Below are 57,671 nucleotides of genomic sequence, written 5' to 3'. Positions count from 1 at the left end.
CTTGTTTCGACACCAAGCTCGACAGCACATACGAATAAGAATGATTATGAATCACTTCCTGTTGTGCCAAAATTATCATAAGCGCATTCAAACTGGAATCCGTTAAATAATCAGCAACTTTCCCTGCGAAATCAGTTTGAATACTATCGAGCAATGCCAATAACCCGATGATTTTCAAGAATGCTTCCCGCTCCGCATCATTCAACGCGCCGAACTGCTTCACGTCCGAACCCATATTAATTTCAAAAGGGGTCCAGAAGTTTCCGAGCATCCTTTTATATTTCGGATACGCCCAACTGAACCGGACATCATCCCAGTTCAGTACATTCGATGAAGCCCCATTGACGATGCCGGTAGAACGGTTTGGTGCCTCTTTATCCATGAGCTTTCGTTTTTCAATCGTTGTCATTCAACTTTCCTCCTTAGCTTGAGCAAGACTCACATTCCAACATTTCCACCGATGTGGAGCGCACATAATAGGTCGTTTTCAAACCACTTGCCCACGCATCCAGATGCAAGTCCAGCAATTCTTTCGCCTTAATTGTGTTTTGTACATATAAATTCAACGATACCCCTTGATCGATATGGCGTTGTCGTGCAGCGTTCTGTTTTAATGTCCAATGCTGATTGATGAAGTACGCGGACTTATAAAACCACGTTGTTTCTTGATTCAAGTCAGGTACTGTTACCGGAATTTTGTAGTCTTTCTTCTCTTCCGAATAGCTTTTTTGGAATATAGGATCGATGCTTGCTGTACTTCCTGCCAATATCGACGTGGAAGAATTCGGTGCGACGGCCATGAGATACCCGTTTCTCACACCATTCATAGCAACATCCAGACGAAGTTCACGCCATTTCAATGAATCGTAACCACGCGATTCAAAGTACTCTCCCGTATGGAATGCTGATCCAACAAATAATGGATAAGGTCCTTTTTCACGAGAGATATTCATGGATGCTTGCACTGTCAAATAAGCAATCTCCTCATACAATTCATCCGCAAATTCTACCGCTTCGTCAGATTCCCATCGAATTCCTTTCAGCGCTAATAGGTGATGCCAGCCAAATGTTCCAAGACCGATTCCACGGTATCTTGCGTTTGTTCGTTCTGCCTGTGGCACTGGAATCATGTTCAAATCGATGACATTGTCGAGCATGCGTACTTGTACTTCGATCAATCTTTCCAACACACCAGCCGGAACTGCTTTTCCTAAATTGATGGAGGACAAGTTACACACTACAAAATCACCAGGCTTACGGCGTGTGACTATGACATCATCTTCCAACGTGATCGATTCAAATTCTGTCGCACTCATATTTTGAAAAATTTCCGTGCACAAGTTACTGCTGTAAATCATGCCTTCATGTTTATTTGAATTTCTTCGATTTACTTCGTCTCGATAAAACATAAATGGCACACCTGTTTCCAGTTGGCTGCGCATGATGCGTTTCATTATATCAATGGCCGGCACTACTTCTCTCGATAACTGTTCGTTCGCTACACACTCTTCATATTTATCTCGGAAAGCACCTTCCCCCCGGGTTTCATCGTAGAAATCTTCTAGAGAATAACCCATGACAGTACGTACTTCATGCGGGTCAAACAGTGCCCATTCTTCGCGTGCTTCGACTTTCTCCATGAAAATATCCGGTAGGCATACACCTGTGAAAATATCATGTGCGCGCAATCGTTCATCCCCGTTGTTTAGCTTCAAATCAAGGAAAGGCAAGATGTCCTTATGCCACACATCCAAATATACGGCAATCGCTCCTTGTCGTTGACCGAGTTGATCCACGCTGACCGCTGTATTATTCAATTGCTTGATCCACGGTAGCACACCGCTCGATGCTCCCTTGAATCCTCGGATTGAGGAACCTCTGCTTCTCACTTTCCCCATGTAAATGCCTATACCACCGCCATATTTCGATAGCGTGGCAACATCTGTATTCGAGTCATAAATCCCTTGCAGACTGTCGTCAACTGTATCGATGAAGCAACTCGATAATTGCCCATGTGGCTTCCCTGCATTGGAAAGGGTAGGTGTTGCAACGGTCATATACAAGTTACTCATTGCCCAGTATGCTTCCTTCACTTTCTTCAAGCGATTCACGGTTTCGTTTTGCATTAACGTCATAGCAATGATGAGCCATCGTTCTTGCGGTAGCTCTGCGGGTGAAAGGTCGTAATCTCTTGCCACGTAACGGTCCATCAATGTCTTTAATCCAATATATGTGAATAATCCATCGCGTTCCGGTTCAAGCACTTCACCTAATGCTTTGATTTCTTCTTTACTATAGGTCTTCAGGAGACGGGCATTATATAAACCCTTGTCCGATAAGTGCTGGAGGTGTTTCTCAAAATCCTTATACACGTTTTGACTTGAACATTCTCGTCTTACAGCGATTTCGCTGTAAACTTGTGCCAAGTAAACACGTGCAGCGACGAAAGTCCAGTAAGGTTGCTCTTCATCCAGATGACTAAGTGACTCCATTACCATGGCTTTTGACCACTGTTCATCGGTTGCTTGTGGATTTTTCTTCAGCCATTTTTCATGGGCACGCAACAAGGGAGCCAACTCATTCTCTTTAAACTGCTCCAGCAGTTGATCTATCAGTATTTCTTTGTCTGTTAATACCTTTTGTACCATATGTATACTCCACTCCAATTCAACAATTTCAGAAACACAAAAAAGCGATGGAACAGCCTCTTCGGCTGAGCCATCGCTCAAGATTGAAAGAATGGAAAGGAGTTGAATTGGTTTGCGAGAAAATGGAATTTCGCTCGCTACAAATAGCTCGCTTCCACTCCTCAACCCCCGAAGAAAGTGTTGCTTCATCGAAAAAAAAGGCAGGTCTCCTGGCTCGTGCATTATCCTTCCGTACCCTTCCCATGCTGATGCACAGTGGACTTTGTACAGTCGTTTACACTTACAGTTGCGGGGACAGCTTCGGCATGTACCGAATTCCCTTTTAAACCATTACTGGTACCTCTTTTTCGTTTGTACACTATATATTGTGTTTTACATAATATCCAATCTAACATATAGTGTTTTTTCTTACAACAGACGAATTATCGCTGAATTCGTTCAACCCTTATCTACACTAGCCAATTCGCTTAAAAAATATTTTTTGTCTGGTTCTTTCGCGATATTTTCGGCCGCTACTTGCCCGCGTGCCAACCAAATATTCATTGACTCATAATTGTCCCTACACTTTTCTGCACGGGCTATGGATTCATAAGCAAAGGCTAAATCAAAATCGCCATATCCTTCCGCTTCACATAGTTCTGCACCCGCCACGCCGTAAAAATATGCTGTATCGCCTTGTCCGAGAATGGCATGGACACGGGACACTTGCCAATAGCCTCTAGCTAAATTAAGCTTCGTGCCGATTTGGCGCCAATGATAGAGCGAAGCATATGCCTTCTCCAGCATTTGTGAATCCTCATCACCTGTTCGGTCTTTCTTCTCCATCAAATCCCATGTTTCATTAAACAATCGAACCGCGATTGTACGGTGATCGATACTTATCGTCTCAGTCATGTTGTCTATCCCCTTTTCTCAATTGTTTGTATTCACTTATTACCCATGTGGCAAAGTAGACGTTATTTCGTATCCTATGTAAATGAGTTTGCTAGTCTAACCAATTATATTCGACAGAAACAGTCTGGCTTCCTTTCATGCCTTAACTCTATTCGCCGTTTCCACCATTCTAAACGCGTAACACAGAAAAACTAGCGGATTCTCCTCTTTTCCACAAACAAAAAAACGGCCTCATATTGAGACCGTTTTCGAATCCATTATAGAACAATAATCACGAACAACACTGCCGCCAATACCAATCGATAAATTGCGAATGGCGTCAATTTCACGTGTTCGATCAACTTCAGGAAGAACTTGATCGAAATCAGCGCAAATACGAAAGCACTGATAAATCCTACGACATAAAACGAAGTATCGTTTGGATTTATATCCTCCCAGTTTTTCAAAAGGGACAAGAAGCTAGCACCGAACATGATCGGAACAGCCATGATAAATGTAAAATCAGCTGCCGTCCGGTGACTCATCCCGAACAATACACCACCTGAAATGGTCGCACCCGAACGGGAAAAACCTGGCCATAACGATAAACATTGCACAAGCCCAACAGTGAATGCCTGCTTGTATGTAATTTGATCCAACGTCTGTGTTTTCGGTACTTTCGGTCCGAATTTATCAGCCACAATCATTAAAATCGCACCAATAACCAAGCCAATTAATACCGTCTCAGTGCGGAATAAATTGTCGTCGATAAAGTCCTCAAACAATACGCCTAGCACACCCGCTGGAATCAAGCCTACAATTACATGCGTCAATTTTAACTTTGAGCCTGTAGTTGTATCTTTCATTTTATAAAGACCAACCAAACTGAATAAACGTTTCCAGAACACCACAATTACCGCCAAAATCGATCCAAGCTGAATAAAGATTTTAAACGAGTTAGCCGAAGGTTTCCCAAGAAACTCAGATGTTTTTAACCACATATCGTCCACAATAATTAAATGTCCGGTAGAAGAAACGGGAGCAAACTCCGTCATCCCCTCCACAAATCCTAATATTAACGCTTTAAGCAAATCAAATAGTTCCATAATATCTCCTTATGCTCTTCTTTTTCGGAATCGTAAATACCACCAGATTACGGCAAGTCCTGCAAGTACAAGCAAGACGTACACAATATTTGAATACACGTCCATTACGGCAACGATTGATTCCCAGTTATCGCCCACTGCTGCTCCGACCGATACTAAAATCGTATTCCAAATAAGTGTTCCTAATGTCGTAAATAACAAAAACAATCCAAATTTCATATTCGACATCCCGGCAGGAATCGAAATTAAACTACGAATCAATGGAATCAAGCGGCAAAACAATACAGTCCAAATGCCATATTTATCAAACCAACTATCTGCTTTGTAAATATCTTTTCTCGTTAAACGTAAAACACGTCCATAACGATCCACGATTTTCTCCAAGCGTTTTACATCCAACATTCGACCGATTCCATAAAGAATCACAGCCCCTGCGATAGAACCTGCAGTCGAAACCAAAATGACACCCATTTCCGTCATACTCGATTGCGTTGTCATATAACCACCAAACGTCAAAATCACTTCTGACGGAATAGGTGGGAAAATATTTTCAAGCATGATTAGTAAAAATATACCTATGTAGCCGTACTGGCTCATAATATCAGTAATCCAGTTTTCCATGTCCAGCCTCCAAGCAACAATTTCTTTCCAACTTCTATCGTAACAAGATTAATGGGCTTTTCCCAATATTTATTTCGACGATACTGTAATTTTGATTGACCAAAGCTCCGAACGCGAACCCAATCGAATCGGCGGACCCCAAAATCCAAAGCCCGATGACACAAAAGCGTGCAACAGTCCTTTAAGTTTATACCCATAATCAAGCTCAAATAAACGACGTGTGAATAAATGATTCGGCCACATCTGCCCCCGGTGCGTATGCCCTGATACATGTACATCCACTCCGAGCTCAGCAGGCGTGTTTAAATCAAAAGGCGTATGATCCATCACAAGCCATGGAAGCTCATTCAACTCTGGCTTCAAATTCTCCAAAGGCTGTCGCTTTCCATTCGTCGCATCTTCCCTGCCCGTTACATAGAACGCATTTTCCACACAAATGGTTTCGTCCAGTAACATGCGGACGCCCGCTCCCCTCATTTCTTCCACAAGAAGCGGAATTTTACGTCCGTAATACTCATGATTTCCGACAACTCCGTAAACACCATATGTCGTCTTCAACTGCCTCATGACCTCGGACATCCCGTCTTTCACAAACCAAATTGGATCATCATCGACCAAATCACCCGCAAGCAACACCACATCCGGCTGCTCTGCGTTAGACAAATTCACAAAACGCTGCAAGTGCTTTTTGTTGGAAAGAAGTCCTAAGTGAAAGTCAGATGCTAGTACCAACTTTAACTCGCGAAGCGAACCAGAATCCTTGTTGATATGTATTGTCTTATACCGAACAACCGGTGAAAATGCCATATATGTCCCTGCGACGAAAATAATCAGAAAAACAAACGCCACGATGTTTCCTGTAATAAAAATCGTTTGCTTGGACGGCCATATCAAATAAATAAGCGTTGCCATAGGAAATAAAATCAAGCCGTACTGCATCACAATGAACCAGTACGACCCGATGATACTGAAATATTTAAGTCCATGGTTAAACTTGCCGATGATGTATCCAAAAGCACAGACAAACCAGAAGAGGCCGAACAACACGGGATGAACCGGCAGGCCCCACGTTTGGAGCCACTGATACGTGTTATAGCCAAAGTAAAAAACAAGTAGGGTATAAATTGCTAGAATAAGAGTGCCCATACTGATACGTTTCATGATGCTAATTCACCTTTACATCTTTTCTCCGGTCATACCGAATCGTAAATGCCACTTTCACTTCAGATTTTGCAGGAACCGGTACAAAGATTTGTATATCGTTATCTTTCCGTTTCCAAGTGTGTGTTGATTCAACTACATCAAATATGCCATAGCTTGTGCCATGATTGATGATAAGTTCAATCGGGTTGTCTTTTTGATTGCGAATCAAGTATACGACTTCCTCATACTCATAGCCGTCTTTCTTGTATTTAGCCACAACATCACTTTCCACCGTGACATCAAAAGCTTCCCCTGATTTGATGCGGACTAGTTCGCCCACAGCCGTATGCGGGATGTAATCTTCTCCGATAAATTCAGAAGAACCGTCCTTTGGGTTTTCTTTGTACAATTTGAATCTCCCTCTTGGAAGTGGGAATCCAAGGCCGTTTTCCGCATCATTTCGGAACGTTAAGTACACTGTTGGATGGGCACTGTACGCATCCACTTCATATACCGTGTGCGATTTGATTTTGTAGGCAGAAAAAAGTTGAACTTGCTTTTGCTGTCGATTCTCCAGCGTCAATCTTTCAGGGAGCGTATATAGATAGTACTCTCCAAATGCCTGACGTTCCGGTTCCATTTCGGCCATGGCACTCTGCTCAAAACTCATCGTTTTTTGCATGGGAATTGGAGCTCGGTTCACTGTACCCGCCATTAGTTTTATTGTCGCATCGTCAAACGTCATGCCCGAGTTGTTCGTCATCGTTACCCAGCCGGTCAAATCAAAATCATTCTCCCTAGTTTGAGCCACATAGTCCGCTTCCCAACTTAGCCCCCGCGTTAAATACGTAACCCGTACATCTTCTGCGGTTTGTTCTTCAAAACGCCAAACGAGTGTGGGCTTTAACATCACTTCTTCCGGACCGTCCGGCAAGCGAATCTCCCCTTCTGCATCAAGAACAATTTCTCTTGTCAGCATGTCTGCAAGGACCAACCCATTTTGGACGCTTAACAGAAGGTACGTCTTTTCTTCGCCTGTTTTCTTATTGACGATTCTGATTTGATGCCCAACATATTTCTCCAGCAATTTGAGTCGATCCATCAAGTCATATTCGTAAGTAAGCTCTGTGACTTTTAGACCTTTCACCTGAACGGAATTCGATTCAATCCGTTGTGGTACGTCCGAATAGTAGATGATATGATCGTCTGAAAGTGGAGGAATGGAGCGGATTTCTTGAATTAACGCAAATCCAGCATTGTAAACCGTCAGCGCCAAGTCTTTCGTCAGGCTCGCTGGGATATTGGTCGGCATAAGAGACACCTCCTCGTTGTTTTTGGAAAGTATATCATGATATGCGTTAAATCCCTTTGCGATACGTTGTATGAAAAGCAAGGAAATTCCATTCTTTGAAACTCTCTAGATTATGCCTGAGGTTTCGGAGTAAAAATATTACTCTATTCGCTGTTGCTCCCTTTCTATTCGCGCTTCCACACTTATCGTTTAACGCACTGTCAGAATGCTATGGATAATTCATTCGATAACAATAGTAGTAATTGAAAAGCGACAGAAAAAGCCCTGCTGCTTACTCTACTTTCACTAGGGGCCATGTTGCTGACCAGTTTTTTTGCTTAACTCTATCAAAATATATTTGCGACCCTTCAAAATAAGGGGTGGGAGAGATTTTCATTGTTAATAAGTCTCTGACTCCATGTGGAGCGCATAAATGAAGTTCCCCTTTGTCATCAAAAGTTATGCCAATAGCTGTGGCTGTCTCTGGAAATTTTGACATCCCGTCTATGGAGGATTTATAAGGTTCTACCTTGTTCAAAGTATGCATTCTTGCTTGATTTTTAACGGACCAAGGAATGGTTGAGTCTAATTTAATTAGTTCTTTTTCATGGAGTTTTTCAATGTGTTCGTCCAAATTTTCCGAATCGAAATAAATGACATCCACATCTGGAAGTATGGTCTTTTCAGAAAACCCATGTAATTCATCCCATACTTTTGCTCTTATAAATCCAGCACATATCCACCAGTCGGGTAACTCCAGTGTAGCTGCTTGTCTGATAACATTCATCATCCACTCGTCATTAGAAATGGCTTCTACAATTTCTTGTTCATTTGATAATTTCATTTTGAACCTCTTTTAATCATTTTCATGGATCCTGTTTGCCCTCATCTACAGCCCCATTTTCTTCGCGACAATCACTTTCATGATTTCATTGCTGCCTGCATAAATCGACGCAACTGGAATATCTCGATAACGCCTTGCAATTTTATATTCTTCCATATAGCCGTAGCCTCCGTGTAATTGCAAGCATTCACCGGAAATCTTCTTGGCAGTTTCCGTCAGCCAATACTTCGCCATGGACACTTTTGAGACAATGTCTTTCCCTGTCATATGATTTTCAATCAACGATTCAAGGAATGAATGACCAAGTTCAACTTCGGTGCTCATTTCAACTAACTTGAATTGCGTGTTCTGGAACGCTCCGATTGGCTTGCCGAATGCTTTACGGGACTTCACATAGTCCAGTGTCATCTCGACCATATCTTCAGAAGCGGTTTGAGCTGAAATCGCCACCATCAATCTTTCCTGTTGGAGCTTCTCCATTAAATAAGTGAAACCCTTTCCTTCTTCGCCAAGCAGGTTCTTAGCAGGCACTCGACAATCTTCAAAGTACAGCTCTGCTGTATCTTGCGCGTGCATGCCGACTTTGTTCAGCTTGCGTCCACGTGTAAACCCAGCCATGCCTTCCTCGATTACCAGCAAGCTGATTCCGCGATGCTTCGGTTCAATTTGTGTATCGGTTTTCACCACAACTACAACTAGATCCGCATTGATGCCATTCGTAATGAAGGTTTTGGAACCATTTACGATATACGTATCACCATCAAGAACAGCAGTTGTTTGAATCGCCGCCAAATCAGATCCTGCCCCTGGTTCAGTCATGGCAATAGCGGTGATATGCTCTCCTGTTACACATCCCGGCAGCCAGCGCGCTTTCTGTTCGTCGTTTCCGTACGCTTCAATATAAGGAACCACGATATCATTATGCAATCCAACACCTGTCAGGCTCGCTCCAACACGTTCCATCTCTTCACCGATGATGACAGCGTATCGGAAATCAACTTCCAGTCCGCCATATTTCTCTTCAACTTGTGGACTTAAATAACCCATGTCGCCGAGCTTCCGCCAAAAAGATTTAGGAATCATACGGTCTTCTTCCCACTGTTCGTAATGTGGAGCAGCTTCTTTTTCCAAATATTTGCGAAGCGACTTGCGGAACATAACGTGCTCATCAGTTTCAAAACGGTATTTCCCCATCAAGACTCCTCCTTATTTTGGCTGCATGCGAATGGCACCATCTAAACGGATCACTTCGCCGTTAAGCATTGGATTTATTAAAATGCTTTCTACTAATTGCGCATATTCACTCGGCTTTCCTAAACGATTCGGGAATGGCACGGAACTTGCCAAGGAAACTCGTGCTGGTTCAGGCAAACCTTCGAACAACGGCGTTTCGATTAGACCTGGGGCAATCGCCATAACACGAATGCCGTCTCTAGCAAATTCACGGGCAATCGGTAACGTCATGCCAACGACACCGCCTTTAGAAGCACTGTATGCCACTTGGCCAATTTGACCTTCAAAAGCTGCGACGGAAGCAGTATTAATGATGACACCACGTTCCCCTTCTTCGTTCGGATTGTTTTGTTGCATCGCATGAGCAGCAACACGCAATACGTTGAATGTGCCGATTAGATTCACTTGAATGACTTGTTCGAAGAGTTCAAGTGCAAGCGGACCTTTCTGTGATACTACTTTTCCGGGCGTCGCGATGCCTGCACAACTTATCAACGCATTGACCTTCCCATAATGTGCCACTACTTCTTCTACATGTTGTTCAACTTGCTGAGCATCCGTGACATTTGTTTGAAAGTAAACTACTTGTTCTTCACCTAATTCTTTAACCAGTGCTCGCCCACGTTTCTCATTCAAATCAAAAATGGCGACTTTCCCACCCTGAGCGACCAATCGGCGCGTAGTGGCTTCTCCAAGTCCTGATGCTCCACCCGTTACGATGGCAATGACTTCTGCTGTTATCATGACTGTCCCTCCGATTCTGGCAATCTCTCGATAATAGTTGCGTTCGCCATACCCATCCCCTCACAAATCGCAAGAAGTCCATATCGTCCATTTGTGCGTTCCAGCTCATGCAACAAAGTGACAAGCAGTTTCGTTCCTGATGCGCCCAATGGATGACCGAGTGCTATTGCACCCCCATTGCGATTTAACTTAGACGGATCAGCACCTGTATCCTTTAACCAGGCAAGCGGCACTGGAGCAAAGGCTTCATTTACTTCATATACGTCCATATCTTCGATGCTGAGCTTTGCTTTCTCCAATACTTTTTGCGTTGCTGCAATTGGACCCGTCAGCATAAGCGTTGGATCTGATCCAACAACAACACGGGTATGAATGCGCGCACGAGGTGTTAGTCCCAATTCCTTTGCTTTTTCAAGCGACATTAATAATACTGCTGAAGCGCCGTCACTCATTTGACTAGCATTGCCTGCGGTAATTCGTCCCTTTTCATCAAATACCGTTTTCAAACCACCCAATGTTTCAAGAGTAGTTCCTGCTCTTGGACCTTCATCAACAGAAAACACCTCAGTTGATCCATCTTCGTTTGTCACTTCTATTGGTACTATTTCACTTTCGAATCGACCCTCCGCAATCGCCTGAAAGGCACGTTCATGACTTTGTACAGAAAATGCATCTAATTGTTCCCTGGATAAATCCCATTTTTCTGCAATTCGTTCGGCAGACAATCCTTGATTAATGATTTCGTATTGCTCCGTTAGTTTCTTGCTTGGTTTGGCGTCTCCAATATTTGAAAACATCGGTACCCGTGTCATGCTTTCAACACCACCCGCAATCACAATATCCATGTCGCCGGATGCGATTGCCTGTGCGGCAAAATGCACCGCTTGCTGGCTGGAACCACATTGACGGTCGATCGTCGTCCCAGGAACTTTGGTTGGAAAGCCAGCTATCAATCCCGCTGTTCTTGCAATGTTGCCTCCTTGTTCACATGCTTGAGAGACACACCCTAAAATGATGTCTTCTACGTCGCCTTTTTCAATTCCGGCCCGTTCGATTAATTTTCCCAATACAATTGCGGCCAATTCGTCTGGTCGCATTTGTGCAAATTTCCCTTTTCTCCGACCGACTGCAGTACGTATTCCTTCTATAATCACGACTTCTTTCATCGTTACACCTCTTTTATCGGAATTGAATGAATATTCACTCACTATTATTTTACAGAACTATCGTGAAATTTTCTACTCTCTTCTTAGAATCTTCTAAGTCTCAGGTCTTAGTAAAAAATGCATTCCTAGCCCGTTTGGTGATTCATGGCGAGTTGGTACGATTAACTTACAATTTGAAAGGAGAGACAAACACATGAAAAAATTTGGATTAATCGTAGTTGGGGTAATCGCAGGTATTGTGGCGCTTGTCAATTTAGGACCACTTTTAGGTCTTGCATTATCTGCGTTGCTTGTATTCGCAGGGATGCATTTTTATTTAAAAGGAGGATCTAAGTTGTCTAAAATTTCATGGATAGCGGTCGGAATTATTGGGCTACTGACAGCCGTTGCGAATGTGCCCGGTTTCTTCGGAATTCTGGCGATTGCTGGATTATGGTATGTCATTCGTGCATGGAAACAACAACCGATTACCTTCTCAGCTCCAATGACTGCAACATCTTCAGACCCTTTTATCAACTTTGAAAAACAATGGAACGAACTAAACAAATAGGAGGAAAAACACATGACAACATTATGGAAACGATTCAAGTATGCATTCGAAGCAGATCTGCACAACGTATTTGACAAAAAGGAACAGAAAAATCCCATCGCCATGTTAAATCAATATATTCGTGAAGCAGAAAAACAAACAGAACAAACGGGTAGGTGGATTGAACGCCAAGCGCAATTAAAAGCAGAACTTGAAAAAGAACTACAAGAGACTACAGAAATGCTGGCAAAACGCTCTTCCCAATTGGAGCTTGCTCAACAAACAAATGAAGGTGAATTAATTGATTTTGCAAAAGCAGAAGTTACAGCCTATGCGAACCGAAAAGACGTATTACAAGCAAGTATTACTCGGACAATTGAGGAATTATTTGGGCTTGAGCAAAAGTTCGAAGAAATGAAACACAAACTGAAAGATATGAAAGTTCGCCAGTTACAGTTAATGGGTAAAGAAAATGTCACTCGTGCCCATCACCAAATGGACCGCGTCCTTCAACCTGAAGCTACAAAGAACGGTGAAAAAAGATTATTGGCCTTTGATGAAATGGAACAATACATCGAACGACTGGGTCAACGCATTGAAATACAGCATGACGTATCATCCATGGAACGCAGATTGGAAATGCTAGAAAAAAAAGAACAACCTCAATCTGAAATTGTGTAAAATAAAGTAAAGAATTGGAGAAGGCGCCTGTCCTTCTCCTTTTAATTCATATAATACCTCCTTCGATTTACTTGTGGGAGAGGCTAAGCTGTTACGAAAAAGGAGGAATAGCTTTGCAACGTTTTTCAACTGAACGCATTACATTTTGGCTATTGGCTGCCTTGCTTCTTATATTTATCGAGGCGATGTTCTTCCACAATGGAAGTGTGTTATTCGTTCTTTTTGGTATCGGGTTAATTTATATTAGTTTACGCAGAAGAAGCCGCTTATTTTTCTGGAGTGGTATCGCTTCTTTGGGAATCGCCTTGCTTTCCATGTGGAGTTTACGCTTATTAATTGCCGCAACCATGGTGTATATTTTAGTGCGACTTTGGAAGGGTGATGAAACTCAACAAGTCATTGAACCATTCCTCAGTGATCTAGAAACACCGAACGCAATCATTCAGAACAAACTCTTTTCAGTTCAATCTACACCTTTCCAGGCATATGAATGGCAGGATGTTCACATTCAAGGTATTTACGGGAACATCACAATTGATACGACCCAAACTGTGTTGCCAAAAGGTACTTCACTAGTTTCCGTTCGACAAGGTATTGGAAAAATTAGTGTGGCCGTTCCTTATGAAATCCCTGTGCGAATCCATTACACAACACTACTCGGAGATGCTCGACTTTTTGGTTCCAGTAAAAGACGTTTATGGAATCAATCGATTGTCCTTCAAGATGGCTATGCAGAAGCTCAAGGCAACGCAACGTCTGAATTGGTCATCGCTGTATCGACTTGGCTTGGGGATGTAGAGGTGACTCGCAAATGAGTGGATTCATCGGACGCACTTTACTCTTATTTTTAATTCTCATCGCATTCGTTGTGGGGTTATTAACGTATATTTTAGGATGGCCTTCTTACGGAACATGGCTTCCTTTGTGGTCAATAGAAGAAGGGGATTTACCTATTTCCATATGGATGGCAATTTTATTGCTCAGCATCAGTATAGGCACCACTTTTTCCAGCACGCAGGTGGCAAGAAAAAGAGAACGAGCGATTGACAACTATTTACAGGTCGTCACGAATACTGATCAACAAAATGATAGATTGACTGCTCCAAAAGTTTCCCCCAAGTTAACTAAGACTTTGGGTGATGTAACAACGCTGATTACTACGCAAAAAAGAAGTTTGCAACGAATGTCAGACGAACGGGCAGAAGGCGAAGACAAGCGAATTCAGGAACGCATCATTCAGGAACGCCAGCGGTTAGCACGGGAACTTCACGATTCTGTTTCCCAACAATTATTCGCTGCATCCATGCTATTATCATCAATTACGGAACAGCAGGAAAATGACGTTCCCAAACCACTGGCACAAGCTGAAAAAATGGTCCAGCAAGCACAGCTTGAAATGCGTGCCCTTTTGCTCCATTTACGTCCTGCAGCGCTTCATAATAAATCATTGGCTCATGGCCTGGAAGAATTACTGTTTGAATTGCAACAAAAGGTGCACTTCACCATCCGCTTCCGACTTGAGGATATCTCCCTTTCCAAAGGTGCGGAAGACCACTTATTCCGCATTGCACAAGAAACGCTATCCAATACATTGCGCCATGCAAATGCCACTGAAGTCGACATTCTCTTTGTGGAGAGAGACGGCCTTGCTATATTCCGTGTACAGGATAACGGAATTGGATTTATGAATGATGAAGGCAAAACAGGTTCATACGGGTTGCATCATATTCAAGAACGGGCCGTTGAAATGGGTGGAACAAGCAAGGTTGTTTCAATCCCATCACAAGGAACGATAGTGGAAGTAAAAGTCCCGGTTGAGAAAGGATTGGAAACAGATGATACGAATCGTACTCGTGGATGATCATGAAATGGTCCGAATAGGCGTGTCCGCATACTTACAGGCACAATCAGATATGGACGTAATCGGCGAAGCTGTCAATGGTAAGGAAGCAGTTGATCTAGTACTGTCCCTGCGTCCGGATATCGTGCTGATGGATATGGTCATGCCCATCATGAATGGCGCAGAAGCCACGAAAGAAATAATTGCCCAATGGCCACAAGCGAAAATCATGATTGTCACGAGTTTCCTTGATGATGATAAAGTGTACCCTGCTCTTGAAGCAGGTGCTGTCAGTTATGTAATGAAGACATCCAAAGCGAAACAAATCGCCGATGCCATTCGCGATACATTGTCTGGTCAGGCGGTTTTAGAGCCTGAAGTCACAAACAAAATGATGAAACGAATGCGTCAAGGGCAAAGTCGTCCGCTTCATGATGAGTTGACGGATCGCGAACACGAAATCCTATTATTAATGGCTAAAGGCCGCAGCAATCAAGACATTGCAGATGAATTGTTTATAGCATTAAAAACCGTTAAAACACATGTCAGCAATATTCTTTCCAAGCTCGAGGTGCAAGATCGCACTCAAGCAGTCGTCTATGCATTTCAGCAAGATCTAGTTCCTAAAAATTAAAACAATCTTCCAGTTGGAAGGTTGTTTTTTATTTGCGAGAGATGTTTTCACCATTTAGCGGGCTGTTATACATTTTTTGGTGATATCTCCATTTCGCGAGTCGTTATCGAGATTTCACGATGGTTTATCTACATTTCGGCAAGCGATATCTACATTTCACTAAACTTTATCTAGAATTCGTACTCTCATTTCAAAAATTCATCTTTTCCACACAATTTGGACGCGTTCGTGATGGTGGCAGTTGGTTTCCAAACTGGCCACATTTTTTTGGTGATATCTCCATTTCGCGAGTCGTTATCGAGATTTCACGATGGTTTATCTACATTTCGGCAAGCGATATCTACATTTCACTAAACGTTATCTAGAATTCGTACTCTCATATCAAAAATTCATCTTTTCCACACAATTTGAACGCGCTTATGATGGTGGCAGTTGGTATCCCAACTGGCCACATTTTTTGGTGATATCTCCATTTCGCGAGTCGTTATCGAGATTTCATGATGATTTATCTACATTTCGGCAAGCGATATCTACATTTCACTAAACTTTATCTAGAATTCGTACTCTCATTTCAAAAATTCATCTTTTCCACACAATTTGGACGCGTTCGTGATGGTGGCAATTGGTATCCCTACTGGCCACATTTTTTTTGGTGATATCCCCATTTCGCGAGTCGTTATCGAGATTTCACGATGGTTTATCTACATTTTGGCAAGCGATATCTACATTTCACTAAACTTTATCTAGAATTCGTACTCTTATATCAAAAATTCATCTTTTCCACACAATTTGAACGCGCTAGTGATGGTGGCAGTTGGTATCCCAACTGGCCACATTTTTTGGTGATATCCCCATTTCGCGAGTCGTTATCGAGATTTCACTATGGTTTATCTACATTTCGGCAAGCGATATCTACATTTCACTAAACTTTATCTAGAATTCGTACTCTCATATCAAAAATTCATCTTTTCCACACAATTTGAACGCGCAAAAAAAATGACTTTGACATTGTTTCTGTCAAAGTCACCACTTCTATGCTTTAATTACTCCGATACGGCCGTCACTTTATTCAATGCAAAAATAATGCCTGCGTGAACCCCTTCATGCCAGATAGCAAATTGAATAACTGCCTCAACCGTTGCCATGTCATGGAATTTCCCTAAGGACATTACATCTGGCATTTGTTGATCTAGTTTTCCAGTCAGGAATTCTTTGACTCTAGCAGGTTGTTCTGCCAAAGCACTCAGCAATTGCTCGTTCGTTGGTGGGGCCTCTGTCCAATCGGATGGCTTTGTTCCAGTTCCAAATAACTTAGCCCATTCAGGATGAACAACCTCATATTCAGGCAATCCACGATGAACTAAATTTTCCATCGATACAAAAATATGACCGACGTGCCAACGGATTGTATTGTGAAACCCTTCAGGTTGGATATCCCATTGTTCATCCTTTACTGATTGCAAATGCCCTTGCGTATAAATTCGTGCAAAGTTTAATTGACCTAATGTCTCCATGTCATTACCCCTTTTAGATTCAGTATCAATTAAGCGTAGCTGAATCTCTTACAAAAGGAAACAGAAAAATTCAATACCATGTTTTATTCAAACGCCACATTATGTTGGGCGGAATCCTGATTTGTCCACGTAATGACTGTTCTAGGAGAGATGGTATGCTTTCTTCACTAAAAGCATAATCGGCAATTTCGAGTTTGTCTTCCCCGGAATTTGAAGCGCCTTCTCCCACATTCACTTTCATCTTCATCACCGGATGCGGTTCACAGTAAACCTACAACTCTCTAGTTGAGGTCTTGGGTCCAACATCATTTCTCTATTTATGGAAAAAAACAGCAACTCCTATTATGGAGTTGCTGTTTTACTAGTTAAGGTCGAAATGGATCATCTTTTGGTTTCGTGCTGTTCCAGCTATCATGAGCGTCCTTGTTGAATGAAGATCCTTCATTTGGTGGAGTTTCATCGTATGGATAAACTTCATCCGGTGAAGGCGTGTTATACCCTTCATCAACTGGTTTCACTGGGATAGCAGGATTCACTTCATCTACATGGGGTGTAAACCCACGTAAACTTTGTTCTTTATTTTTCTCGGGTTGGAAAGATTCTTTCAATGATTCTTTAATTGTTTCTTTTTCAGCTTTATAGTTTTCTTTTGACACTTCAGCGTCTTGTAAACTCTTTTCCATCTTGCTTAAATATCGAGCAGCATGTTCGCGTCCGCCTAGACCAAATGCAAGACCGAATGCCAATGCCACGCCGCCTAAGATTAGGATAAACGCAGAGTTAATAATCGAAGCTGCAATGCCCAACTGATCTAAAGCCATAAAGAATGCGAATGCAAGAATTGCATATTTGGCAACGTAACGTAATACGTGTGGTGTTCCTGAAGAATGACTCATCACACTGCCAACTAATTGTTCTGCCATATTTGCTAACCAGAATCCAACTGCCAAAATGATGATAGCTGCAATTACTGATGGCAAGTATGCAAAAATACCAGTTGCTAATGTTACCATAAATTCAAGTTCAAGTAGTTGTAGGGCTTCTACAACAAACAATAAGATAATGATAACTTGTACGACTGTACCGAGTAATGTAGCGAAAGATGGAGCTGAACCAGCACCTGATTTGAAGCCCATTTTTCCGAAAATTGAATTGACACCCAATTTTTCTAGCAATGAAACTACAATGTCTTTCACCCATTTAGCTGCAACAATTCCCACCAATACAAGAATGATAGCAATTGCGATTTTCGGCAACATAGCCAAAATATCGTTTAACATACCAACTGCAGGACCAGAAATTCCATCTAAATCCAAAATCTCTAGTGCAGTGATGGATACTGGAATCATGATAAGAATAAACGCGATTATTCCTACAACTTTGGAAATACTTGTCCCTTCAAAGAAAGAAGAAATGTTCAAGCGATCTGCCAAGCGGTCTGCACCAGCTGATTGTAAAAACTTTTCTAGTAAATTACGAACTAGTTTCGCAACAAACCAACCAATAAAGAATACAACTGCCGCAGATACTAGCTTCGGAATAAAGTTGAAGAAGCTAGCAAGCATTCCTTCAAACGGTCCACTTAATCCATCAATTCCAAGAGCATTTAGTACCGCTGGAATGAAGAGTAAGAAAATAAGATAATAAGCAACGTTAGCTGCTGTATCAGTCCATTTAGCTTGATCGGCAGGATTTGGTTCCATACCTGTTTTCGCAACATATTTGTTCAGGTTCAGCTTGTTGCCGGCCATTTGAATGACTTTCTTAACAACTGTTGCTAAGACCCAAGCAAATAATAAGATTAAACCGGCTTTCAAAATGTTAAGGAAAGCACCTGTTAAGCCTGAATACATGGAAACAAACGGCATTGCCATTGCATTCAAGTTTAGAATATTGAAGAATAATACAAATGCTAGAATTAGCACGACGAAGAATACGACTTTACTGATAATCTTTTCGACTGTCCATTTTTCGTTTTTATTTCCTAATCGCTCATTAACACGAGCTTTGCGTAACATTTTGTAAGTAAGATTTTCTAAGAACTTTGCCACGAAAAATCCGATTAATAATACCAATAAAGCTAGCAAAAGTTCTGGTAAAAATGAGAGAGTATCTCTCCAATAGTAACGATCCATCATAGCGTGTCCTCCTTTGAAATTTCAAAATTATTTGTCTTGCATGACAATCTTCATTTACCCTTTGCATTTCTTTTTAAACGCTTCACTCGCATCTTTCTCCCCGTAAATAATCAGTACATCCTGTTTTTCCAATACTTCATCAGCCGATGGGTTGCTTATGAGTTCTTCACCTCGGCGGATGGCCAAAACCGTCACGCCCATCTCGTTTCGAATCGCAGAATCTTTTAGGGATTTTCCAATGTAAGTACATGCTTCCTCAAGCGCCACTTCTTCCAATGATTGTTTCTTTTCTTTTGTATGAATGAGTAAATTGACTAAATCTGTACTTTCTGGGCGCAATACAGAACTCACCAATTCCCTGCCACCAATAGTGGAAGGGTTTATTACTCGACTGGCACCAGCACGCAATAATACTTCTTCGGAGCCTGCATTTTCTGCGCGAGCAACTACTTCAATCTTTTCATTTAAAGCTTTAGCCTTGATGGTGATAAACACATTGTCTGAATCACTCGGTAACGTCGCAATCAAGCCTCGTGCTTTTGCCACATTAGCTTCTTTCAAGATATTTTCCTGCAACGGACTTCCAACAATGCGAAGTGTCCCATCCGCCAAATAGTCCACCATTTCTTCTTCTGAGTCATGAATATAGACGACTGGGACATCCTCTTCTTTTAACTGCTCGTAAACCTGTCTTCCCACTCGACCCAACCCGCATACGACGATATGATCTTCCAAATTTTTAATAGCATGTTCCATTCGTTTATTCCACACCTTTACTGAAAGTTGATGTTCAATGAAATAAGAAGCGACAGCCCCCATTGCGTAAGTGACAAAAGCCACACCAAGGGGAATCAGTAATAAAGCAAACTTTTGCCCAGCTTCTGTCTCGGGAACAATGTCTCCATAACCCACCGTCATCAGAGAAATGATGGTCAAATAAAAAGCATCGAATAATTTGAGGTTTTCCAATACCATGAAGCCGGCTGTTGCCACAGCGATTAATACGATCAAGCCGATTATGGCAAAAAGTATATGTCGAAAACGAATTCGTAAGTCCATCCATTTGGATGTATTCATTAATTCACCTGCTCATTTTTATTGTTATTGCCTATACTTTTACCCTCTCGCAAACCTTTTAACACGAATTTCGTCCATTTAGTGAGGTGGAAATTACATGAAAAAGTGGACTGTTATCTTTTCCTTGATATCTATCTTCTTTCTACTGTGGATTGAACAAGGACTTGAAGTATCCTATGTATGGAAAACACTTGCAAAAGTAATGGTTTTCGTAGTATTCCCTGTACTTTTATTAAGAGGATATAAATTGGAATTTCTTCAAATAAGAAAAACACAAAAAAAGAGTATTTATCTGGCATTGGGTTTAGGGATAGTGGTTGCAGGTACAGTCTTAAGTGCATTCATGTTGTTAAATGATTCAATTGACTTGGTCGCGTTGCAAATAGACTTGGAAACTCGGGTTGGAGTCACTGCTTCAGTATTTCCTTTTGTCGCAGTTTACATATTGTTAGGCAATTCTTTTTTGGAGGAATTTTTCTTTCGCGGCCTACTTGCGGATTTATTAAGAGATTCCAAGTTAAAGTGGTTCTTGCCGAGCCTCTTTTTCGCTATTTACCACATTGCGATTTTCCTGCCGTGGTTCGATTGGCCAATGTTAATCTTAGCAGTAGCCGGTCTCTTTATTGGTGGTCTGATATTCCAATGGATTAATGAAAAAAGTGGGACCATTTATCCTTCTTGGATCATTCATATATTTGCGGATATAGGTATATTGCTTATCGGTATTTATATGTTTTATTTCAATTAGACTCTGCTATCTTATAAAAAAAGGGAATCGACTCCCTTCCCGCGAACTTTTCAATAAAAAAAACGTGAGGGAATCAATTCCCTCACGTTTCGTTAATCAGTGTTTATAGATACAGTGACCTTGAATAAATCTCCATCGACTTCAATTCGCATTGAGCCTCCATGTAAGTCGACAATTGACTGCGCAATTGCCAATCCAAGTCCGGATCCTTCCGTGTGACGGGAAGTATCGGCTCGTTTGAAGCGTTCAAACAATTCATCCACATTTTCACCAAGTTCATATTTAGTCACGTTTTTCACAACAAATTGTGCATAGCCATCTACTTGTTTTAATGTCACATATACGCGTGTGCCGGGCAACGTATATTTGAGGGCATTCACAATCAAATTATCCAGCACTCTCCACCATTTCTGTCCGTCAACAAAAGCGTGTAAAGGATTTTCTGGCGCAGTTACGCGGAAATCAAGGCCTGCCGCTTGAATGTCTTCTTCGTGTTCTGCAAGAGCTTGTTGCATCAGCTGGGCCAAATCTACTCGTTGCTTATGAAGCTCCATATTGCCACTAGCCATTTTGGAAACTTCGAACAAGTCCTCTATCAATGTTTTCAATCTCTGAGATTTACGATCTAAAATCGCGATGTACGATAGACGTTCTTCATCTGTTAAATCCACTTTTTTCAGTAAATCCGTATAGGTAATAATCGATGTCAAAGGTGTTCGCAAATCATGGCTGACGTTTGTGATCAGTTCGGTTTTCAACCTTTCACTTTTCGCTTGCTCTGATTGCGACATCCTCACTCCTTCACGAAGCATGTTCAAATGTTTGGCATGTTTGGCCAAAACTGATTTTCCACCAATGTGTACATCTGCAATTTGATGTCCTTTTGCCATTTGTTCTGTCGCTAATGCGAGTTTATTGTAGGCTCCGACTCGCTTCAACAATAAATACAACGAAGGCATCAAAACAAACACAAATAGTGGTACATATATAATCAGCAACTCTGGAACAACAAAGATACCCGCAAGACCTAATCCCGCCAAGAAGACCACCAACAGAATCAGTAGAATCTGAGTACCCAGTCGACGGTGAAGGAACACGTCCTGGATTGTCAAAACCCATTTTTTAAGGATGCTTTTTTCCCACATCGTTCTTATTCCAGTTTTCCTGCTATCTGTAATCAACCACACCGTCTGGATGAGTGCCAACGTCAGAAAGAAAACGAATAACAAAAACATCATGCCTGCATATACAGCAAATCTAAAATTGGAGTAATAATATTCGTAAAAGCTCAATTGATCCGAAACTATCGTTAAGAATGCAAGGGCTATAACCAATGGAATGAAGATTAACAATAAGCGAATCTCCAATTTGCGTCCCTGAACTACAGGATGTGTTGGGGAAGAAAGTACTTCGCCCTTCCTTTTGCTAAATAACCATATGGCTCCTCCAAGTGCGATCAGCCCCAACATCCAAAGAGAGTAAAAGTAGGCTTTGTTTTGATTGAAGTTGGTCAGACCCTGCATATGTTCAGAAGCTAGATTAGTCGTTTTTGGTATAGCGACTGTTCCGGAAAACTGGCTGTCCTGGTCTTCGATCATATTCATAATGTAATAGATCGATAAAGATTTCAATTCCCCATCTTCCACACTCATATAATTTTGATTCACATTTGAAAGACGAAGAAAACCGGTTTTTGAACTGTACTCTTTCTTAATTGTATCCGCGTCTTTGACATCACCAAAAGAGTAGTGTTCACCTGTTTCCAAATTGGTCAGTTCATAGGCCATTTGCTGTTGCAGTGCCTTCAAATGGGGAAGCGAGTTAGAGACTTTTCGATCATATTCTTCCAATGCCTGCTTTTTCGCTTCCATGATTTTATTTCGCACCACTTCATCATCGGCAAAGTTTTTGCGGATTTCTGCGATTTTCTCATCTCGCTCACTCACTAATTCCGACATCATTCCCTCTTCCGACAATGATGTCGCTTCCTCAATCAAACTTTCGTATTGATACCGAACGCTACGGATTTGATCCGTTTGGGAACCGTAATACGTACGGTATTCTTCAATTTCGTTTTCAGTCACTTTAAGGTTCTTGATTTCTTCTTTCACGTCAAACCTGTTTATTAACGTTGGATAGACTTCATTCATTTGGGATTCCACAATTATTTGAAAATGATCGGAGTCTTTAAAATCTTTCCACAAGTATTGTTGACTGTGTAAAGTAAATGTAATAATCGCCAATATTGTTAGGCTGACAAGTCCATAAAAAAGCCATGTTGTTCTTTTCATCACTTAGACGCCTCCTTTTAATATGCGGGACAATTGCACAAACATCCTACTCGAGGAAAAGTTGTCATCTATTAATTGGGCAACAAAGGAATAGCAATACATAAGACTGAGCATGGCTAATGCAAGTGCGACAATGGATAACCAGTGGGATACCTTACTTTTCGATCTTGTAGCCAATGCCCCACACCACCTTTACATATCGCGGATTTTTCGGATCCGTTTCAATTTTTTCCCGAATTTTTCTAATGTGTACAGCGACGATATTTTCAGCATTGTACGCGGGTTCGTTCCATACACGCTCATAAATTTCTCCGATAGAAAACACTCGTCCGGCATTGGTCATCAACAATTCGGTAATTTTGTATTCGATTGGAGTCAATTTGACGGTTTCCCCGTCGAGAGTCACTAATTTAGCTTCCATATCCAGTGCAAGTCCACCGATTGCCACAGTGGCATTCTGTTCCTTGAACGTACCGAGATGGACGTAACGACGCAACTGTGACTTCACACGAGCCATTAGTTCCATCGGATGGAATGGCTTCGTTACATAGTCGTCTGCCCCCACAGATAATCCGTGAATTTTATCTGAGTCTTCCGCTTTGGCACTCAGCATAATGATCGGAATGTTGCGCTCTGAGCGAATTTTGAATGTTGCTTGTATGCCGTCCATATTTGGCATCATAATATCAAGAATGATTAAATGAATCTCATTCGTTTCAAGCAGCGTCAATGCTTCAAGCCCATCTGCTGCTTTCAATACGCGGTACCCTTCATTTTTCAGGTAAATCTCAATTCCATCCCGAATATCCTGGTCATCATCCGTTACAAGAACCGTAAATTGTGTCATCCGTTGCACCTCATTTCTACTTCTTATGATACCAATTATATCTGCCAATTCTTAACAAACTATGAGGATAAAAATGAAGAATTTCTTAAGAAAACATCGTGGATTTTCTTTCGTTTGATTTTATTTGGCTTCATATGCTATTTAATCGGCATCAACTGAGATTTAATCCGCTTCAAATGCATATTAATCGGCATCAACAACCTTTCATTCCGCCCAGCCCATATATTTCCAATAGAAACACTAAAAAAGTGCCTCTGGTTAAAGAGACACTTTCATTTACCTAATATACTTTGCTCGTTTTCTTCCACTGAACGTAAGAACAATAATCCCTCCGAGCAATAGTAAAACGCCTACCCATGAAACGGGGCTTAATACTTCCCCTACGATAAAGACACTCAAAACTGCTGCCGTTAACGGTTCCCCTAAAGATAGCGTTACTGCTGATGACGAAGGAACTTTTTGGAGACCCAATAAATACAGTATGTACGCAACACTGGTTGTCATAAATCCTAAGTACAAAATCGTCCAAATATTCGATGGTTCCGACACCCATGAACTGTCGAAAATGAACAAGAAAGGCATCAACATCAAAGCGCTCAATGAAAATGTCATGGCAACTGCCGGTATGGCTTCCACTTTAGAAAGTAATGCTTTACTGACGATTGTATAAATGGCAAAAACAAATCCAGCAATCAAAGACAAAGTTACACCCAGTGGATTAACAGTAAGTGCGTCTTTGTTCAGAAACAAAAGACTGCATCCAATGACTGAAAGGGTTGTGGCCAATACCCAAGCGCGAGATGGCTTCATTTTAAGAAACAACCATTCTATCAAACCAGAAAAAATAGGTGCACTTCCAATTGCGACAACAGTCCCGATAGCAATACCTGTCACTCGTACGGAGGTAAAAAATAAAGGTTGGAACAATGCCATGCACAATGCACATATTAAAGTGATCAACCATGGCCAGGTTTTGAAATTAATTTTTTTCATCACAATCATTATTAGTAATAACGAAAATCCACCAATTGCTAAGCGTGACGCACCAATTGTCAAAGGCTGGGCACTTTGTGGCAAATAGGTTTGAGCAGTTCCAGTTGTGCCCCATAACACAGCAGCTAATAGCACAAGGAAGTAAGGGATCACTGTTTTCATATCGTCACCTCAAGTAGTTGTTGACTGTACTTTACCATATTTTATACATATTGAGATACAGCCTATCGTCAACTATACTGTAGAAAAAGGAGTGTTGCTCTATGTATTTAACAATAGAAGAAACAGCTGAATTTTTGAGCATGCCTGAACAGCAAGTACGCCGGTACGTATTGGAAGGAAGAATTAAATCTGTTCATGATGGCGAGCAGTATTTAATAAATAAAACACAATTTGATCGACACCTAGAACAAGTGGAAGACGTTAAACGGCAAATCGACGAATGGCGAAACACTCCCATTCCTGAAGATATTGATGTTAAAGATGAAGACTAACCTCGGCGAAAAATATGAAAATCTGTAAATCATAAAGAAAATCCAAGCATTCTGTTTTATAGAGTGCTTGGATTTTTATTTCATACCGAAGGATTCATGTAGGGTCTACCTCAGTCTAGAAAGCCTCAACTTTCAGGTGCCGAATCAGAGAGATGTTGATAAACAAAAATCAGTCCTAAAGGATTGTTCCAGGACTGATTCATTCGAAAGGTATATATTCCAAATATTTAAGTGACGGGCCGACTCCTTTTTGTTTAATATCCGAAGTAAATGACCGGAGATAGGTTCCGTCCGTTATCGTCTTATATGTAGCATCTGCTGTTACTTCCACACGCCATTTTGTATCGGACAGCAGCACTTCGAAGTCATCTGCATTCGCTTCGTTGGCCGTGATGGTTGATTGAACTGCACTAAGCAATTTCCCGCGAAGCCCAGAATCTCTAAACGTCTCTTTCATTTCTATTTCAAATTGAGGATGTTTTCTTAATTTTTCAGGAAGTACTTCATTGTATGCTTTGATGTACGCTTGCTGTAAATCTACATCTTGAGAGACCAATTCATCCACTTTTTTATCAATTTGAACTTGAATGGATTCCCCATCTTCCAATTTTTGAGCGGTGGATTTGGTCAGGTCACTGTCAAAATTCTCGATCCCTTTTTGGGTAACTTCCAAAAAAACGATGGTTCCCGCGAATGCTGCTTGTTGTGTGGCAGTTGAAGCTTGTTGTTTGACTACATATACTTTCGCAATATTGATGACAATGACAAAAATGACAGCGGAAATACCTAAGAGCCAGATAATATAAAAGGCAGAGTTTCCTCTTTCATTGCTTAAATACTTCATGGGACAAACACCTTGCCAGCTGCTTTCGAGTTCAATGAGACCGCGGTCTCTTTCTTCCATTCAGCCGGAATAAAGACAAGAGGGTGCTGGGCGCTGATTGTTAAAGTGAAAGCACCATTTCCTTGTGGATTAATGGATACATTGGGACTGGCCAAAAGTGCACTACCGCCAATGGATTGCATAACAGCACTTTGAGCTTCTACCGCATCTCCGGTCAAAGCGTAAACCGACGCTCCATCATTTGCGGCAGACTTCAAACTCATGACTGCATAACCGGAAGCTACCACTTGCCAAAGCAATAAGAAAAAAATGAAATAGAAAGGGAGAATTCCTAGAAATTCGATACTCAATGCACCTTTTTCATTTTTTAATGTTCGTAAGCCCATCATGGGATCACCTCTATCTTCAAATATTGCACAATTCATTTTTTATGAGGTCAACATTACTATGTCTTCATCAATTCAATGATTATGTTGTGGTGCTTTCAATTCTTCGGCACGCTCTGGTGTTACAAGCATTGACGGAGCTACCATCAATAGGAAGAGTCCCAAGAAAAACATGATAATGGCCACTTCATTGACCGGTGCGGCATCTGACGCTAGCATATAACCCCATATGCTACTTCCCGCTACAAAAACGATGGCAAAAAAGGAGAAAACCAATAATTTGAACCCTTTTTTCCGAGGATTTAAAAGCCCTCCAGCAATTGCGTCATACTTTGATACTAAGAAAACAGTGTACAAAATCAATCCACCTAAAAGAATCCAAAAATACATGGAAGGATAGATCAATCTTAATATTGGAGATGTCGCGTAAAATGCCAAACCGAGCATCATCACAAAAGAGTGAAGTGAGAAATACCTTTTGCTATCATTCTTCTGTTTCGTCCAAATCATGTAATTCACAAATGTTAATAGTATTGCTACGAGTGAATTGATAACTACCCACTGAAGGTATGTTTCCTCAGGTATAAAACTGGCCGGTAAACCCAACATAAGAAAGAGAGTAAACGTAAGGAAAATACGATTTTCAACAAACGGAACTGCAAGTTTTTCAAGCTTTTTTTGTTTACTCATGACGTACTTCCCCTTTGTATAAGACATTGACCGAAATATGGCTATTCAAATTTACTATGTCTTCATCAATTCAATGATTATTTATTACGTACTAACTTTCCCTTTTGTACTATTCGTTCAATTCGACCTTTCGGCGACTTCCCTTGCATTCTAATGCTCATAACGGCTGCAAGTGTTCCAAGCCAACAACCGATGATATATAGGACATATGAAAAATAATTCATGATTGGTTCCTGTCCATAACTTTCTGTCATAATTCGCGTTACCATGAAGTTTCCTCCACCTGAAATTAGAGCAAGTACAAGGAAAACTAGATAGTAGACAATCGTCCATTTTGATTTTTGTTCACCAGCCGTCGGTAAAACAATCTTGTAGAACGTCTCGACTTTGACAAAAAAGATTATATGGAGCACGAGCCAAATCACGATCAAGAGCAATTGAATGCCAATTTCGCCATCAAATATTTTAATCAAAGGCATAATATAGAAAAATGCGAAAGCAGTAAACATTGCATATCCTGCAAATTTAGGAAAATCCATTTTCCCCTTAGATGAGGACATTGCTTTAACGATGAAGAGTAACAATGCATACCCCAAGTAAATGATGGCTGTTAATATCATATACTCGGAACTATAAATGGGAATCCCCAGTGAGATCAGTGCAGATATCAATGGAAGCAGTAAAAAAACAAAAATGGATGGCTTCGGCATATTACTCATTCCTCTCGTCTAACTAATTGCGTTTTGTTAAGCACAAATTGGATATACCAGATATGTAAGAGTAGGACAAAAAATCGATTAAAAACCCGTTCACCCATATTTTCTTCAACAGCCTCAACGATTCTAAAAGTTGAATAATAGAGAATACCAAACCCCCAAAAGGTAACAATCCAACTGATACTGTCCATTAAATTTTGACCCAATTCATTTAGAAAGACGCCACCAATCACATAGTACGCCAAGAAAAAGATATACAGTCCTAGCATTATGTATAGAGTTGAAAAATTTAGTTTGCTGGTCAAATATTGTAAAGGATTCTTTCTGGAAATGAACCAGTATGGCACATAAGCACCCAACGTAATATTGGATAGCAGGAACAGTATTCCTGGATTAGACTGCTTGAATTTGTATTCGCTCATGCTCTATATCCCTCCACTTCTATAGACACAGGATATTTACCAGCTAAATAAAAGATAATATAAGGAAATAGGAAAAGATACATAACCATTCTCAACAAACCGAAAACCAAAGGTGTCATATCAATCCATACCGTTAACTTCAATAAAGCCCACCATAAGATATAAATAACACAAACCCACAATAAAATATCGAATAACATTTCTACAAACCTATTTTTATAGAGCTCGAAGGATTTTTTTATCCATTCACTTAAATTAAAATGAGCACGGTATTGAAGAGGCAGGAAAAATATAAGAGGTAACATGATGATTCCGGGAACTACATACAGAGCAAGTCCCAAATAAATTAAGCCAAAAGTGACAAGAGAAACAATAAATACAGGACCAACAGTAACTAAGAATTCCTTTATGACTTCCTTTATTGCCAAAGGTTCGCCTTCTTCTGAGCGTTCATAAATTAAAATGAAAGGTTTCACTATTACTGCAAACATCAATATATTTGTAAAAATAATCAATAGGTTTTCAATACCACCCAACTCCAATTGCATTAGATAAAAAGTATATCCAAACAATACAATGAAGACAGGCAATCCAATGAGAATATTGAACAATAATATAATCAGTAGTTGCTGATTATAATGATACGCCGCCTCTTTCATAACCCACTACCTCCTTTTTGGATAGTAATCGATCCCCAATAAAAACAGTAATCAGAACAATTAATAATGCTGGTAAATAGCTACTGAAAATCGTGATAGGATCAAAAAGTACGGGTACATTCAGAATGAAATGATAAAACAGCTGATTAAGTGTAACTAAACAAAAACTAGCCATATAACCAATATAATAAGGAAAATCACTCTTAAGACTTAAGATTCCTACTAGGGAATAGACGATGATACTTAAGACGATAGAGTGAATAATAAAATTAGGAATGACTGGCACAAGTAAAAATCCAAGTCCCACCATCACAATAAGGGCAATCCCTATAATCCGCAATATATTCATGTCTCTCTCCTATCTATGAATAGTAAAGGCTGGGCACTAAGTGCCCCAGCCAAACTTCGCGAAAACTTTTCTCCCAAAATTCCCAGCTGCTTCCATCGTATTTTTAATTCCTTTTTCAATACCTTTGGAAATACTCTTCCCGGCTGGTGTTGACATGAATATAGCTACTCCAATTCCTACAGCAGCCCCGACCAACGTACCAACACCAGGGACTACACTTCCAACAGCTGCAGCAGTACCTGCCGCTGCCAACCATCCAACGCCTGCGCTAAGTGCAGTAGTTCCTGCACCAATGACAACATCTGTACTAATACCTGCTGCAAGATCCAATCCGGTTCTGGATGGGTCAGCTGCATTTTCAGCAAGGCGGTACCCTACACTCAACACGACATTGGCAATCCCATTTGCCTTGGCTAAATTGGGACCTTTAGGACTAAGGTTGAAAAATGAAGGATTAAACTTCCCTTTATCAATCGGAATCCAATTTTTCTTAAAATATGAACCCGTTTTTTTAGCTATTGTCTTTGCTGAAATATTTTCATCAATAAATCCTTGTAACCTAGTTTGTTTAAAGTCGGAATTCGTACGAGGGTAATAAGTTGGATCATACGTTACTTTTTTGGTCCCGTCTGGATTCAAGGTAACTACTTTACTGGATTTACTCTTTACAACAGCCTTCGAGTTTTCGAAGGAATTCAAATAATTCGAGTAGCGTTTATTGAGCCAATTTGACATTTTACCACTGCCATCTACCGCTCGGCTATTTCCTTCGATTAACCAACGGTTGGATTTGGCATGGCCATTCTTCAAATCCGTAATTTTAAAACCTGCATAAATGGACAGTGATCCATCCAGAAATTTACCTATTTCACCAGGTATAGTAATAAGAGCTTTTTTTGCATTTTTAGCAAATTCAAAACCACTTTTTACGTTGTCCCCAATTCCAGACTCACTTCCGGAAGTTCCACCTGATTCACCTTGACCACCGCTAGGCGATGTTCCGCCCTGCCCGGTTCCACCAGTGCCACCTTGGCCTCCGCCGGGCGATGTTCCGCCCTGCCCGGTTCCACCAGTGCCACCCTGGCCTCCGCCAGGCAATGTTCCGCCCGGTCCGGTCCCACCAGTGCCACCTTGGCCTCCGCCGGGCAATGTTCCGCCCGGTCCGGTTCCACCAGCGCCACCTTGGCCTCCGCCAGGCAATGTTCCACCCGGTCCAGTTCCACCAGTGCTACCTTGGCCTCCGCCAGGCAATGTTCCACCCGGTCCGGTTCCACCAGTGCCACCTTGGCCACCGCCTGTAGATGAACCATCTGGGCCAGTCCCTCCACCTTTCGCATCGCCACCTGAAGGACCTTGTCCTCCATTAGGTCCTTGTCCCCCAGTAATCGGAGTTCCCGTTTGCAGCCAGCCATTATATGGATTCGGTATGAAATTTGGCGTAATGAAGGAACCATTCGAACTTGGTTGACCCGAGATAATTGGTTGTCCAGATACGGACGAGTTACCACCTTGAACCGCTTGTCCAGGCGCAATTGCCTCACCGGGTCCATTAACTTCACCAGGCGCAATGAACTGTCCACCTGTAATTGGGCTTCCGCCTGTTATAGGAGAACCTGGAGTTATTGGTGTTCCTGGCGAAATGAACGAAGCCAACATAATCGACGGCCCGGCAGTCCAAAACAAAATGAATGCAATCATGCTTATAGCAAAAAACTTTTTACAGATACTTTTATTCATTCATGCGCCTCCTGTTTATGGAGTATTTGATAGATATGTTTCCTCTAATGCCTTGATAGCCTCAGAATAATTCATCTCGTTCATCGCTTTTAACTCATCCCGTAATTTGTCATATTCCTCTTCAATCCAAATATGGTAATTGTTATTTTTCTCTTTCAAATAATCGTGGCTTTCCTGCGACATCTTATCTTCATCCTGGAACAAGTAAGTAAGTGTAAAGCCTACCAGTTGACGTTCATCGACATATTTACCGAATTCCTTTGAATGGTAAACGAATATATCCAATGAGTTATTTGTTCTTTCATAACCCAGATTGCCTTCAGTTGACGTCTTCCATTGTTTCCACTTTTCAGCGACCTTTGAAGCTTGATCAAGTTCCTCTTGAAGCCCTTCGGCATTTTGGACATCCTGATATGTTCCTTGAGTTGCGTCGGCAATTGACTTTAATTGCTTTTGCCCTTCATGATCAACATTAAATCCTATTACATTGACGATTGGGGTGATATTCGAATCATATAATTTTTTCGCAGCTTCTATTGGGTCATCGTCACATGTAGAAACTCCATCACTCACTAAGTAAACAATATTGGTATTCTTATCACCTGTATAAGAAGCCAAATCCTTTTGGGCTTCATTCAAAGCAAGCTGAATGGGTGTCCATCCTGCAGGTTTAGCTTTTGCCAATGCCTGATCGAACCCAGCCTGATTATATTTCCCAATTGGATAAATAAGTTCACTACTATTACATGAAAGCTCTTTGTCTGCTTTGTTTCCTGTACCTTCTTGACCGTAGATGCGCAATCCAACATTCGCATTTTCAGGGAGTCCACTCACAAAATTGGTGATAGCAGATTTTGCAGCATCCATTTGCGTCTGTCCCCCTGCCTCTTTACCCATACTTCCTGAAGCATCAAGAATGACCATTACATTCAAATTTTCTTTGAACTGCATACGAGAATCTTCCACGTCAGGACTTCCCAGTGATTGAAACTTCAATTCCTCAATGATATCTTCAGGACCTTTGAAATCCTCCTGAAATACAGCAAGAATTTCACTATAATAATTGTCCAGTTCTTCCTGACTTGGTTCATTTGAAATATCAGGCAAATCCTTTGTTAATTCATCAAGCTTTTTCCGATCCTCTTCATTTAAAGATGAGAGAAAGGGGCCAGTATATCCTACTGGCAAATTTGCTAATTCATCTAAAGTTGTAGGAAGAGGCTTTACTTCCACCTCTTCTTTTTTCTTTTGACTATCGGTTGTTTCTGATGGCTTTTCTGCACCTACTGATTTATCGCTTGTTATTTTTTCACCTGGTACTATTCCTTTACCAGCTTCTTTTTCATCTGTACATGCTGAAAGGAATAGACCAAGACAACATAAAATTAATAAATTTTTATAACGCATGAGTTTCCTCCAAATCAATTAGTTTCCGACCATAGTGCTGATTTTATTAATAATTTTTCCAATTAGACCAGATATGGCGCCTTGTTGTTCTCCTACAGCAGTTGAAATAATCCCTAATACTAAAATTAATAATGCTGCCAGCCCCAACCATTCAAGTGATTGTGCACCTTTTTCGTTTTTCACCGGTTCTACGATATTCATCCATGCGTTCATTAATAAGTTTTTCATTTTGTTTTCTCTCCTTTGAGTGTGTTTTTTTATTGGAATAAATCAAAAATACCTTTGTTTTGGTTGAACATATTTATCATCATCAAGCCGCCGATCAATACGAGTGCAGATGGCAATATGAGAAACGTCGTAACGAGTGTTACTTTTGGTGAAGCCTTCGCCGCCTTCTCTTTAATCATCTCTTTCTTCAACTTTCGCATTTCTTCGGCTTGTTGTTTGAAAGTATCTGCAATTGGTACACCCAATCGCTCGCCTTGAATCAAGGACTTGATCAATATTTGAAACTCTTTTGAATCATTTCGAGCAAGCAATGTTCTGTAAGCTTCTGCCCGTGGTACACCAACGCTGATTTCCTGAATAAATCGTCCGAATTCCTCTTTCACGGGTCCTTCAAAATACGGAACAATGTCACGAATTGCTTGATCCATCGCGACCCCAGCCTGCAAAGTAACGCTCATTGTATCCAGAAAATCCGGTAACTGATACGAAATTTCCTCCTGTCGATTTTTTGCTTTGGAGCGAATCCACATAATCGCACTCATATAGCCAAAAATCGGTAATAGGATAATCATAAATTGCGAAAAGGGCAGTAGTAGAATGAGAGATATTCCCCCAGCAAAGAATCCAACAATCATTAAAAAGATTTTCAATCCTTGAAAGCGTTCAACTGTCAGTTCATAAGGATATCCAGCCTGTATCAACCACTTTTTAACTTCCTCATTTTCACTGAAGAAATTAATGCGTTGGCCCAAATCTGCGAAATCATCAGCAAATTTGAACATCTTGGCAACCAGTTTCTCTTTACGTGTGATTTTCCGATGGAAGGTATCGTAAATAAAAAGTGATTCTTCTACTTCTTCTTTCAATGCTTTTCGTTCGCGCCAGTACACATATAATGAGCGAAGGGAAATTCCAATAAAAATTATTGACAATAGTACAGATAAAGCAATAATTCCATCCATTTCATCACACCCTTATATTGGTGATTTTACGAACAATCACGAATGTTAGAATTGTACCGGTCAAGAAGAAAGCAAATAGGATGAGTCCCAGTCCGGTAAATAAGGGATCCAAAAAACCATCGATAATGTTGTTCATCATCAGTACTAGGAATATCGGAATGACCGGAACTATGTAGGAAATATAACGTTGTTCTGCAGTCATCGTTTTGATTTCCTGTTTCAATAACTTACGTTCATCCAGTGTCTGACTCATTTCATCCAGCACAGCGTACAAATTCCCGCCGGCTTTCTTCTGGATAAGCATAGTAGCTGTGAACAATTGAAATTCTTTATCATCAACTCGTTTTTCCATGCTGCGTATCGCTGCACCGAAATCTATTCCAAGAGATAATTCATGCGCCAATCTTTTAAACTCTGATTTTGCCGGTTCTGCTATTTCTTGCGCTACAAGTTGAATTCCTTGATTTAGCGTCATACCCGATCGTGTAGCATTAGCTAGGATACGGCAAATTTCTGGAAGCTGTTCGACCAACAATTGCTTCTTCTTATTTTTACGCACCATGAACAATACGCGGCGCCCTCCCTCTACGAGTAACAGGGCAACGAACAAACTAGCAAGCATGTTCAGATTGAAAAAGTTTTGCAGACCAATAATCAATGCCATATATGAAACTATTAACGCTCCCAAAAATTCTGATGGCGTGAAGCCAATATTTGCATCTATCAGCTTTTGTTCTAGCGCTTTTGCCGACTCAGTTTGATCGTACTTAGCTCCAATGACAACCAACACACTTTTACGACGTTCTCCATCTCGATAAAACTGTTGGACTTCTTTACGCCACTCTCGTTTTTCTTTTCGATAGCCAAGATAGAAATAAAAACCTATGATGAGCACGAGAATGGTCAGCATCGCCAGTAAGGCTTCGGTCATACGACTACACCTCGTTTCACTGGCTCGAATAACGATTCATCCATGTCAATTCCAAAGACACGGATTCGATTTATACACTGGGGGATTTCACCAGTCGGAGTAAAATGTCCTTCGACCTCTCCATCCTTCGTTAAACTGGTCCTTTGAAACTTAAAGATTTCAACAATCCGATGTTTGCCATCATTTTTTTGCACTTCAGAAATCGAAACGATTTTCCGAGTTCCATCTGTCAGTCGTGTTGCCTGAATAATGATGTCTAAAGCTCCGACAATGTATTCTCGAATAATAGTAGAAGGTAAATCCATTCCTGCCATGATGACCATCGCTTCCACTCGGCGCAATGCATCGTCCGCAGTATTGGCATGGACAGTTGTGATTGACCCTTCGTGCCCGGTGTTCATCGCTTGGAGCATATCAAATGCTTCGCCACTTCGAACTTCCCCAACAATGATGCGGTCTGGCCTCATACGTAGCGCATTTCGTACCAAGTTTCGGATGCTGACTTCGCCTTTTCCTTCAACGTTCGCTGGTCTGGCTTCCATTCCAACAACGTTAGGTCGGTCGAGTCGAAGCTCTGCCGAATCTTCTATCGTAATGACCCGTTCTCCGTGAGGAATAGATGTTGCGATTACATTCAACAAGGTTGTTTTACCAGATCCTGTACCGCCACTGATAAGTGTGTTCATTTTGGCTCTGACAATCCCGTCTAGAAACGTTGCCATATCTTTGCTCATGGAATTAAACTGCAGTAAATCCTCCACTTTAAATGGTTCTGCTCGGAATTTCCGGATGGAAACCAGTGTGCCTGATAAACTGATTGGTGAAATAACTGCATTTACACGGCTGCCGTCTGGCAATCTGGCATCTACCATTGGTGAGCTTTCGTCGATTCGTCTGCCGAGTGGTGCAACAATTCGGTCCACAATGTGCCGAACGTGCTCATCATTCCTGAAGGCAATTTGTACTTCCTGAAGCTTTCCTTTTCTTTCTACATAAACTTCCTGATATCCATTGATCAGAATCTCCGTAATATCGGAATCATTTATGAGAGGTTCGAGCGGTCCAAAACCTACTGATTCGTCTAGAATTCTAGTAATTAACAGTTCTTTATCATGCCTTGAAATAATCACTTTCTCTTCGGACATGAAAGTAGAAACATATTGTTCGATGCGTAAACGCATTTCTCCTGAGGACAACTGCGTTAAAGCTTCTAAGTTTGTGTCGCGCAATAAACGTGCCTTATAATGTCCGACTAATTCATCGACGAGGTGGTTTTCATATTCGTAAGAGGTTGGCTTTTTCTGCACAAGCTTCTCTTTTCTCTTTTCAAACAGTGAGCTCATCCCTCTTCACCTCCTATTGCTTTAATACATCTCGTGCAAACTTTCGAATATCTTTGGCAAATGGGATTAATTTACGCTCTTTCTGCACTTTTCTGACGGGCATGCCTTTATTGATATAGGGTTGTAACCCTTTAATGTCCCTGCGAATGGAAGCAGCAACCGGAAAACGTAGTACATTTTTCAAATCACTTTGCTGGACTTCGTTTTCTTTAGCCAGTTCATTCAGCACAATTTCCATGCGATTTGCCAATGAAATGCCGAGCCTTGTGCTCAGTGTCTCGAACTGCTTCAACGTTTTGAGTGCTGAAGTTTCAGGAGCTAGTATGTAAAATACTTTGTCCGACTCTTCTAATGCTGTAACAACCTGTGTATTCATATGACTTGGCAAATCAATTAACACGTAATCAAATGAACGTCGGCATGTACGAATCAATTTGGCAATAAACTCTTCATCAATTGATTCTGCAATTTCCGCGTCACAAGGGCTAATGAGAATTTCCAGCTTGGAATCTTCCTGCGTTTCCGATACATTCCGGATATGACTTTCATTTAATTCCTCAACTACTGGCATTAAGTCGGCTAGCGAACGGTTAGATTCAATAGAAAAGACGTTTTCGATTCCACCGTACTGAGTGTTCAAATCGATCAAAATCACTTCCGCCGTTGACTCAAGCTTTAAAGTTTGAGCAACTGAAGAAGCAATCAATGTACGGCCACTTCCACCTTTTCCACTATAGAAAGAAAAGATCTTCCCCCGATTCCTCCCATAGGTTACAGCGGCTTCTTCCATCGAATTCTTCTTAATTTCATAGTTTTTTACGATTGTCGGGAATCGGCTGGCAAATAAACTGGCTTCATCAGGGAATACGAAGAACTCATCCGCTCCTGAACGAATGATTGAACGGAGCAATGAAAAGTCAGATTCATTGGCCACAAACAATAGCAGACATGCCGGGTTAACCATTCGAATCGATTGAACCAATTCCACAGAAGCCTCTGTTTCAAATTGAGAAACAATCACAATATCTCGCGTTTCCCGATTCATTTCACGAATGGCTTCTGGATAATTAACCGTAGTTACGCTTTTTGAAAAACTTTCAGCGATTATTTTTAGTTGCGCCGTGCTTTGCTCCCCTTCACTAACAATCAAAATATTTATATTTGATTCCATCTTGTCAGCCTCTCTTCTTTACCTTACTGTCCGCTGCCTGAAGTCGTTCCTGCTGCTTTCGGTGTTTCTTTTTTTGTATTATCCTTTGGTTGTGTAGGTGCAGGCTTCGTTGCTGGTGGAGTTGCTGGTTTAGCTTCCGACTTTGGCTGTGCGGCTGCATCCTCCTGCGCTGCTTGTTCTTCAGTTTCTTCTAGAGGCAGGCTATTTTGACCAACATTAGCTTTTAATATTCGAATATGATCAGCATAATTTTGCATATGTATTAGTTTAGGTGCTTGTTCAGCTGTCACTTCGACTGAAATCCCTCTCATGCCATCTTTATTACCTAACGCCCATCTTACTACCACATCTTTCATGAACATGGTCGTTTTGCGGTCGCCATTATTATCAGTCGATACAACAATATCCACTCGATCTAGAGTTTCGATTACTTGGTCAAATTGAATTTTTTCTGAGCTATTTAAGCTGACCAACCGATTATTTTCATTTTGAAGTGTTGTAGCTGGTTTGATCATGCTTTTGGTGATGATATCCCCTTCCTTGAGAGGCAGGACGGAAACTTGGTACTGCAGTTCTTCGAACGATGTGATATGAGAATCTTTAACTACAAACTTATTTGGAATTTCCATAACGGTTACTTGGTCTTCCTGAATTACTTCTCGAGAAAGAATCTCTCCATTTGCCACATAAATTTTTGTCATTGCTCCTAATTCGGAATTTAAGTCTTTAACTTTCTGAAGGACCATATACCCAGTGGCGGCCGCTAAAATAAAGGCCAAAATAAAGAATACAGCCGCACGCCTTTTTGCCTCTAACATTCATTAATCCCTCTTTTCAAAATGGTTTCTTTTTTACTTATTTAGGTATAATCCTTCATTGAATACCTCAAAGGTCATATATTATTTACCACTTCCTGACCTCTAATGTCAAAGTTGGATAATATTCCCATCTTATTTTCATAGTTCCCTTGCACCATGTAAATTAACCCATTTCACGATATTTATTTTTACCTAATCACCAAAACGTTGATATAATGCGATTCGTTAAATTTGATATAATTTTAAATCACAACTTTTTTACCTTCAATAAACCTTTTTTTTACAATTAAAGGGTATAATGAATCTTTATTTTTTCCATGTAATCCCAATAACCTCGGATTCAAGATACTTAAAATCAAGTGTTTTTAATGTATTCCTTCTATATAATAAGTGCGTTATTTTCCCCAATAGAAAAACCGCTTCATTTCTCCATTTGGAGAGAATGTAGCGGTTCGATTTTCTTATATGGTGACTAAAATTTGAGTCTGTTTGCCGATAATTTCTGCATAATCTTTCACCATGGCACTTGCAGTCGGGAATTTACCTGCTCCCGGGCCCACTAAAGTTAAAGTTCCCATGTAATCCGTTTCAAGCGCAATTGCGTTATTTACTCCCTCAATTGCATACAAAGGATGCTCTGGACCTACCAATCTTGGACCAACACTTGCATGTAAGGATCCATCTACCTTTTCGACAATTTCTGCCACATGTCTGAATCGCAAACCTTCCCTTGCAGCCGCCAGTACTTGTTCAAGAGTGATATCTGCTATTCCTTCAATCGATACATCATCCCACTTTGGTTGTTTACCGAATGCTAAATTACTCAATATCATAAGCTTTCGAAATGCGTCTTGACCTGAAATGTCATTGAAAGGATCTGCCTCTGCATACCCCAGTAGCTTTGCTTCCTCCAAAGCATCCTGAAACCAGCTTTCTTGTACCCTCATTTGAGTTAAGATGTAATTCGAGGTTCCATTTAATATCCCTTGAATTCTTTGAACCTGATTTACTAGAAGAATATTTTTCAAAGTTGAAATTATGGGAACACCGCCAGCTGTAGTTGCTTCATATCCCACATGGACACCTTGCCTATTTGCCAGTTCTTGTAATTCCAAGCCACGCTTTGAGAACATGACTTTATTAGCCGTAATGACATGACAACCTTTTTGGATGGCCTTACATAAATAATCGTAAGCAGGATCTTCCCCCACAATGGCTTCAAAAACAATTTGAAGCTCTGGGATAGCTTCAATTTCATCAAAGTTGTCAGTGAACAATACGCCTGGAGCTGCCAAGCGGCTTTTTGTCTTATCTCTTATCAGAATTGCTTTGATGTCTATATCTAATCCAAGTGATTCTTTTAATTGATCCTTTTTCTCATTAAGTATTTGGTAAATACCTTGACCAACTGTGCCAAAACCTAAGATTGCTGCTTGAATCGTCGCCATGACTTTACCCCCAAGTGAACAGATAATATATCTCCCCATGTCTCAAATTCAGTCAGAAAGCCATCATGACCGAATCGTGTGTTGACCATGCAGAAATGATGATCAGGAACGAGATGCGCAAAAGAGCAAATGTCCTCAGGTGGATATAGTAAATCATATGTGAATGCTATGGTAATCACTTTTGCTTCAAATTGCTTTGCCGCAATTTCTATACCGCCTCTACCCCTTCCGATATCATGGGTATTCATTGCTCTTAACAAGGTAAGGTAGCTATTCGCATCAAAACGGTTAGCCAGTTTTACCCCTTGATATTTCATATAGGATTCGATTTCGAACAATCCATTGCTTCTGGTCTTTCTGGCAAAACGGTTCTTATGTAATTGTTCACTACGATAAGTGACCAGCCCCGCCATTCGAGCCGTTTCAAACCCCTTGATATCCGAGGAACAGGTATAGTTTCCATTGAGATAATTCGCATCCGTCTCAATTGCATGGATTCCAATGTAGTTAAAAGCAATACCTGTGTCACTTAGATAAGGGGTAACTGCTAAAGGAATAAGAATATCCATATCTTTTGGATAAAGTAATCCCCACTCCAGAACACGCATGCCACCAAGTGACCCACCAACTACCGCATGAAGCCGATTAATATCCAAAGCTAGTAATGCCTTTTTTTCCGCATGCACCATATCGCGAATTGTAATTGTCGGAAAGGATGATCGATATGGATTGCCTGTAGAGGGATTGATGGTCAACGGCCCCGTCGTACCCGAGCATCCTCCAAGGACATTCAGTGTAATAACTCGAAAAGAGTCGGTATCAATATTCTTTCCCGGTCCAATTAACCCGCTCCACCAGCCTGGTGTTTCCTTTGATCCAATGGCATATTGATTGCCAGTTAACGCATGACAAACCAAAACAACTGGTGCTTCTGGAGGACCAAGAGTTTCATATGAAAGTTCAACATGCTCAAGACATTCCCCAGACTCTAGTTGAAAATTCCCGATTGTCACACTTCCTGTTGCCATTAAATTCACCTCCACATTAAACCGTTACGACGGTGGCATGTTCTATTGCTTTCCCCAAATCGGCTACCAGGTCTTTCACAGATTCCAATCCTACTGATAGACGAATCAACTCTTCTGTTACACCCGATTGCTTCAACTCTTCACTGCTTAACTGTTGATGGGTTGTTGAAGCAGGATGGATAATGAGCGATTTTGCATCCCCTACATTAGCCACATGCGACCAGATTTGGACATGGTCGATAAGTTTTCGTCCTGCTTCTCGACCTCCTTTAATGCCAAAATTCACAATCGAGCCGTATCCATTCTTTAAGTACTTGTTTGCCAATTGATGAGATGGATGAGATTCGAAACCATTGAAACTTACCCATTCTACTGCCGGATGATTTGCTAAGTATTGTGCGACTTCAATTGCATTTTCATTATGTTTCGGTACGCGGAGATGCAATGTTTCAAGACCTTGCAAAAAAGCGAATGCATTATCCGGGCTTAGGCATGGACCGAAGTCACGCAGTAGCTGGACCCGCAGTTTAATCGCGAAAGCCACTTGTGGGACATCAATCCCGTAACGAAGGCCATGGTAGCTCGTATCCGGTTCCGTAAAGCCAGGAAACTTCTCGCTGTTCCAATCAAACTTACCTGCATCCACAACGACACCGCCAATTGACGTACCGTGTCCCCCAATCCATTTCGTAGCTGAATGAACGACTACATCCGCACCGAATTCAATAGGGTTGCTTCCGTATGGCGTTGCAAACGTATTATCGATAATCAACGGGATTCCGTTCTCGTGTGCAATGTCAGCTACAGCTTCTACGTCCAATACATGAAGGCTTGGGTTTCCTATGATTTCCCCGAAAATGGCTTTCGTTTTATCGGTAATGGCCCCGCGGAAATTCTCAGGATCGGTGGAATCAACAAACTTCACCGTGATTCCATACCGTGGAAGTGTATTAGCAAATAGATTGTAGGTCCCACCATACAAATTGCCAGCAGCGACGATTTCATCACCGGCTCCTGCTACATTCAGAATGGAGAAGGCTATCGCAGCCATGCCGCTCGATAGGGCTACCGCTGCTGTGCCACCTTCCAATAACGCGATTCGCTGTTCAAATACGTCCACAGTCGGGTTGCCGATGCGTGAATAAATGTGACCAGTTTCCTGCAAGGCGAATAAGTTTTGGGCATGTTCCGTATCTCTGAAAACAAAAGAAGTTGTTTTGTGGATTGGCACTGCACGGGAACCCGTGATTGGGTCCGGCTGCTGACCTCCGTGTAAAAGTAGAGTTTCCGGTTGAAGATTTGTCATTGTTTTCCCTCCTGGATTGTGTTTTAGATGGAAGCGTGGAGGCGAAAGAGGAGTTTTATGAACAGAAAAAAGCCCCGTCTTCGCTTAAGAAGAGGGGCTCACAAGTGCGTGTTCCTCCTCTTATCTTTCAGATCTCCACTAAAGAAATCTGTAGGAATTAGCACCTTTGCAAGTTAATCACTTGCCGGTTGCCGGGCATCGCAGGGCCTAGTCCCTCCGCCACTCTGGATAAGAGTATTTGATTCAGTTTTCCATCTTGAGAATCAGTATATGTTTAATATCCATAAATAGTCAAGAATTATTTATATAATTTTTTGAAACTTCTGCCAACACTTAAACGTTTAAAGAGTTAGTGAAAAAAAGGGGTTGGGAATATGAATCTTGCATTATGGGTGCTAATCACCTTACTATCAGGTTATTTAATTGGCTGTCTCCACGGTTCAAATGTGGCGCAACGGCTTTCTGGGGTGAATGTAAAGGAACAGGGAGTAAAGAATGCGGGGGCATCCAATGCCACTATTGTATTAGGCTGGAAATACGGGGCACTCGTCGCATTTATTGATATTGGTAAAGGAATACTTGCTATCGTCCTTTTGCGTCTTATATTCGAATCAACTGATCTTTCCTTGGAGTATCAATGGGTCCTATTATTTCTTGTGGGGGCATCTGTCGTAATAGGTCACAATTATCCATTTCAGATGCATTTTGATGGTGGTAAAGGAACGGCATCTGTTATTGGAGTGATGTTAGTACTGGATTGGAGAATCGGATTGGTTGGACTTATCTTGCTGATTGTCGTTTCATTGGTGACAGATTACTTATTAATCGGTGTACTGTTCTTATATATTACATATATCATTTTAGCCTTTTTGATTACAGAAAGTACTATGCCAATTGTCATAACCACCGCACTCTTCTTACTCGCATTATGGAAGCATCGCGAGAATATACACCGTTTGAGATCCGGGATGGAACCACGAGTTTCTTCGGTTATCAAAAAGAAAAAAGTGACTCACTCCAATTAATTGGGGAATCTATTTTTTATTCCGAATTTACTAAAAAGTCGTTAAAATTTCATTCGGCCAGAACAATCATTATTCCGTGAACCGAATGAAAGTGCTAAACTGAGGTAAGGGGTAAAGACTACTGGCCCGCATCATGTCGGTCAATATCTGCCCAACTCCGAACCAACTTTTCTAAGGGAGATGAAACCATGCAAGAAACATTAATCGAACGCCTTGTACGTTATGCCAAAATTGATACACAATCAGATGCTGAAAGCACCACTTGTCCATCCACACCAGGTCAATGGGACTTATTGCACGAACTAGAAAAAGAATTGTCTTCAATCGGAATGGAAGACATTTCACTTGATGACAATGGTTATTTATTTGCCACTTTGCCTGCAAATTCAGAACGTGAATTGCCAACAATCGGCTTTTTAGCTCACGTCGACACAGCAACTGATTATACAGGTAAAAATGTAAACCCTCAGCGTATCGATTGCTATGAAGGTGGCGACATCCGATTAAACGAAGAAACCGTTATGTCTCCTGACGATTTCCCGGAGCTTAATAATTATATCGGGCACACTTTAATAACAACTGATGGCACGACTTTACTAGGTGCCGACAACAAAGCAGGAATTGCTGAAATTATGACAGCTATGGAGTTTCTAATTAATAATCCAGACATTAAACACGGCAAACTTCGTGTTGCCTTTACTCCAGATGAAGAAATTGGGCGTGGGCCACATAAATTTGATGTTGAAAAATTTGATGCCAAGTATGCTTATACAATGGATGGCGGACCTCTTGGAGAACTTCAATTTGAAAGTTTCAATGCAGCTGGTGCTAAAGTTATCACACGTGGGACAAGCGTTCATCCAGGTTCAGCTAAAAACAAAATGGTCAACGCTCTGACCATCGCCATGAAGTTCCAATCTTATATGCCTGCAGATGAAGTGCCTGAGAAGACTGAAGGATATGAAGGATTCATCCACTTGATGAATTTCAACGGGCATGTAGAAGAAGCCAAATTGTCTTATATCATACGTGACTTCGACCGTGAAAAATTCGAAGCGAAGAAAGTATTATTTGAAGAAGCTGCTTCAAAAATCAAAGCAGAATACGGATCAAATGCAATTTCGTATGAACTGCATGATCAATATTTCAACATGGGTGAAAAAATTGAGCCTGTAAAAGAAATTGTCGACATTGCACATGAAGCGATGACGAATCTATCAATTAATCCATTAGTCATCCCAATTCGTGGAGGTACTGACGGTTCACAATTATCATATATGGGGATGCCAACACCTAATATCTTTACAGGTGGCGAAAACTATCATGGAAAGTATGAATACATTTCAGTCGATAACATGGAAAAAGCAACCAAAGTCATGATTGAAATGATTCAACTGTTTGAAAGACAAGCTTAATATTGCCATAAAAAAACAAGCATTGACTGTCCTCCTGACAGACTGTGCTTGTTTTTTTATGGAATTTCCCATGACATTGAATTTCCCAATAAACGTCACCTAATTTTGCACCTTCCGGCATATATTTTATGGGAATCGCAGAAAACATCATAAGTAGGTCATGATTACTTATCCTGCACCGACAACTTCACAATTTTGTAAAGACTTTTCCAGTAAATGATGAAAATCATTCTCATTAATTCTTTGTTTTATGGTATGATGTTTTAAGTGAGAACACCTATCAGTTAGATGGAGGTTACAATGATGCATACTGCTGTTAAAGCTGAATCCCTTTCAATTGGATATACTGATCATTTACTATTTGAAAATTTGAATTTACATATACCCCGTGGGGAAATATCCGTTTTTGTTGGCAGCAACGGCTGCGGAAAGTCAACATTGCTTCGTTCCATTGCACGTTTATTGAAACCGACAACCGGTTCTGTCCTATTGGAAGGAAAAGATGTTCACCGCATGTCTTCCAAAGAAGTGGCAAAAAAAATGGGCATACTGCCTCAATCACCCGTTTCACCAGAAGGTCTGACGGTTCATGATTTGGTGAAGCAAGGTCGTTATCCCCACCAGTCATGGTTGAAGCGCTGGACTGAAGAAGATACAGAAAAAGTGGAAGCCGCAATGGAAGCAACGCGAATTAGCGATCTTCGTGACCGCGCCGTTGATACATTATCCGGTGGCCAACGCCAACGTGCTTGGATTGCAATGACACTCGCTCAAGATACCGACCTCATCTTGCTTGATGAACCTACGACTTATTTGGACATGACGCACCAAATTGAAATTTTGGATTTGCTGTTTGAATTAAATGAGAAAAAAGATCGTACCATTGTGATGGTATTACATGATTTGAACTTAGCATCCCGATACGCCCACAATATCATTGCCATTAAAAATGGCGATGTCCATGCTCAAGGTAAACCGGAAGATATCATTACTTGTGATTTAGTTAGATCAGTATTTGGTATGGAATGCCAAGTTTCAAAAGATCCAATGTTCGGCACACCTCATTGCATCCCTTATGGTCGGGGACGCTGTGTAGTACCAGAATTACGAGTTTCTACAGGTGCGTAAGTATGAAGGATAGTCTTAAACAACTTTCTGTGTTTGTCGATGATGACCGTCAGCCCGTTATGACACTCGGTGAGGCTCATACTGCAGATGGCATAAACAGAATGCTTCAAACTGTTCGAGACATAACTGATGCACCAACGGATGCCGTTGCTGCATCTGTTTTTTTTCGCCGAATCGGTTTCTTGTTAGCAGCTCAATTCAATACGATTACGGTACACAAGCAAGTTTTTGCCGGACCTTTAAACCACATTGGTATTATTCAGGACGACTATACAATTAAGTTCACAGTACCAAGTGAAGGCTATATCAAAGTGCAAGATGAAGAACAAGCTTTACGATTCGTTCTGGACACCTATGGTCATCCTCTAGTTGAATTCTTTAGTCAACAGGCGAAGATCCCTAAGTTGATTTTATGGGAAAATATATGGGGGTACGTCATATGGGTTTACAGTCAACTTATTCAGGATGGTGTTACGGACGCCTCAACTAATCTGGAATTTTTGTTGCTAGAAAGCACCTGGAAACCGCAAATGAGGCGTTCACCTTTTAAGCAATTTTTGCAAAATCAATCAGTCCTTGATGCAATGAAAGACTATAAACGAGTTACATGTTGTTTATTAAAAGAAATGCCTAATACCAATAGATGCTCCTATTGCCCACACGCTGACTAAGCGTGTTTTTTTAATTACTTCATCTTTCCGAATAAATTTATTGTTCTACCCCCTTAAGATATTAATATATTTCGAAAAATGTATTAGCGTCTATGAGATGCAAATTTATTAAGAGGTGAAGAAAATGAAAAATTGGAAAAAAGCAAGCGCTGCTATATTAGCTGCAGGACTTATTACAACTTCTGCTGGACAAGTTTGGGCCAACGAAACTGAAAAAGTAGATTCTAGTTTAGAAGTTTCTCAAGACACTACTGTTACAGCTGAAGATTTAGAAATCGCTTCATTAGTTCCAACAGGTTATACTGCCAACAATATTTTTGCACTATCTAAAAACATTGAGAAAATTAGTAATCCAACTGCAAAAGCTGCATTGCAAAAAAACATTGATAAAGCATTAGCTAAATGGGCTGAGAAAAATGCTGAAACACCTGAAGTTCCTGAAGTAGAACTTCCTGAAACTCCAGAAGCTCCAGAAGCGGAACTTCCTGAAACTCCAAAAGTTGAAGTTCCTGCAACTGACGCTCCTGTAGTTGAAGCTCCTGAAACTGAAGTTCCTGTAGTTGATGAAGAGAAGGAATTAAATGAAAAAGCTACTGCTGCTCTAGCTAAAGCTGAAGAGAAAAAGGCTGCCGCTCTAGCTAAAGCTGAAGAGAAAAAAGCTGCTGCTCTAGCTAAAGCTGAAGAGAAAAAAGCTGCTGCTCTAGCTAAAGCTGAAGAGAAAAAAGCTGCTGCTCTAGCTAAAGCCGAAGAGAAAAAAGCTGCTGCTCTAGCTAAAGCCGAAGAGAAAAAAGCTGCTGCTCTAGCTAAAGCCGAAGAGAAAAAAGCTGCTGCATCAGAAAAAGCTGCAAAAGCAAAAAATGGTAAAGAATAATACTTATTAGAATAAATATTGATTAAAGTGAAAAGCCGATTATCCCGTTCATTAATCTGGTACAAATAACTAAATTAAGCATACAAAAATAGCCCAATTCGCATCCGAATTGGGCTATTTTAAAATGTCTATATATCAGCTTTGAATATGATTTGCACTCGCTTAAGCCAATCTTCCCTTGAGAAATTATCGTTTCTCTACATTAATTGGATTTGCAAATTAGTATTAGCTAGTTATGCTTTCAATAACGATTGGGTAATAGTAGGTAAAATTATTTCTATCGTTGTTCCCACATTTAATTTACTTTCAATTGTTAACTTACCGTTATGACTTTCGATTATCTTATAACAGGTCATTAGTCCAAGACCTGTACCCTTTTCCTTTGTTGTATAAAATGGCTCTCCCAGTGTTGGCAATCGTTCTGTTGGAATTCCGATACCTTCATCAATAATTTGAATAGAAATCATGTCTTCTTCTTTTTCCTTTACCTTAACCTCAATACTTCCTCCCTGAGGCATGGCTTCGATTGAATTTTTAAGAAGGTTTAGAAAAACCTGCTTTAACTGATTTTTATCGCAACTCACCATTGGCAAATCACTTTCAAACTCAACAAAAATTTGAACATTGTTCAATATTGACTGAGTATTAATTAAGGTTACTATTTCTTTTATCAATACCGTAATGTCTTGTTCTAGAAAAGTTGCTACGCTTGGTTTGGCGAGAACCATGAATTCACTTACGATTGAATTTATCCGTTCAAGCTCTGATTCTACAATATCAAAATATTCATCTTTGAGCTCATTGGACTTCAATAGATATATAAATCCTTTGATGGAAGTTAGGGGATTACGGACTTCATGGGCTATACCTGCTGCCATTTGACCCAACATAGCCAGTTTTTCTGACTTTTGGAGTTGCTGTTCGTTCTGTACTTTTCTTATAGTGATATCCTTTCCAATTGAAAGGATTGCCTCTTTTTCACCAAAAACGATATACAATGAAGAAACTTCAAAAATGAACATCGATCCATCAAAACGTTTCATTCTGTGTTCTATACTGTTTAACGGATGTTTCTGTTTCATTGCCTGTTTTACTCGTTCATGAATACGCTCTGTGTACTCGGAATCAAAAAAGTCATGTATGGATTTTCCGATTATGTCTCCCATATTGGAAGCCCCAAACATGCAAACAGTGGCTTTATTTACATAAACAATCCTATTATCCTGATGGATAATAACTGATTCAGGCAATGAATCAATCAACCTTTTGTAGCTTTCCCCACTGGAGCGTGCCTGTTTTTCATAGTAACGAGCTTTATCATATTGCCTTCCAACAAGCCAAGCAATAAAAGTAAATATAAAAAAGTCTATCGTAAAAAAATCCTCATAATTCACAATATTATGAAAGGTAGTAAATGTTATCGAAATTAACACCAAAATAACTTGACCCGAATAATTCATTTTATCCCTCTTAAATAAGTATATTTGCAAACAATTATTGTAAATTATTTATTCAACGATTTGACGATACATTTCTATATCCATATATTTTTCCACAATATTCCACAACTTACTAAAAGCTACTACTACTTAATTCGACATTTTAACATTAAAAATCCTCTTTTTCTTTGAAAATTGCATATTCAATAAGTGAAATGCGCGTATTTATTTCATTATTTATTCTGTGCTATGTAGATAATGAACTCCAAAAAATATCCTTTTTCAACTAACACGTATTTTCATATTTAATATTACTTCCCCATTAATATTAGAGACTACTACGGCTACTGGTCATTAGTTGAAGAACAAAATCCTCTACTCAATAAAACTATCGCTTGGATTCTACGTTAAAAAAAAATCCATGCACAAGTGCATGGATTCATAGTCTTGACTAACACAACTTAACGATGAGGGGGGTTAAGAATGTGTTTTTATGATCAGCATCGATTTGGAGAAAAGTCGCTGACATGGCTTCTTCCCTAATTTTCAGAAAGATTGACTTTGGTATACGATAATGATAATCATTATCAGTAAATATGTCAACACTTTACCGGTTATTTTTTTGTATACTACAGTTATGACTAATTTAACGAACGATCAAATCCGACAATTAAATATGTATAGCACTTACATCATTCCTCCTGCTCACCCACTGTTTACACGTAAACAAATGGAAAACATTGATTTCCTGACAGTAGTACAAACCATCACGGGTATTAGCAACAAAACGGTTGCTGCTTCTTACCTTATGCGACGCTATGGGATGTTTATATCGGCACAATTTGTCATGCTGGCTACTTACGATGAATTATGGTTAGGACAACCTGAAGAATTGATGTTTGCTGCTAATGTTGAATATGGAAATAAGGGTATCAGTATGTATATCGATAAAAAAGACTTTATGGATGTAGAGAGCCTTCCTCGTGAAGCTCTCATACAGAAAATATTGAAGGAACAAACTTATTCATTGATCCTAGAAATTCGAAAGCATTCTTCTGTCTCTCCTTTGACATTGTGGGAAAACGTTTTTGGATTTTTACTATGGCACTACTCTGTTCTTCTTGGAAATCCTGCGACTGAAAAGCAAGCTCGCATTGATTTGGAGATCTTAAAATTATCAAACGTTTGGGAAGGAATCGCCAAGCATTCATTATTTAAAGCCTACTTAAAAGACCTTGAGCCAGCACAGCTTTTGAATTCTCCTGTACGAACTACATGTTGTTTCTCCAAAGATGTTCCGGGATTGCAAAAATGCGGTTTCTGTCCTCTTCAATAGTTAAAAATACCCATTTGAACATTGGGATGTTTTAGCAATGACTAAATAGGATAAACCTAACATTAAGAAGATGAAAAGGAGCGTGTCAATGACATGGAAAACATTCAAGGTAAAGTTCAAGAGGAATTAAATAATGTAAGTTCAGAAAAAAAAGAAGAAATCTTAGCGAATTTTTCAACTTTTAAATCTTATTTAGGCGATAAAGTAGCAATGGGTGAAAAATTAGGTCTTGGCGAAGAGCAATTAGCAAAGACTGCTGAAAAAGTAGCAGGCTATTTAGCAAATAATGAAGAGCCTCGTAACAGCGAAGAAAACTTGTTACAAGAATTATGGAAGTCTGGCGATAAAGATCAGCAACATGCTTTGGCTCACATGTTAGTAAATATGGTGAGAAAATAAGCATTTGAAAGGTGTGGATTCGTATGACGAACAACCCTTTTGACGATAAAGAACGTGAAAATCAAAAAGGTCGTAAATTAGACAATCCAGATGTAGTAGAAACTGACAAGGAAAGCCTCTTCGATATGCATGAAGACATGCAAACCGTGGATGCTGTTCCTGTTGAAGAATTAAATGAAAAAGTAAAAGATGAAGAAAATAAACGACATTCAAAAGATACTTCTTCAAGTGAAGAACGTTATCCAGAATAAGCGAAAGCCGGACTCTCCTTTTGGAGAATCCGGCTTTTTCACATTTCTATCATCATTCTTCTTCAACTGTTGATGTTGCAGCTTCTTTGATTTCCGCGCGTCTTGCATAAGCATTTTTCAAAATCGTCTTAATCACTGCGTAAGTTGGAATCGCAAGAATAATCCCCCATAACCCGGCAATATTTCCTGCAGCCAAAATGACTGTAATAACGGTCAAAGGGTGAATATCTAGAGCTCTTCCCATGACATTCGGTGAAATTAAATTACTTTCAATCTGTTGTGCAATCAGCATAATAATCGCTACATAAATAGCCATTTGTGGTTCTTGAATGAAACCTATAATAAGAGCAGGAATTACAGAAATATAAGGACCTAGGAAAGGAATGACATTCATAAACATCCCGAAAATAGCGAGAATGAGTGCATAATCTAGTCCAATGATCAAGTATCCAATCAACAACATCATACCAACTGCAAAACTTACAAATAGTTGTCCCTGAATATAGGATTTCAGTGTGATATCAATATCGACCAATGTTTTACGAATCCATGTTTTCCGTTCCCCACTAAAGAAATTGGCAACAAATGGTGCGAACTTCTCGTGATCTTTCAATAAATAAACAAGGAAAAACGGTATCAATACCAATAAAAATAACCCTTGGAACATGCTTTGAATAAATGTGATTAGCCCAACACCGAATCTTTGTGCAAAGTCATTCAATTTTGAAGACTGATTATCAATTGATTCTTTTATCGATTCAGGTAAACGATTTTTTTGATCAAGTGCATAATCAACCATGGCTTGAACATCTTTAGTAATTTTTGGTGCATCTTCTACTAATGAATTCACTTGCTTTGTAACTGCTGGACCAATCATGAATGAGAACAACCAAAGGAAAAATCCAATCGCGATAAAGATGGCGAGAATACTTGTCCATCTCGGCCAGCCTTTTGACTCTAAAAAATTAAGCAGAGGTCTCGTTAAATAGAATAAAACCCCTCCAAGCAATAATGGTAAAAATATGGTTTGCCCTATAATGACAAGCGGCGAAAATATCCCTTTAACTTCAATAAACATTCTTATAATAAGTAAAGCCAGCAAAATCCCGACCCCAACTTGAAACCAAAGCTTTTTCGTCAATACATTCACGTCCTATTATGTTTGTTTTTCTTATTATAAGTTATTTTTGGTAATAACGGGTATACATACTTGAAAATGGTTAAGTGAGGACGTTTCTAATGGCATATTATTACGAGGAACTTCGACATCATATGGGTCACCGTCACCGTTCCCTTCTCCTACCGGGATCCGTTGTTATTATTTTAAATGATAAAAATGAAATATTATCGCGGTGGTTTAATAGACATAGGGGTAAGCCTCGTAATGGACTTGAAATTATGTCATGTTTTTTTCTGGACCAGACATTCATTAAACATGTTTAGAGTTGTGAGGTTTGGGTAAACATAATACCGAGGATTTTCTCGCCTACTTTGTTCCTCTTATTTTCGCGCAACAAAACAAAAACTCCAGGCAAAAGATAATTTTGGGAGGAGAAAGTTTAGATGAATTGGTATGAAAAGTTAAATCAATATTTTCCAGTCGAAGAAATGAAATCAAAAGAACATATGGAGACATTGCTGACTGAAAAAGGTAATGTTTATATAAAAGATGAAGGTCCAAAACACGTGCTCATGTACGTTGAGTTTGAAAACTTTGTATTTGTGGATTATCTTTTTGTGTCAAAAGAAGCCCGCGGTGAAGGATTAGGTCGCAAACTTCTGAACAAATTAAAAGAAAAGAACAAAGCAATTCTCCTTGAAGTGGAACCTGTAAATTATGAAGATACGGATACTGAAAAACGCCTTAAATTTTACGCTCGTGAAGACTTCAAACATGCATCCCGCATTGGTTATACTCGTCGATCTTTAGCCACCGGCGAAAATACCGTTCTTGAAATACTCTATTGGTCACCTACCGATCAGGATGAAGAAGAAATTTATAACGCAATGAAGTGGACTTATGAAAATATCCATACCTTTAAAGATGAGCAGTTTTATGGTGATTCATACGACCCTTCCAGCGAGGTACTTGTCTTTAAGACAGACAAAAAACCAAATATGCTTGAATCTTATTAATACAGTACAGACGAAAGAGCCGTTCATTCCGGCCCTTTCGTCTTTTTTGCGGAAACGGCTGACTTAGTCGTTTTCATTTTTGTATAGATAGTAATCTTGGGCATGCACTACTTTAAAACCTACGGATTCATATAAATTCAAGGCATGAGCATTTTTTGTTTCTACTTCCAGATACACGGAATGGCCTTGCATACTTTGTTCTTTGACGACTTTTTGGAGCACTTTTCGACCTGTACCTTTCCCCTGGAATTCAGGAAGAATGGAAAAACCATATATCCATGCTTGCCCGTCTTCACGCTTAATGCGAATCTTCCCGATTGTTTGAGTGTTCACTTCGATCATTAACATATCGGTATCTTCATCGCTATCTATTCTGCTTTCCATCACTTTAGCATCTTCCTCTAGTACACCAAACGCCTCGACGTCCAAACGAATTCTCATGTCCAGATCTTCATGCTTTGCCTCTCGTAAAGTCACATCCTCTACTTCGTTAAGAGGTCTTTCCTGCCACTCCATTTGGTGTTCAGAAAATGCAGGTACGGCTTCATGTTTATTCAAAAAGGACTTTGCTTCCTGAGATCCAGCTGGTGCGTTGAGCAAAATTTTCTTAAATTTCTGTTGTTTCGCTTTTTCCATCGCCATCAGAAACAAACGATTAAAATGACCTTTCCGGCGTTCGCTCGGCTTTACCATGCCGCATACTTCCGCAGTTGAACCAAATGCGTAAATCCCTAAAAATGCAACTAGTTCATTTTCTTCATAATAAAGAAAGTCACGTTCCTCCAAATCACGGGTCCTTAGCATTTCCCAGTTCAATTTCAGTTTTATCCCATCATGTGCTTCACATTCTTTTTGAAGAGTCTCAATGTCTTGCAATTGTTTTGTCGTTAACATATATTTCTCCTTCTATTCTGATTATTTCTACATAAAAATAGCTTCCCACATTTTAGAGTGGGAAGCTACTGATTATTTAGGTTTTGTATAACTTGCAATCGCTGTGGCAATTTGGTCTTCAATTGGCGTCACAGCTGCCAAATCATTATTAATCAGAATGGAGAATGTCAGCAACTCACCATCTTTTGTGGTGGCATATCCAGATAAGGCAGATACGGCGGTCAATGTACCTGTTTTTGCTTTCACATTTCCGACAGTAGGTTCAGTTTTCATTCGATTGCGTAAAGTTCCTCCGGTAAAACGGTCACTTATCCCTGCAACTGGCAATGAAGATAAGAATGTGTTGTACCATGGCTCATTTTGTACAGCCACAAGAAGATTTGTTACTTCATTTGAAGGAATCAAATTGACGTGAGACATGCCCGAAGCATCGCGGATCATGATTGTTTCCATATTCAAACCCATTTCCTCTGAATTCTCTTCTATCACCTGAAGTCCCTTCTCCCAGCTTCCTTCCCCGTAAACCACTTTGCCCATTTCCTTTGCCAATACTTCAGCGTGTCCGTTATTGCTAAGTTTCATGAAAGGAATGAATAGTTCTTTCAGTGCCATTGAGTTTTTAAAAGTCAGCAGTTGAGCATCACTAGGCGTTTTGCCTAACGTGATTTTGTACTTACCGACAAATTTAATACCTTGTTCCTCCAAAGATTTCTTGAACAAGTCCAACGCATAATAGGAAGGCTCCCAAATCGCAATCCATTCACGGGTGACAGTGCCGCCCGCTGGGACTGTTCCCTCAATAATGATATTGTTCGATCCATGTTGCCGTTCAATTGTTATGTCTTTCACTTCTCCGGCAGGAACCGTTTTAGAACGATTGATGATGTTTACCAGATCGGTTTCAGGCAATACTTTAATCTTTGCCGGTTCACCGACAATTGAATTTGGATGTGCTTCCACAATAACTGTACCTGCATCATAATCTGCATTCGGTGATGCCGTTAGTGCTGATACTTGTGCAGCGTAATAATAGGATTCATCCGTCCAAGTTATATCCTGCGACAAACGGACATCGTCATACCAGGTATCGTCACCGATTAAGTTTCCATTTATCTTCTTAATACCACGAGCCGCAAGATCCTTGGCAAATACGTCGAAGTCCTTCTTTAACAACGTAGGATCCCCTTTACCTTTCAAGTACAAATCTCCCAACAACATTCCCTCTTTTACAGTGCCATCACTCAACACTTCCGTAGAGAACCTATAATTTTCTCCGAGTGTTTCAAGAGCAGCTGCTCCTGTGAGAAGTTTCATATTCGATGCCGGATGCAACCTCGTTTCACCAAAATGGTCATAAATAAGTTCTCCTGAGTTGGCTTTCCTAATACTCACACCTGTCGTGGCACCGTCAAGTCGTTCGTCCTGAAGAATTTTATTAATGCTGATTCCTAATTGGGCATATTCATCTGTTGCAATAGCCGTTTGTTGTTTGGATCCATCCGTAAATGGATAAAAAGCGAGCATCACTATAAAAAGAGTTAGAATATACTTTTTCACTTTCAACACTTCGTTCCCCCTAAAAATAGTATTGGAGAGAGCATACCATAAAATAATTTGAATATTATGTAATTTTTAGAATGATTGTAAAAAACGTTCTTTTCTCACATTCGCTCTGTCGAATGTCTATTTCTATATATGTGCAGTGATTGAAGGTTATGTAAACAAACTGGAGTTTTCACTTCTTTCGTCACACTAAAAAAACTCACTTCAGAAAAGTGAGTTTTGGACGTGTGGTTAAGTACACTACACACAGTATGACAACCAATCCAACTATCATATGAACAGAAATCGCTAATAATTGAAATGAATACGAATGATAAACCCCAAATCAGACTTAAGGCAATTATATGTATACGCGCATAAGAAGTACTTCCTTTACTAAACTTTCGTTCGATAATGTGTTGGTGACTGATTGGTGTATTTATGGAAAGCTGTTGAGAAATGGGCGGCATTCAGATAACCGACAGATTGAGCAATATCGCCTACTTGCAAATCAGTCGTTAGGAGTTGCTGTTTTGCTAGATCCATTCTTGCTTTCATTAAATAACGTGTTGGTGATACGTTCATTTCTTTCGAAAATACTTTCTGTAAATAGGTTGGAGAAACAAATAGTTGCTCAGCCAATTTTTTCAATGTAAGAGGTTCTGCTAATTGTGTTTCAATTATTTCGATGGTTTGATTGACAATTTGTGAACGCGGCTGAACAAATGCCACATCATCTGGACAACATCGTTTACATGGACGATACCCAGCCTCCACGGCTGCACTCTGTGATAAAAAAATGGAGACGTGCTGACGAAGTGGCAACTTGGAAGGGCATGATGGCCGACAAAAAATAAGTGTTGTCGAAACCCCATAAAAAAACTGACCATCAAAGCGATTATCATTGTTTCTGATGGCTATCCATTCAAATTCTTTCATGGGCAATGCCCCCTTTTATGTGGCTTTCATACTTGTCGGCTCATGCTGAACATGCACCAAACTGTACGATAAAAAACAGAATCGTTTATCAAAACTTTTTTCTTTATAGTAACACAATACTTCTGTCTGAAAATTGAATGCCAACAATTGAAAAGCATACAGAACTGAAGTTATTTATAATAGGACTAGGGGGTGTTCATATGTATAGAGGCTATTTGAATTCACCAATTGGACTCATTGAAGTATTAGCAACACAGGAAAATCTTATATCTGTATTGTTCGTAGAAGAACAAAAGCATTCCCATGAAAATGAAATCGTCAAACATTTCCTTCATGAGATTGACTCTTATTTCAAAGGTCAACTTACACACTTTACGATTCCATCGTTGAACGGCACCATTTTTCAAAGTGAAGTATGGAATGAGCTAATCCACATCCCATTTGGTAAACGGAGCAGCTACTCCGAGATTGCTCACCAAATTAATAGACAAAAAGCAGTTCGGGCAGTTGGGTCGGCTATCGGGAAAAATAAATTAGCCCTCATCGTGCCTTGTCATCGAGTGGTCGGAAAAAATGGATCTCTGTCTGGATTTGCGTGGGAAACATGGCGAAAAGAATGGTTACTTGAACATGAAAAGAACCATTCACAAAAGTGAACGGTTCTTTTCTCTTATTTACCGTGATAGCCAAAATTCATATGCTGATAGCGTCCACGAATGATTTGATAAATACCGTATAAAATCAGGCCAACAGCAACCAAAGCAAGAATCAACTGGCCAAATGGTTGACTGGCAAGTTCTGCTAATGCCCCACCCAGACCTTTGGATTCTTCTGGGTTATTCGTATAGGCAGTACGGATAAAGAAGAAACCTACCATACTCAGTATCACTCCACGTGCGATCAATCCGATTTTTCCTGAAAGTCGTGCTATTTTACGTTCTTTTTCATTCATTTCATATGTTTTGAATTTATCCATAAACTTTTCTTTGACTCCACTATAGAGCTCATAAAGTCCATAACCAATGATGATAACTCCCACTAAACCGACTATCCATTCCCCAAAGGGCTGCCCCATCAATTTGGCTGAAATCGTCTTTTCGCCTCCACCTTCAGCGTTTCCAGTGTGACTTGCCAGTTTAATTGCCCCAAAAGCTAAATTCGCATAAATAATCCCACTAATAAAATAGCCGGTCCGCTTAATCAGACCTTTTGCATCATTTCCTTCGTTTTCAGGATCTTTAAAAGCTTTTATGAAATCCCACAGGATATAACCAATTAAGCCGATGCCAATGACCCATAAAACAAAATCTCCAAATTGCATTTCTGCAATGGATTGCAATGCACCCGAAGTTCCGGTTGTATCTCCTCCGGGTCCGAAAGCAGCAAGTGCCGCCAGGATTCCAATCATCCCGTAAACAACACCTTTTGTCATATAGCCGAATCGCCCGAATCTCCGTACCCAAGGTTTTGCTTCTCTCATTTTATCTTTCGCATGTGCTGTTGATGTGTTCATCACGGTCACTTCCTCTACATTTACTCTTACAACTGAAGTTCCCTTTTGAGTGAGATTGGAAACCTTACAACAAAGGCGGTTTTAATTAAATCAGAAGTAATTACTCGGCATAAAGAGAGATTATAAGAATTTTAGAAATATATACTAATATATGGTGCAATCTATTATACTTTTCTGGAATCGATTAGAAGGAGACGTAATATTTGAAGGGC

58 protein-coding genes and 2 riboswitches (1 of these 60 only partly in view) are annotated in these 57,671 nt (G+C 40.3%); of the genes, 17 read left to right on the top strand and 41 right to left on the bottom strand.

Features of this window, described 5'->3' with window-relative positions; translation table 11 throughout:
- The 11 genes from AC1DSK_RS00880 to AC1DSK_RS00830 all read right to left on the bottom strand — a co-directional run.
- On the bottom strand, positions 1–409 hold the beginning of the coding sequence (locus AC1DSK_RS00880; RefSeq protein WP_477546190.1) for a ribonucleotide-diphosphate reductase subunit beta. The gene continues 632 nt to the left of window position 1, outside the view; only the first 409 of its 1,041 coding nucleotides appear in the window; its start codon is at positions 407–409; its stop codon lies beyond the left edge, outside the window.
- A 13-nt stretch (positions 410–422) separates the two neighbouring features.
- Positions 423–2,648, bottom strand: a complete 2,226-nt coding sequence (locus tag AC1DSK_RS00875) for a ribonucleoside-diphosphate reductase subunit alpha (RefSeq protein ID WP_477546189.1) — start codon at positions 2,646–2,648, stop codon at positions 423–425.
- 182 nt (positions 2,649–2,830) lie between these two features.
- A riboswitch (cobalamin riboswitch) is annotated at positions 2,831–3,006 on the bottom strand.
- Positions 3,007–3,086: 80 nt separating this feature from the next.
- Positions 3,087–3,542, bottom strand: coding sequence for a hypothetical protein (locus AC1DSK_RS00870; protein ID WP_477546188.1), 456 nt, complete (start codon positions 3,540–3,542; stop codon positions 3,087–3,089).
- A 257-nt stretch (positions 3,543–3,799) separates the two neighbouring features.
- Positions 3,800–4,627: an undecaprenyl-diphosphate phosphatase gene (locus tag AC1DSK_RS00865; protein WP_477546187.1), complete on the bottom strand. Its 828-nt coding sequence runs from the start codon at positions 4,625–4,627 to the stop codon at positions 3,800–3,802.
- Positions 4,628–4,636: 9 nt separating this feature from the next.
- Entirely contained in the window at positions 4,637–5,248 is a 612-nt protein-coding gene (locus AC1DSK_RS00860; protein WP_477546186.1) for a DedA family protein, read from the bottom strand.
- Positions 5,249–5,317: 69 nt separating this feature from the next.
- Positions 5,318–6,409: a metallophosphoesterase gene (locus tag AC1DSK_RS00855; protein WP_477546185.1), complete on the bottom strand. Its 1,092-nt coding sequence runs from the start codon at positions 6,407–6,409 to the stop codon at positions 5,318–5,320.
- Between the two features lie 4 nt (positions 6,410–6,413).
- Positions 6,414–7,703: a DUF4139 domain-containing protein gene (locus AC1DSK_RS00850; protein WP_477546184.1), complete on the bottom strand. Its 1,290-nt coding sequence runs from the start codon at positions 7,701–7,703 to the stop codon at positions 6,414–6,416.
- A 271-nt stretch (positions 7,704–7,974) separates the two neighbouring features.
- A complete protein-coding gene (locus AC1DSK_RS00845) occupies positions 7,975–8,526 on the bottom strand; it encodes a nucleotidyltransferase family protein (protein ID WP_477546183.1) in 552 nt (183 codons plus the stop codon).
- A 45-nt stretch (positions 8,527–8,571) separates the two neighbouring features.
- The gene (locus AC1DSK_RS00840) at positions 8,572–9,720 is read right to left on the bottom strand and encodes an acyl-CoA dehydrogenase family protein (RefSeq protein ID WP_477546182.1); all 1,149 of its coding nucleotides are present in this window, start codon (positions 9,718–9,720) and stop codon (positions 8,572–8,574) included.
- 12 nt (positions 9,721–9,732) lie between these two features.
- A complete protein-coding gene (locus AC1DSK_RS00835) occupies positions 9,733–10,503 on the bottom strand; it encodes a 3-hydroxyacyl-CoA dehydrogenase (RefSeq protein ID WP_477546181.1) in 771 nt (256 codons plus the stop codon).
- Positions 10,500–11,669, bottom strand: coding sequence for a thiolase family protein (locus tag AC1DSK_RS00830; RefSeq protein WP_477546180.1), 1,170 nt, complete (start codon positions 11,667–11,669; stop codon positions 10,500–10,502). Before AC1DSK_RS00830 ends, AC1DSK_RS00835 begins: the two co-directional genes overlap by 4 nt.
- Before the next feature lie 193 nt (positions 11,670–11,862).
- Between AC1DSK_RS00830 and AC1DSK_RS00825 the strand changes: the two genes are divergently transcribed.
- From AC1DSK_RS00825 to AC1DSK_RS00805, 5 genes are all read left to right on the top strand, one after another.
- Positions 11,863–12,219: a lmo0954 family membrane protein gene (locus tag AC1DSK_RS00825; protein ID WP_477546179.1), complete on the top strand. Its 357-nt coding sequence runs from the start codon at positions 11,863–11,865 to the stop codon at positions 12,217–12,219.
- A gap of 12 nt (positions 12,220–12,231) precedes the next feature.
- Entirely contained in the window at positions 12,232–12,879 is a 648-nt protein-coding gene (locus tag AC1DSK_RS00820; protein ID WP_477546178.1) for a PspA/IM30 family protein, read from the top strand.
- Between the two features lie 113 nt (positions 12,880–12,992).
- Positions 12,993–13,694, top strand: coding sequence for a cell wall-active antibiotics response protein LiaF (liaF, locus tag AC1DSK_RS00815; protein WP_477546177.1), 702 nt, complete (start codon positions 12,993–12,995; stop codon positions 13,692–13,694).
- Entirely contained in the window at positions 13,691–14,740 is a 1,050-nt protein-coding gene (locus tag AC1DSK_RS00810) for a sensor histidine kinase (RefSeq protein WP_477546176.1), read from the top strand. Before liaF ends, AC1DSK_RS00810 begins: the two co-directional genes overlap by 4 nt.
- Positions 14,715–15,353, top strand: coding sequence for a response regulator transcription factor (locus AC1DSK_RS00805; protein WP_016428406.1), 639 nt, complete (start codon positions 14,715–14,717; stop codon positions 15,351–15,353). The genes AC1DSK_RS00810 and AC1DSK_RS00805 overlap by 26 nt, the downstream gene beginning before the upstream one ends.
- A 1,043-nt stretch (positions 15,354–16,396) precedes the next feature.
- Here AC1DSK_RS00805 and AC1DSK_RS00800 read toward each other — a convergent pair.
- The 3 genes from AC1DSK_RS00800 to AC1DSK_RS00790 form a co-directional block, all read right to left on the bottom strand.
- Entirely contained in the window at positions 16,397–16,867 is a 471-nt protein-coding gene (locus AC1DSK_RS00800; RefSeq protein ID WP_477546175.1) for a DinB family protein, read from the bottom strand.
- Positions 16,868–17,232: 365 nt separating this feature from the next.
- Positions 17,233–19,005: a mechanosensitive ion channel gene (locus AC1DSK_RS00795; protein WP_477546174.1), complete on the bottom strand. Its 1,773-nt coding sequence runs from the start codon at positions 19,003–19,005 to the stop codon at positions 17,233–17,235.
- 54 nt (positions 19,006–19,059) lie between these two features.
- Positions 19,060–20,082, bottom strand: a complete 1,023-nt coding sequence (locus AC1DSK_RS00790; RefSeq protein ID WP_477546173.1) for a potassium channel family protein — start codon at positions 20,080–20,082, stop codon at positions 19,060–19,062.
- Between the two features lie 97 nt (positions 20,083–20,179).
- On the opposite strand from AC1DSK_RS00790, the gene AC1DSK_RS00785 reads away from it, so the two are divergent.
- Positions 20,180–20,830 carry a CPBP family intramembrane glutamic endopeptidase gene (locus tag AC1DSK_RS00785; protein ID WP_477546172.1) on the top strand — a complete coding sequence of 217 codons (651 nt, stop codon included), beginning with the start codon at positions 20,180–20,182 and terminating at the stop codon, positions 20,828–20,830.
- Positions 20,831–20,922: 92 nt separating this feature from the next.
- Here the strand turns inward: AC1DSK_RS00785 and AC1DSK_RS00780 are convergent, their stop codons facing one another.
- From AC1DSK_RS00780 to AC1DSK_RS00770, 3 genes are all read right to left on the bottom strand, one after another.
- Positions 20,923–23,121, bottom strand: a complete 2,199-nt coding sequence (locus tag AC1DSK_RS00780; RefSeq protein ID WP_477546171.1) for a histidine kinase dimerization/phospho-acceptor domain-containing protein — start codon at positions 23,119–23,121, stop codon at positions 20,923–20,925.
- Between the two features lie 154 nt (positions 23,122–23,275).
- Positions 23,276–23,968 (bottom strand): response regulator transcription factor, encoded by a 693-nt coding sequence (locus AC1DSK_RS00775; RefSeq protein WP_477546170.1) that lies wholly within the window; start codon positions 23,966–23,968, stop codon positions 23,276–23,278.
- A 276-nt stretch (positions 23,969–24,244) separates the two neighbouring features.
- Positions 24,245–25,123 (bottom strand): EamA family transporter, encoded by an 879-nt coding sequence (locus AC1DSK_RS00770; RefSeq protein WP_477546169.1) that lies wholly within the window; start codon positions 25,121–25,123, stop codon positions 24,245–24,247.
- A gap of 101 nt (positions 25,124–25,224) precedes the next feature.
- On the opposite strand from AC1DSK_RS00770, the gene AC1DSK_RS00765 reads away from it, so the two are divergent.
- A complete protein-coding gene (locus tag AC1DSK_RS00765) occupies positions 25,225–25,455 on the top strand; it encodes a helix-turn-helix domain-containing protein (protein ID WP_477530779.1) in 231 nt (76 codons plus the stop codon).
- Between the two features lie 199 nt (positions 25,456–25,654).
- On the opposite strand, the gene AC1DSK_RS00760 is transcribed toward AC1DSK_RS00765, so the two are convergent.
- The 18 genes from AC1DSK_RS00760 to AC1DSK_RS00675 form a co-directional block, all read right to left on the bottom strand.
- Positions 25,655–26,299: a hypothetical protein gene (locus AC1DSK_RS00760; RefSeq protein WP_477546168.1), complete on the bottom strand. Its 645-nt coding sequence runs from the start codon at positions 26,297–26,299 to the stop codon at positions 25,655–25,657.
- On the bottom strand, positions 26,296–26,688 hold the full coding sequence (locus AC1DSK_RS00755) for a pilus assembly protein (protein WP_477598001.1): 393 nt from the start codon (positions 26,686–26,688) through the stop codon (positions 26,296–26,298). Before AC1DSK_RS00755 ends, AC1DSK_RS00760 begins: the two co-directional genes overlap by 4 nt.
- 72 nt (positions 26,689–26,760) lie before the next feature.
- Positions 26,761–27,375 (bottom strand): hypothetical protein, encoded by a 615-nt coding sequence (locus tag AC1DSK_RS00750; protein WP_477546166.1) that lies wholly within the window; start codon positions 27,373–27,375, stop codon positions 26,761–26,763.
- 77 nt (positions 27,376–27,452) lie between these two features.
- Entirely contained in the window at positions 27,453–28,085 is a 633-nt protein-coding gene (locus tag AC1DSK_RS00745; protein WP_477597999.1) for a hypothetical protein, read from the bottom strand.
- Between the two features lie 5 nt (positions 28,086–28,090).
- Positions 28,091–28,513, bottom strand: coding sequence for a hypothetical protein (locus AC1DSK_RS00740; protein WP_477546164.1), 423 nt, complete (start codon positions 28,511–28,513; stop codon positions 28,091–28,093).
- Positions 28,510–29,172, bottom strand: a complete 663-nt coding sequence (locus AC1DSK_RS00735) for a hypothetical protein (protein ID WP_477546163.1) — start codon at positions 29,170–29,172, stop codon at positions 28,510–28,512. The genes AC1DSK_RS00740 and AC1DSK_RS00735 overlap by 4 nt, the downstream gene beginning before the upstream one ends.
- Positions 29,147–29,521: a hypothetical protein gene (locus tag AC1DSK_RS00730; protein WP_477546162.1), complete on the bottom strand. Its 375-nt coding sequence runs from the start codon at positions 29,519–29,521 to the stop codon at positions 29,147–29,149. Before AC1DSK_RS00730 ends, AC1DSK_RS00735 begins: the two co-directional genes overlap by 26 nt.
- A gap of 36 nt (positions 29,522–29,557) precedes the next feature.
- Positions 29,558–31,258 carry a hypothetical protein gene (locus tag AC1DSK_RS00725; protein WP_477546161.1) on the bottom strand — a complete coding sequence of 567 codons (1,701 nt, stop codon included), beginning with the start codon at positions 31,256–31,258 and terminating at the stop codon, positions 29,558–29,560.
- A 15-nt stretch (positions 31,259–31,273) separates the two neighbouring features.
- Positions 31,274–32,665, bottom strand: a complete 1,392-nt coding sequence (locus tag AC1DSK_RS00720; RefSeq protein WP_477546160.1) for a vWA domain-containing protein — start codon at positions 32,663–32,665, stop codon at positions 31,274–31,276.
- A gap of 18 nt (positions 32,666–32,683) precedes the next feature.
- On the bottom strand, positions 32,684–32,893 hold the full coding sequence (locus AC1DSK_RS00715) for a hypothetical protein (RefSeq protein WP_477530770.1): 210 nt from the start codon (positions 32,891–32,893) through the stop codon (positions 32,684–32,686).
- Between the two features lie 29 nt (positions 32,894–32,922).
- Entirely contained in the window at positions 32,923–33,855 is a 933-nt protein-coding gene (locus AC1DSK_RS00710; RefSeq protein WP_477546159.1) for a type II secretion system F family protein, read from the bottom strand.
- Between the two features lie 4 nt (positions 33,856–33,859).
- Positions 33,860–34,786 (bottom strand): type II secretion system F family protein, encoded by a 927-nt coding sequence (locus tag AC1DSK_RS00705; protein ID WP_477546158.1) that lies wholly within the window; start codon positions 34,784–34,786, stop codon positions 33,860–33,862.
- Complete coding sequence (locus tag AC1DSK_RS00700) at positions 34,783–36,129, bottom strand: CpaF family protein (RefSeq protein ID WP_477546157.1); 1,347 nt, start codon at positions 36,127–36,129, stop codon at positions 34,783–34,785. The genes AC1DSK_RS00705 and AC1DSK_RS00700 overlap by 4 nt, the downstream gene beginning before the upstream one ends.
- A gap of 13 nt (positions 36,130–36,142) precedes the next feature.
- Positions 36,143–37,300, bottom strand: a complete 1,158-nt coding sequence (locus AC1DSK_RS00695; RefSeq protein WP_477546156.1) for a CpaE/TadZ family protein — start codon at positions 37,298–37,300, stop codon at positions 36,143–36,145.
- Between the two features lie 23 nt (positions 37,301–37,323).
- The gene (locus AC1DSK_RS00690) at positions 37,324–38,118 is read right to left on the bottom strand and encodes a CpaB family protein (RefSeq protein WP_477546155.1); all 795 of its coding nucleotides are present in this window, start codon (positions 38,116–38,118) and stop codon (positions 37,324–37,326) included.
- A 461-nt stretch (positions 38,119–38,579) separates the two neighbouring features.
- Complete coding sequence (locus AC1DSK_RS00685) at positions 38,580–39,566, bottom strand: homoserine dehydrogenase (protein WP_477546154.1); 987 nt, start codon at positions 39,564–39,566, stop codon at positions 38,580–38,582.
- Entirely contained in the window at positions 39,539–40,594 is a 1,056-nt protein-coding gene (gene metX / locus AC1DSK_RS00680) for a homoserine O-acetyltransferase MetX (protein ID WP_477546153.1), read from the bottom strand. Before metX ends, AC1DSK_RS00685 begins: the two co-directional genes overlap by 28 nt.
- Before the next feature lie 16 nt (positions 40,595–40,610).
- Positions 40,611–41,900: an O-acetylhomoserine aminocarboxypropyltransferase/cysteine synthase family protein gene (locus AC1DSK_RS00675; protein ID WP_477546152.1), complete on the bottom strand. Its 1,290-nt coding sequence runs from the start codon at positions 41,898–41,900 to the stop codon at positions 40,611–40,613.
- A 117-nt stretch (positions 41,901–42,017) separates the two neighbouring features.
- A riboswitch (SAM riboswitch) is annotated at positions 42,018–42,135 on the bottom strand.
- A 139-nt stretch (positions 42,136–42,274) separates the two neighbouring features.
- On the opposite strand from AC1DSK_RS00675, the gene AC1DSK_RS00670 reads away from it, so the two are divergent.
- The 5 genes from AC1DSK_RS00670 (at position 42,275) to AC1DSK_RS00650 (ending at position 47,010) form a co-directional block, all read left to right on the top strand.
- The gene (locus tag AC1DSK_RS00670) at positions 42,275–42,925 is read left to right on the top strand and encodes a glycerol-3-phosphate acyltransferase (RefSeq protein ID WP_477546151.1); all 651 of its coding nucleotides are present in this window, start codon (positions 42,275–42,277) and stop codon (positions 42,923–42,925) included.
- Between the two features lie 188 nt (positions 42,926–43,113).
- Complete coding sequence (gene pepT / locus AC1DSK_RS00665; protein ID WP_477546150.1) at positions 43,114–44,340, top strand: peptidase T; 1,227 nt, start codon at positions 43,114–43,116, stop codon at positions 44,338–44,340.
- Positions 44,341–44,643: 303 nt separating this feature from the next.
- Positions 44,644–45,468 carry an ABC transporter ATP-binding protein gene (locus tag AC1DSK_RS00660; RefSeq protein WP_016428438.1) on the top strand — a complete coding sequence of 275 codons (825 nt, stop codon included), beginning with the start codon at positions 44,644–44,646 and terminating at the stop codon, positions 45,466–45,468.
- Positions 45,469–45,470: 2 nt separating this feature from the next.
- Positions 45,471–46,139 carry an IucA/IucC family C-terminal-domain containing protein gene (locus AC1DSK_RS00655; protein WP_477546149.1) on the top strand — a complete coding sequence of 223 codons (669 nt, stop codon included), beginning with the start codon at positions 45,471–45,473 and terminating at the stop codon, positions 46,137–46,139.
- Positions 46,140–46,263: 124 nt separating this feature from the next.
- Complete coding sequence (locus AC1DSK_RS00650; RefSeq protein ID WP_477546148.1) at positions 46,264–47,010, top strand: hypothetical protein; 747 nt, start codon at positions 46,264–46,266, stop codon at positions 47,008–47,010.
- 233 nt (positions 47,011–47,243) lie between these two features.
- Here AC1DSK_RS00650 and AC1DSK_RS00645 read toward each other — a convergent pair whose 3' ends face one another.
- Positions 47,244–48,470, bottom strand: coding sequence for an ATP-binding protein (locus AC1DSK_RS00645; protein WP_477546147.1), 1,227 nt, complete (start codon positions 48,468–48,470; stop codon positions 47,244–47,246).
- 553 nt (positions 48,471–49,023) lie between these two features.
- Here AC1DSK_RS00645 and AC1DSK_RS00640 point away from each other — a divergent pair.
- The 3 genes from AC1DSK_RS00640 to AC1DSK_RS00630 all read left to right on the top strand — a co-directional run bounded on the left by AC1DSK_RS00640 (position 49,024) and on the right by AC1DSK_RS00630 (position 50,435).
- Entirely contained in the window at positions 49,024–49,785 is a 762-nt protein-coding gene (locus AC1DSK_RS00640) for a hypothetical protein (RefSeq protein WP_477546146.1), read from the top strand.
- 93 nt (positions 49,786–49,878) lie between these two features.
- Complete coding sequence (locus AC1DSK_RS00635) at positions 49,879–50,184, top strand: DUF3243 domain-containing protein (RefSeq protein WP_016428444.1); 306 nt, start codon at positions 49,879–49,881, stop codon at positions 50,182–50,184.
- 23 nt (positions 50,185–50,207) lie between these two features.
- Positions 50,208–50,435, top strand: coding sequence for a hypothetical protein (locus tag AC1DSK_RS00630; RefSeq protein ID WP_477546145.1), 228 nt, complete (start codon positions 50,208–50,210; stop codon positions 50,433–50,435).
- A gap of 52 nt (positions 50,436–50,487) precedes the next feature.
- Here AC1DSK_RS00630 and AC1DSK_RS00625 read toward each other — a convergent pair whose 3' ends face one another.
- Entirely contained in the window at positions 50,488–51,576 is a 1,089-nt protein-coding gene (locus AC1DSK_RS00625; RefSeq protein ID WP_477546144.1) for an AI-2E family transporter, read from the bottom strand.
- A 422-nt stretch (positions 51,577–51,998) separates the two neighbouring features.
- Between AC1DSK_RS00625 and AC1DSK_RS00620 the strand changes: the two genes are divergently transcribed.
- Positions 51,999–52,571, top strand: a complete 573-nt coding sequence (locus tag AC1DSK_RS00620) for a GNAT family N-acetyltransferase (protein ID WP_016428448.1) — start codon at positions 51,999–52,001, stop codon at positions 52,569–52,571.
- 63 nt (positions 52,572–52,634) lie between these two features.
- Here AC1DSK_RS00620 and AC1DSK_RS00615 read toward each other — a convergent pair whose 3' ends face one another.
- From AC1DSK_RS00615 to AC1DSK_RS00605, 3 genes are all read right to left on the bottom strand, one after another.
- Complete coding sequence (locus tag AC1DSK_RS00615; protein WP_477546143.1) at positions 52,635–53,465, bottom strand: GNAT family N-acetyltransferase; 831 nt, start codon at positions 53,463–53,465, stop codon at positions 52,635–52,637.
- A gap of 72 nt (positions 53,466–53,537) precedes the next feature.
- Entirely contained in the window at positions 53,538–55,028 is a 1,491-nt protein-coding gene (gene dacB / locus AC1DSK_RS00610) for a D-alanyl-D-alanine carboxypeptidase/D-alanyl-D-alanine endopeptidase (RefSeq protein ID WP_477546142.1), read from the bottom strand.
- Positions 55,029–55,403: 375 nt separating this feature from the next.
- Positions 55,404–55,946 carry a bifunctional transcriptional activator/DNA repair enzyme AdaA gene (locus AC1DSK_RS00605; RefSeq protein ID WP_477546141.1) on the bottom strand — a complete coding sequence of 181 codons (543 nt, stop codon included), beginning with the start codon at positions 55,944–55,946 and terminating at the stop codon, positions 55,404–55,406.
- A gap of 200 nt (positions 55,947–56,146) precedes the next feature.
- Between AC1DSK_RS00605 and AC1DSK_RS00600 the strand changes: the two genes are divergently transcribed.
- Positions 56,147–56,602, top strand: a complete 456-nt coding sequence (locus AC1DSK_RS00600) for a methylated-DNA--[protein]-cysteine S-methyltransferase (RefSeq protein ID WP_477546140.1) — start codon at positions 56,147–56,149, stop codon at positions 56,600–56,602.
- A 14-nt stretch (positions 56,603–56,616) separates the two neighbouring features.
- Here AC1DSK_RS00600 and AC1DSK_RS00595 read toward each other — a convergent pair whose 3' ends face one another.
- A complete protein-coding gene (locus AC1DSK_RS00595; RefSeq protein WP_477546139.1) occupies positions 56,617–57,459 on the bottom strand; it encodes a DUF1206 domain-containing protein in 843 nt (280 codons plus the stop codon).
- Between the last annotated feature and the right edge of the window lie 212 nt (positions 57,460–57,671).

It is taken from the genome of Paenisporosarcina sp. P4_B8, assembly GCF_056402175.1.
Note: the sequence above shows the minus strand (reverse complement) of the source record. Positions and strands in the feature narration are given on the sequence as shown.

Excerpts from the sequence above, each read along its gene's own strand:
- AC1DSK_RS00875 (WP_477546189.1), bottom strand. The coding sequence starts at position 2,648 with ATGGTACAAAAGGTATTAACAGACAAAGAAATACTGATAGATCAACTG.
- AC1DSK_RS00870 (WP_477546188.1), bottom strand. The coding sequence starts at position 3,542 with ATGACTGAGACGATAAGTATCGATCACCGTACAATCGCGGTTCGATTG.
- AC1DSK_RS00865 (WP_477546187.1), bottom strand. The coding sequence starts at position 4,627 with ATGGAACTATTTGATTTGCTTAAAGCGTTAATATTAGGATTTGTGGAG.
- AC1DSK_RS00860 (WP_477546186.1), bottom strand. The coding sequence starts at position 5,248 with ATGGAAAACTGGATTACTGATATTATGAGCCAGTACGGCTACATAGGT.
- AC1DSK_RS00855 (WP_477546185.1), bottom strand. The coding sequence starts at position 6,409 with ATGAAACGTATCAGTATGGGCACTCTTATTCTAGCAATTTATACCCTA.
- AC1DSK_RS00850 (WP_477546184.1), bottom strand. The coding sequence starts at position 7,703 with ATGCCGACCAATATCCCAGCGAGCCTGACGAAAGACTTGGCGCTGACG.
- AC1DSK_RS00845 (WP_477546183.1), bottom strand. The coding sequence starts at position 8,526 with ATGAAATTATCAAATGAACAAGAAATTGTAGAAGCCATTTCTAATGAC.
- AC1DSK_RS00840 (WP_477546182.1), bottom strand. The coding sequence starts at position 9,720 with ATGGGGAAATACCGTTTTGAAACTGATGAGCACGTTATGTTCCGCAAG.
- AC1DSK_RS00835 (WP_477546181.1), bottom strand. The coding sequence starts at position 10,503 with ATGATAACAGCAGAAGTCATTGCCATCGTAACGGGTGGAGCATCAGGA.
- AC1DSK_RS00830 (WP_477546180.1), bottom strand. The coding sequence starts at position 11,669 with ATGAAAGAAGTCGTGATTATAGAAGGAATACGTACTGCAGTCGGTCGG.
- AC1DSK_RS00825 (WP_477546179.1), top strand. The coding sequence starts at position 11,863 with ATGAAAAAATTTGGATTAATCGTAGTTGGGGTAATCGCAGGTATTGTG.
- AC1DSK_RS00820 (WP_477546178.1), top strand. The coding sequence starts at position 12,232 with ATGACAACATTATGGAAACGATTCAAGTATGCATTCGAAGCAGATCTG.
- AC1DSK_RS00810 (WP_477546176.1), top strand. The coding sequence starts at position 13,691 with ATGAGTGGATTCATCGGACGCACTTTACTCTTATTTTTAATTCTCATC.
- AC1DSK_RS00805 (WP_016428406.1), top strand. The coding sequence starts at position 14,715 with ATGATACGAATCGTACTCGTGGATGATCATGAAATGGTCCGAATAGGC.
- AC1DSK_RS00800 (WP_477546175.1), bottom strand. The coding sequence starts at position 16,867 with ATGGAGACATTAGGTCAATTAAACTTTGCACGAATTTATACGCAAGGG.
- AC1DSK_RS00795 (WP_477546174.1), bottom strand. The coding sequence starts at position 19,005 with ATGATGGATCGTTACTATTGGAGAGATACTCTCTCATTTTTACCAGAA.
- AC1DSK_RS00790 (WP_477546173.1), bottom strand. The coding sequence starts at position 20,082 with ATGAATACATCCAAATGGATGGACTTACGAATTCGTTTTCGACATATA.
- AC1DSK_RS00785 (WP_477546172.1), top strand. The coding sequence starts at position 20,180 with ATGAAAAAGTGGACTGTTATCTTTTCCTTGATATCTATCTTCTTTCTA.
- AC1DSK_RS00780 (WP_477546171.1), bottom strand. The coding sequence starts at position 23,121 with ATGAAAAGAACAACATGGCTTTTTTATGGACTTGTCAGCCTAACAATA.
- AC1DSK_RS00775 (WP_477546170.1), bottom strand. The coding sequence starts at position 23,968 with ATGACACAATTTACGGTTCTTGTAACGGATGATGACCAGGATATTCGG.
- AC1DSK_RS00770 (WP_477546169.1), bottom strand. The coding sequence starts at position 25,123 with ATGAAAACAGTGATCCCTTACTTCCTTGTGCTATTAGCTGCTGTGTTA.
- AC1DSK_RS00765 (WP_477530779.1), top strand. The coding sequence starts at position 25,225 with ATGTATTTAACAATAGAAGAAACAGCTGAATTTTTGAGCATGCCTGAA.
- AC1DSK_RS00760 (WP_477546168.1), bottom strand. The coding sequence starts at position 26,299 with ATGAAGTATTTAAGCAATGAAAGAGGAAACTCTGCCTTTTATATTATC.
- AC1DSK_RS00755 (WP_477598001.1), bottom strand. The coding sequence starts at position 26,688 with ATGATGGGCTTACGAACATTAAAAAATGAAAAAGGTGCATTGAGTATC.
- AC1DSK_RS00750 (WP_477546166.1), bottom strand. The coding sequence starts at position 27,375 with ATGAGTAAACAAAAAAAGCTTGAAAAACTTGCAGTTCCGTTTGTTGAA.
- AC1DSK_RS00745 (WP_477597999.1), bottom strand. The coding sequence starts at position 28,085 with ATGCCGAAGCCATCCATTTTTGTTTTTTTACTGCTTCCATTGATATCT.
- AC1DSK_RS00740 (WP_477546164.1), bottom strand. The coding sequence starts at position 28,513 with ATGAGCGAATACAAATTCAAGCAGTCTAATCCAGGAATACTGTTCCTG.
- AC1DSK_RS00735 (WP_477546163.1), bottom strand. The coding sequence starts at position 29,172 with ATGAAAGAGGCGGCGTATCATTATAATCAGCAACTACTGATTATATTA.
- AC1DSK_RS00730 (WP_477546162.1), bottom strand. The coding sequence starts at position 29,521 with ATGAATATATTGCGGATTATAGGGATTGCCCTTATTGTGATGGTGGGA.
- AC1DSK_RS00725 (WP_477546161.1), bottom strand. The coding sequence starts at position 31,258 with ATGAATAAAAGTATCTGTAAAAAGTTTTTTGCTATAAGCATGATTGCA.
- AC1DSK_RS00720 (WP_477546160.1), bottom strand. The coding sequence starts at position 32,665 with ATGCGTTATAAAAATTTATTAATTTTATGTTGTCTTGGTCTATTCCTT.
- AC1DSK_RS00715 (WP_477530770.1), bottom strand. The coding sequence starts at position 32,893 with ATGAAAAACTTATTAATGAACGCATGGATGAATATCGTAGAACCGGTG.
- AC1DSK_RS00710 (WP_477546159.1), bottom strand. The coding sequence starts at position 33,855 with ATGGATGGAATTATTGCTTTATCTGTACTATTGTCAATAATTTTTATT.
- AC1DSK_RS00705 (WP_477546158.1), bottom strand. The coding sequence starts at position 34,786 with ATGACCGAAGCCTTACTGGCGATGCTGACCATTCTCGTGCTCATCATA.
- AC1DSK_RS00700 (WP_477546157.1), bottom strand. The coding sequence starts at position 36,129 with ATGAGCTCACTGTTTGAAAAGAGAAAAGAGAAGCTTGTGCAGAAAAAG.
- AC1DSK_RS00695 (WP_477546156.1), bottom strand. The coding sequence starts at position 37,300 with ATGGAATCAAATATAAATATTTTGATTGTTAGTGAAGGGGAGCAAAGC.
- AC1DSK_RS00690 (WP_477546155.1), bottom strand. The coding sequence starts at position 38,118 with ATGTTAGAGGCAAAAAGGCGTGCGGCTGTATTCTTTATTTTGGCCTTT.
- AC1DSK_RS00685 (WP_477546154.1), bottom strand. The coding sequence starts at position 39,566 with ATGGCGACGATTCAAGCAGCAATCTTAGGTTTTGGCACAGTTGGTCAA.
- metX (WP_477546153.1), bottom strand. The coding sequence starts at position 40,594 with ATGGCAACAGGAAGTGTGACAATCGGGAATTTTCAACTAGAGTCTGGG.
- AC1DSK_RS00675 (WP_477546152.1), bottom strand. The coding sequence starts at position 41,900 with ATGACAAATCTTCAACCGGAAACTCTACTTTTACACGGAGGTCAGCAG.
- AC1DSK_RS00670 (WP_477546151.1), top strand. The coding sequence starts at position 42,275 with ATGAATCTTGCATTATGGGTGCTAATCACCTTACTATCAGGTTATTTA.
- pepT (WP_477546150.1), top strand. The coding sequence starts at position 43,114 with ATGCAAGAAACATTAATCGAACGCCTTGTACGTTATGCCAAAATTGAT.
- AC1DSK_RS00660 (WP_016428438.1), top strand. The coding sequence starts at position 44,644 with ATGCATACTGCTGTTAAAGCTGAATCCCTTTCAATTGGATATACTGAT.
- AC1DSK_RS00655 (WP_477546149.1), top strand. The coding sequence starts at position 45,471 with ATGAAGGATAGTCTTAAACAACTTTCTGTGTTTGTCGATGATGACCGT.
- AC1DSK_RS00650 (WP_477546148.1), top strand. The coding sequence starts at position 46,264 with ATGAAAAATTGGAAAAAAGCAAGCGCTGCTATATTAGCTGCAGGACTT.
- AC1DSK_RS00645 (WP_477546147.1), bottom strand. The coding sequence starts at position 48,470 with ATGAATTATTCGGGTCAAGTTATTTTGGTGTTAATTTCGATAACATTT.
- AC1DSK_RS00640 (WP_477546146.1), top strand. The coding sequence starts at position 49,024 with ATGATAATCATTATCAGTAAATATGTCAACACTTTACCGGTTATTTTT.
- AC1DSK_RS00635 (WP_016428444.1), top strand. The coding sequence starts at position 49,879 with ATGGAAAACATTCAAGGTAAAGTTCAAGAGGAATTAAATAATGTAAGT.
- AC1DSK_RS00630 (WP_477546145.1), top strand. The coding sequence starts at position 50,208 with ATGACGAACAACCCTTTTGACGATAAAGAACGTGAAAATCAAAAAGGT.
- AC1DSK_RS00620 (WP_016428448.1), top strand. The coding sequence starts at position 51,999 with ATGAATTGGTATGAAAAGTTAAATCAATATTTTCCAGTCGAAGAAATG.
- AC1DSK_RS00615 (WP_477546143.1), bottom strand. The coding sequence starts at position 53,465 with ATGTTAACGACAAAACAATTGCAAGACATTGAGACTCTTCAAAAAGAA.
- AC1DSK_RS00605 (WP_477546141.1), bottom strand. The coding sequence starts at position 55,946 with ATGAAAGAATTTGAATGGATAGCCATCAGAAACAATGATAATCGCTTT.
- AC1DSK_RS00600 (WP_477546140.1), top strand. The coding sequence starts at position 56,147 with ATGTATAGAGGCTATTTGAATTCACCAATTGGACTCATTGAAGTATTA.
- AC1DSK_RS00595 (WP_477546139.1), bottom strand. The coding sequence starts at position 57,459 with ATGAACACATCAACAGCACATGCGAAAGATAAAATGAGAGAAGCAAAA.